We start from the raw sequence: 57,495 nt of genomic DNA, 5'->3' as shown, positions 1-57,495 counted from the left end.
GGATGCCGCATACTCTCGCCCCCATGACGGACTCGCAGGCCCCCGCCGCCGCCCTGGGCACCAATCCGACAGCAGCCGCCCCGGCCGGTGCGCGCACCGCAGCAGACGTGGTCACTCCCGAGGTGGTCGCGCAGCTCACCCGCGGTGTGATCGGCTCCGGCCGTACCGCGAACCACACCCCCTTCACCGGTCGGAAGCTGGCTGATCTGCCCGAGTCCACCCCCGAGGACGTCGCCGAGGCCTTTGAGCGCGCCCGGGCGGCCCAGCCCGCCTGGGCCGCGATTCCGGCCCGCGCCCGCGCAGCCGTCCTGCTCCGCTTCCACGACCTCGTACTCGAGCGCCAGGCCGAGGTCCTCGACCTCATCCAGCTGGAGACCGGCAAGGCCCGCCTCCACGCGCACGAGGAGGTCCAGGCCGTCGCCGTTGCCGCCCGTCACTACGGCCGGAAGGCGCCCGCCTATCTCAAGCCCAAGCGCCACATGGGTGTGGTCCCCGTCCTGACGAAGACCACCGAACTGCGTCAGCCGCGCGGCGTCGTCGGCCAGATCGCGCCCTGGAACTACCCGTTCGAACTCTCCGTCGGCGATGCGCTCCCCGCGTTCGTCTCCGGCAACGCCGTCGTGATGAAGCCCGACACCGAGACCGCGCTCACCGCGCTGTGGGCCCGCGACCTGCTCATCGAGGCCGGAATGCCCGCCGAGGTCTTCCAGATCGTCATCGGCGAAGGCCCGGTTGTCGGCCCGGAAGTCGTCAAGCACGCGGATTACGTCTCCTTCACCGGTTCCACTCGCACCGGCCGCGAGGTCGCCCAGGGCGCGGCCGCCCGCCTGGTCGGCGTCTCCCTCGAACTCGGCGGCAAGAACGCCATGCTGGTGCTGCACGACGCCGACATCGAGAAGGCCGCGGCCGGAGCGATCCGCGCCTGCTTCTCCTCCGCGGGCCAGCTCTGCATCTCCATCGAGCGGCTGTACGTCCACGAGTCGATCGCCGACGTCTTCGTGGATCGGTTCGCCGCCCGTACGAAGGCGATGCGCCTCGGCAACTCCCTCGCGTACGGAGCCGACATGGGCTCTCTGGTGGGCGAGCGTCAGCTGGAGACCGTCACCCGCCATGTCGAGGAGGCCGTCGCCAAGGGCGCCACGCTCGTTGCGGGCGGCGTCGCGCGCCCCGACGTCGGCCCGCTGTTCTACGAGCCGACGATCCTGGACGGCGTCGAGGCGCCGATGGCCGTCTGCACCGAGGAGACCTTCGGCCCTGTCGTCTCGATCTACCGCTTCAAGGACGAGGACGAGGTCGTCAAGCAGGCCAATGCCACTCCGTACGGCCTGAATTCGAGCGTCTGGACCAAGGACGGCAAGCGCGGCCACGCCGTCGCCGCGAAGCTGCGCACCGGCACCGTCAACATCAACGAGGGCTACGCCCCCGCGTACGGCAGCGTGCAGTCCCCGATGGGCGGCATGAAGGACTCCGGCCTCAGCCGGCGACACGGTTCGGAGGGCATCCTCAAGTACACCGAGGCACAGACCGTGGCCCAGCAGCGGCTGATGCCGCTGGCGCCGTCCTTCGGCATGGACGACGAGAAGTACGCCGCTTTCATGAGCCGCAGCCTGAAGGCGATGAAGGCCCTGCGCCTTCGCTAGTCGACACCTTTTGCACCGAGGAGAGTCATGCCCGAGGTACCCCCTGCCCAGAATCAGGAAGAATCCGCGTACGACTACGACGTCATCGTCGTCGGCTCGGGCTTCGGCGGCTCGGTCTCCGCGCTGCGGCTGACCGAGAAGGGCTACCGGGTCGGCGTCCTGGAGGCGGGCCGCCGCTTCACGCGCGAGACGCTGCCCAAGAACTCCTGGGACCTGCGCAACTATCTCTGGGCCCCTGCGCTCGGCCTCTTCGGCATCCAGCGCATCCATCTGCTCGGCAATGTGATGGTGCTGGCGGGCGCGGGGGTGGGCGGCGGGTCGCTCAACTACGCCAACACTCTGTACGTCCCGCCCGCGGCCTTCTTCCAGGACCCGCAGTGGAAGGACATCACCGACTGGCAGGACGAGCTCGCTCCGTACTACGACCAGGCCAAGCGGATGCTGGGCGTGCGGCTCAACCCGACGATGACCCCCTCGGACATCCATCTCAAGGCGACCGCCCAGGCGATGGGCGTGGGCGACACCTTCCACATGGCCCCGGTCGGCGTCTACTTCGGCGACGGCGAGGACGCCGACGGCACGGCGACGGCCAGGCCGGGGGAGGAGGTCGACGACCCGTACTTCGGGGGAGTGGGTCCCTCCCGCAAGGCGTGCACCGAGTGCGGCGAATGCATGACGGGCTGCCGCCACGGCGCGAAGAACACCCTCAACGAGAACTACCTCTACCTGGCGGAAAGGGCGGGCGCGGAAGTCCACCCCATGACCTCGGTCGTCTCCGTCACCGAGGACTCGCGCGGCGGCTTCGCGGTCAGCACCCTGCCCAGCGACAACAAGCGCAAGGGGCAGGGGCGTACGTTCACGGCGCGCCGGGTCGTCATCGCCGCCGGTACCTACGGCACCCAGACCCTCCTGCACCGGATGAAGGACAGCGGACTTCTGCCGCGGATCTCGACGCGGCTGGGCGAGCTGACCCGTACCAACTCCGAGGCCCTGGTGGGAGCGCTGACCGACAACCGCCGCTACCGCAGGAAGCACGGAGCCGAGAAGGTCGACTTCACGCGCGGAGTCGCCATCACGTCCTCGATCCACCCCGACGAGAACACCCACATCGAGCCGGTGCGTTACGGCAGGGGCTCGAACGCGATGGGCAGCCTGACGATCCTCCAGGTCCCCTACAGCGCCCGGTCCCGGGTCGCGGCCTGGCTCGGCAACATGGCCAGGCACCCCTGGCTCGCGGTCCGTTCGCTCTCCAGCCGCCGCTGGTCGGAGCGGGCCATCATTGGTCTGGTCATGCAGTCGCTGGACAACTCCCTGACGACGTACCGCAAGTCGAAAGGCATCGGCAAGGGACTGCTCACCGCCCGCCAGGGCCACGGTGCTCCCAACCCCAACCAGATCCCGGAGGCCACCCGCGCCGCGTCGTTGCTCGCCGAGGAGATCAACGGCTACGCGGGCTCCAACATCGGCGAACTGATGGGGACCCCGCTGACGGCCCACTTCCTGGGCGGCTGCCCGATCGGCGCCTCCGCCGAGGAGGGTGTCATTGACCCGTACCACCGGCTGTGGGGCCACCCGGGCATCTCGGTCGTCGACGGCGCGGCGGTCTCGGCGAACCTGGGTGTGAACCCGTCGCTGACGATCACGGCACAGGCGGAGCGGGCGATCTCGCTCTGGCCCAACAACGGCGAGGAGGACACCCGCCCGCAGCAGGGCGCGGCCTACGAGCGCCTCCCGGCGGTGGCCCCGAAGTCACCGGCGGTGCCGGATTCGGCGTTCGGGGCGCTGAGGCTGCCGTTCCTGGGCATGCCGGCGGTCCCGCCGAAACAGTCCTGACCAGCCCGGACATACGAAGGCCGCTGCACCCCCCTCCGAGTGCAGCGGCCTTCTGGCTTCAGGGCCGGGTGTTACGCGGCGGCGTCACCGCTGCGGCGGCGCTTCATCGCGAAGACGACCCCGGCACCGGCGACGATGGCGATGCCACCGGCGATGCCGACGGTCGGCAGCATGGAGTTGGAACCGGTCGAGGCGAGGTTGCCCTGCGGCTGGATCTCCGTGTTGCCGGCCGGCTTCTTGGACGGCAGCGGCTTCTTGCCACCCTCCTGCGGCTCGGCGTCGTCGACGTCACCGGGCTTCGCGCCCGCGGCGAGGATGTCGAACTCGTAGTAGGACTCGTCGTCGGAGAAGACGCAGTTGCCCTTGTCGTCGGCGTAGATGCCGATGCTGATGGCGTAGCCGAAGCCGGCCGGGGCGGACTTGTCGACGCTCAGACGCAGGTCGATGGAGAAGGACTCCTTCGCCTTGACGTCGGTGTAGCCGAGGTAACCGGCGCCCTCGTCGTTCTCGTCGAGGGAGATGGCGGTCCACTTGCCGGACTCGGGGTCCTTGTACTGCAGGGACAGGTGGCCGGTGACCTCGTTCCACGTGTCCTCGTCGATCTGAGCGGCGAAGACGCCGAGGTCGACACGCTTGTAGCTGCTCTCGCCCTTGTTGCTGACGTTCAGCTTGAACTCGTGGTAGCCGCTGCCCGCGACGATCTTCGACGGCAGACCGGAGAGGCTGGTCTGCAGGCTCTTGTCGAACTTCGGCTCTTCGTTCAGGTCACAGGGGAACTCGTCCGGCGTCGTGGCGGACGGGCTCGGCGTGGTGGCCGGAGCGGAAGACGAGGCCGCCGAGGTGCTCGGGGTGGCCGCCGGGGTGCTGCTCTGGGCCGCGGCCGGCGCGGTCGCCGTCTCCGAGGGAGTGCCCGCCGTCTCCGAGGGGGTGCCGGCCGTCTCCGACGGCGAACTGCTCGCCGTGTCGGTCGGCGTCGGAGACGGGTCGTCCGCGTACGCGGCCGGAGCCGTCAGGAACGCGGCGGGTGCTATGACAGCGGTCGCTGCAGCGACGGCCATAGCGCGGCGAAGCTTCATTAAGACCTCAGTGAAGTCCGGCGTACCGCTCGCGCGGCACGGAGTCTGATGGGCCTACCGAGGTGGGGGTGCACAGGTGAGGCCGTTGTTTCGCATGCTTGACCGGCCAGTGGCCGAAAAGGTTGCCCTCGCACTCACAGAAAATTTATGTGGCCCCCGTCACATGCCACGGGAGTGAATTCGCAAAGGGCCGGAGGGCACGGCCAAGGGCCCCGCGAATGCACCATCCGCAGGGCCCTTGGGGGTCAGCACCGACGTCAGGGCGGCGCCGGTGCCGAGGCGCGGCGCCGGGGGGTAGCACCGCGTGGGGAAGGTCGCCGACCCGGCGCACGGAGGGCGCTCGGGTGGTATCGACCTTTGGCGGTTGTGTCGCGCAGAGGGGGACGCGCTTCTCTTGCATCGTGCTGGACGGGCTGCGGCGAGCGCAACCGTTTGGACCGGATGCGGTCGGCACCGGGCGTCCCCGGAGCCGACCGCCCTTGGGGTGACCGGGCTGCTGTCCCCTGCCGACCGGTCACGCGCGCTGGGGCGAGGTCCCACGACGCACCTGCGGTACGTCACACGCCCCAGCGAAGCCACGCGTGGTGTCCGTTGACGTTCATCGTTGCATCCGCGTGCGGTGCTGATCTGTGGGATGAAGAAACCCGATGCCCGGGGTGAGCCCGGCCTGTGTAACTGGATCTTGCGTTTCCTATGGCGGTAGACGGGCGCCGCCGCACGAGTTCGCCGTGAGCTGCCTTCCTGTTAGTACTGCAACCGCATCTGGGGTCCATATAGGGGAGGGGGCATCCGACTGGAGATGTATGCGGAAACACTTCTTGGGACGTATGGATCGGGCTTCGCCGGACGGGGAGAGTGGAATATGAACCTCCCACCTTTGAGGAGCCTGATATGCCCAGGAACCGGACGGCTGTCATCGCCGGAGTTTCCACCGTGATCGCCATCGGCGCCGTTGCCGCTTTCACTGTGCCGGCCGCGTCTGACTGGTACCACCATCGCCACGACGAGGCGTCCTCCTACAAGACAGCGGCCGAAGCCAAGGCCGACCGGGCCTCCTTCCCACGGTGGATACCCGACGGCGCGACAAGCGTCGCGTACGAGATGAAGACAACCGGCGGCGACCGGCTTCTCAAGGCCACCCTGCCCTCCGCGTCCATGCCCGCCGGCTGCACTCCCTACAAGCCCACTGCCAATCTCCCCGGACCTGCACTCAAGGCCGACTGGTTTCCCAAGGACGCGGCCGCCAAGCCCACGGCTCGCTGCGGCCTGTACTACACGTTCCTCGACGGCAATACTCTGTACGGCTGGCAGTCCAACACCGACTGGATCGCCGAGAACAAAGCCGGCAGCAAGTAGACCGATCCTGGGGCCGCCCCGCCCGAAACCTGACGAGCGCGAGGTGCCACAGGCCATGCGACGTCGATGAACAGCTGATCACCGAACGCCCCAGGCTACTGCTGATCTCCGACAAGGATTTCGCGTCCAAGGAATTCGAGAGCAACCTCGCTCTACGTGGGATCACCTTGCTGCGGCCTTCGTTCAAGCGGGAGAAGAAACGTCCTGGAGAGAGGCTGCTGAAGTCCGTGCGGCAGTTGATCGAGTCCGTAAACAACACCCTGAAGGGGCAGTGGGACCTCGAACAGCACGGCGGACTTACCCACGAGGGCGTCGCCGTCCGCGCCGCCCGGTGCCCCTTGGCGATGACCGCCGCGATCTGGCACAACCACAAGACCCACTCGCCCCTCACCCGCTTCCTCATCGCCTGAAGACCACTGAGCACGATCGGGGTAGCTCGTCTAGGACTATCGGACCACCCCGTCCCTCCTGAGTCGGATGCAGGTGTGTCTTGGAGTGACAAAAAAGCGCCGGAGCGGTGTCAGGCTGAAGACATGCATACAGCTCGGCACCGTCGGCAACCGGGACTCGACCCGGCATCCAAGCACCGTACGCAAAGAAGGTGACAAGCGTGACCACAGCGCTGACCGATCAGCTCATCCGCGCCATCTACGAACGGCGAACGGGGCGGGTGGAAGAACTCCTGCGCACAGGGGCCTCCCCGTCCGCGGCGAGTGCCGTCGGCGAGACCCCCGTGTACCTGGCCGCGGTGTCGGGAGAGGCAGACATCGTGCGCCTGCTCCTGGACGCAGGCGCCTCACCCGACGAGGAGAGCCGGGGACCTGGGAGTGAAGGGCTGCCGCTGTGTGCGGCGGCCTGCTGGGGCTACAGCGCGGCGGTGCGTGAGCTGCTCTCCCACGGCGCGGATCCCCGTCTCAGGGAGGACGACGGCGCCGGCTACACCGCTCTGCTGTGGGCAGCCGCCGGTGGTCACCACGAGACCGCCCGGCTCCTGTTGGAAGCGAACGCCGACCCCGATGCCGGCCACCTCGACCGCACTCCCCTGATGGCCGCGGCCGAGTTCGGAGCGACAGGCATCGTGCGGGACCTGCTGCGCCATGGCGCCGACGCCCGCCGCACCGACGGACAGGGCCACACAGCGCTGGACCTGGCCCGCGCGTGGTGCGGCAAAGACATCGAGACGGAGCTGCGCAAGCTTGCGGAAGCCAGGCCGAACGGCACCTGCGAGGTCTCCCGCAGCCCCCGGCCCGACGGCACCGAGCTGATCGTGCTCACCAGCTCAGACGAGGCGTCCTGGGACAAGGGGACGGGGCACGCCGCCATCGCGGACCTGCTGGCGGAGTACATGCCCCGTTGAGAGCGGCGAAAGGGGCGGTCGATCAACGATCGTCGTCCGTGCTCGGTCGGCAAAGCGCCGGACCACACTCGTATGAGCCGTACTCGCATGATGCGGAAACGCAGCCGGGCGAGATGCGGGGGCCCGCGAGCACGGCGTCAGCCGGGGCGCCGTCCGCACCGCCGCCGCCGGCCTCCTGCCCGAGAACACCGCCGCCAGCCACGCGGACACCTCGGCCACAGAACTGCCCGTCACCCTCGACATGCCTGGCAAGGTCGCCGACTTCCTCCGCACCGCCGAACTGGAGCCCCGCCGAGCGCGACGCGCTCAACCGCGGGGTGACCCTACGACGCGGCCAGGGCTACACCCTGCGCGTCAGCGCCACCCCGCCGGTTCACCAACAGCTCCTGGCCCGCTGCCAACCTCTCGACGGAGCCCATGGCGGCACAGCGCAAGGCCCGCCGCGAGTACGCGAACCGCGTCAACGCCCTCAGCCCGTAACGCCGAACCCTGAGCTGGCCCGCAGCCCCTTAGCGTTGTTTTTTCCGCGAGAACTACCGGGACATCCGGCCGGGGCCCGTCACGCGGCCCGGCCGGACGCCCGCAGTCTGTGTTGTAGGCGTCGCAGTTTTTGGCAACGCCTCACCCAGGCGGGCACCGTCGTGCTGAGCGAAACAGAGGCCGGTCCACGGTGCCGCAGGCGTTGGCCTTGCTGTCCAGCGGGCTAAATGGATTGCCGGTAGCCGAAGAATTCATGGTCCTGGTTGTAGCCGCCGTGTCCGCCTCCCAGGGCTGTTGCAAAGTCTCTTGATTTTGGATCGACGCAGGTCAGCTGATCTTGAGGAGATCGAGGGGCCGGGTGAAGGGTTCGTAGGACATGTCGCGGAGGGCGGCAGCGATGTTGGTGTGTCCCGCGGCGCGGAGAGGGTTGATGGCGAAGCTGCGGAGGGCGGCCATGTTGTCGGGGCCGTGCCCGGTGCGGATCTTGGAGGCGTCCTCGGCGAAAGTGACGTCGCGAACGAAGTGGAGCCGGTTCTCGATCACCCATTGCGCACGGATGAGCTGCGCGATGCGCTGCGGGGACGCCTGGCGGCTGGTCAGATCGGTCAGCACGCAGACCGTCTCGCGGCTGCGCCTGCCGGTCTTCCGGTCCGTGCGGTGGCGGACGATCCTGGCGACCTGGGCGGCGTGCGGGAAGTCGACCCCCAGGTCGGTGACGGTCAACACCTGCACGACGCGGGTTTCCAGCCGGCCGTGACCGGTGCTGCGGTCGTAGAACCTGGCTCTCGCTTCCTTCCAAGGCAGGGCCTTGAGCTGGGCATACAGGTTCGGCTGGTTGCGCTTCACGGTGAAGGCGTAATGCGCGCTCTTCTCGCCGAGGTAGCGGGCGTGATCGCGCTGGGTGTGCAGAGCATCGGCGGTCACGACGACGCCGGCCAGGTCGTAGGGCTCCAACAGGGCGGCGAAGCAGGTGATTTCATTTGTCTTGTCGGGAACGCGCAGTTGGGTGACCGCCTGTCCGGTGTCGGTGATCGCGGCCAGCAGGTGGGCGGCCGGACTGTCGTCAGTACGCGAACCGCGCGCTGATTTGCCGTCCACAGCAAGCGAGTCGGCGTCCGCGGGATCACATCCCAGCAGATCGGCAAGCCCTCCGGGGCAGGTGCGGTTGACCAGACGCCGGATGGTCGCCCCGCTCGGCGCCAGCCGCACGCCGAACACGCTCGTGGTGCGGGCGCCGAGCCGGGCCAGGGTCTCCTGAGGGGCGTTCTTCGCCCACTGACCGATCGCCGCGAAGGAACGCGCCCCGGAGATCACCGCCGAGCAGGCAACCAACAGCACACTCACGAACGGGTGACGCACCCCGCGCCGATGGCGCGGATCGGACAGCGTACGCAGCCGCACCGCCAGATCGGCCGTACACCGCTGCTGACGGGTGGGCGACTTGACCAGACAGACGGCGGCAGACTGGCGGCACATCGAAGCTCCGGTTGAACAGGGCGACTTGGCAAGGTCACCCCTCTCAACGGGAGCTTCGTTGCGTTCGTAGCGCCCCACCGGCACATCGTCGCGCCGCCGTGACCAGCACACCTACATGATCAACCCGACTTTGAAAGGCCCCTGTCGTCCCCGACCTGAAGCGGGTCACGCCCCACGCAGTGGTGTAGTCACTGGCCGAGCGAGGGGCACGGTAGCGCCAAAACAGGTAGTTCTACGGTGTTCTCCAAGGTCGACCCTTGGCCACGATGGCAGGTGGGACAAAGCTCTACTGTCGCTGGCGCTTCCCCACCACCGGCACCCGGGCAGCGCGACGTCCCGCTGTCAGTGGGCGTTTGACGTTGAGTCAGGATCACCATTTCAACCCGTTTTGAGTAAACACTCTCCTCGGGGGGTGATACGTGAGCTGATGTCCGGTTCGCGCTCTAGTTTGCAGCTTGTTAACGGCACCTGTGGTAGCTGGGGTTGTTTTTCGCGCTGCGGGCCGCATTCATAGTTTGAACGATCAAATCAAGGGGGGGGGTGGCTCCATTGGCATATCTGCTGACTGCGTCGACTGTCCCTTCATGGACACACGTCGGTTGTAACGCCGGGCTACCTCCGGTAGTGATTCGCTGTTTGCCCGGTGTTCATGACCGAATTCGACGAGTTTCTACATACGCGGACCCTTGCCCTGTCTCTCCGGCGGTGGTCGCCGCGGTTATGTCCTCACTCATCGGCTGCCGGAAAAGCCCCTGCGACCCGAAACCCGGGTTCCGGTCGGACATCCCCATGGGCTCAGGCGCCTGCGATCCAGGGTTTCGGCCACAGGGCTCCTTGCGCGGCGCACGCGCAGGCGGCCGGCGATTGATGATCTGGAGGTCGGCATGCTCACACGCCACGCCACGCCACCGATGCTGGTCGCCGAACCCGGGGAGCGGCCGCACCGCCGCCCGCCCGGACCTGCTCGGCAGGCGGCGGCCGACTGTGCCCAGCGACCCGACACCGATCCAGCCGCCAGGCCCCGATCTCCCCCTGGGCCCCGAGCACCAACAACCAGCTCTCACAACGCAATCGACACGCCGCGGCGTCTTGAGCATCGCGGCCGACCCGTGACAACACCCAAGAGCAATCCCCTTGCATGGCATCACCGGCTCCCTGGAGGGGCCCTTCAAAGGAGGAGAAGGAAATGACGACCAACCCACGGCATCGAACATCCACAGCACTCCTGACAGTGTGCGGCCTCATGATCGCGCTCTTGATGGGGACCGCAACGGCGGCGCACGCCGACGATTATTCGCAATTCTTGTCCGAAACCCAGTCTGCCTACAACCAGTGCATCGGTACGCAAAAAACGGATGGGAGCATCCGGTGCAACTTCGTCGGGACCCGTTCATATCGGTACACGCGAACCAACGCCCAACAGGCCACCCCCGACGGCTACAACTGCGCCTCCACCACCTCGGAAATGCAAAAGTGGTACACGGACACAACGGCGACGACCAACTCGGTCACGATTACGGGGACGGTCACATCCACGGTCATCCCTGACGTTCTTGAGGCGGGTATCAGTGTTGCATATGGCTACAGTGTGACAGATAGCCACTCCGACACCACGACACTGACGATCAAAATACCGCCGAGCTACGTCGGCTGGATCGAGCACGATGTCCCGATGGTCCATGTGGAGGGGTACTACGTAGTACATGGGAATTCCGAAATCGATGCCCTCATGTTTCAGCAGTACCATCGACATCTGGGGCGGACGGCTGACGGAGGCTTTCTTGTTTTCACCAATACCGTAGTTGACGGGGAAGACGCCAACCACACCAGCCCAGACCAGTTCACATTTAAGGACCGGCCTATGACCTTCGAGGAGTTGCACGATAGATGCGGGAAGCCGATCAACAAGGAAGGGAAGATAACGCTCCAAAGCAAAGGGACCGGTCGCTGCCTGGACAGCAACTTCAATGGTGACGTCTATGCCTCCCCGTGCAGTAGTTGGGTCAACCCCCATCAGCGGTGGGATGTCTTCACTTACGCCGACGGCGGGACTAGACGCTATCTCCGTAATGCGGCGACGGGTCGGTGCCTGGACAGCAACGCCTGGGGAAGCGTCTACACAATGCCGTGCCAGCTGGGCAACGGCTATCAGTACTGGATGCGGGGTGGTGATAGTAGCCTCCTCGACAATACTTATCGGGACGCCCAAACCGGTCTGACTCTGGACGGCGACTCGAACGGCAACATCTACACCCTGGCTTTCAACGGCTGGGCCAACCAGGTCTGGCACGGGTGGTGGGTCAACTGAGGTCGAAGCAGGCGCGGCGGTAGCGGCGCGCCTCCTTCGGCCGGCGCGGTGCCCGGCCCAGCATCTGCTGGATCGGATGTGTGCTGGGCCTTGGAGTTTGACCGGGCATCACGACCTGTGATCAATCTCGTGGTTCGGGCCCCGTGTGCGAGATGTCCGCGGCTCCTGTGTGATTGTTTCTGTTCTTTTCGCAGAACAATCATGCAGGGCCGCGGACTTGCCCACGATAGGACGTTGCTGCTCGACCTCGACGGAGTGTCCGTCGCTCGAGTTGCGCGGCTGGCTGACGGAACCCGCCAGGTCCGTCTGGGGCACGCCAAGGAGATCGCCTCACCCCCGAGCCCGCCTGCACCCACCCCGACCACGAGGCCGTCTCCGCCGCCCGCTACCGATTCCCCGGGGGCACCTTCGATGGCGCCCGCTGGGGAAACTTCACACGGGTCGGATCGGCGGCGAGCCCCTCCGCCCCCGCGCTCGCCGTCTTCGACGGCACGCTCTACAGCGTCGTCCGGGGCCGCGACAACAGCCTGTACTGGACCAGCTTCGACACCACCAGCTGGAACAACTTCGCCAGGTTCCCTTCCGGCTCGACCGCGACCCTGCCGGCCCTGGCCGCCTACGACGGCAAGCTCTACTGCGCGGTCCGCGAGCGCACCAACGACAACATCTACGTCGCCACCTTCGACGGCCGTGCCTGGACCCCGTTCAGCGTGATCGAGGTTGCCGGCGTGGCAACCCGGTCCGCACCGGCGCTGGCCACAGACAGCTCCGGGGCTGGTCTGCGTCTTCCGGGCCCAGGACAGCACCCTGTGCTACACCTCTTACCGCAGCTCATGGGGCGCAGTTGGCTACTTCCGCTCGGGCTCCACCGCCGCTGCCCCGGCCGTCGCCTCCCATGACGGGAAGCTGCACTGCATGGTCGGGGCAACAATGCCAACAGGAACCTGTTCTGGACCACCGGCAGCGTGCTCGGCGGCTTCGGAAGCCCGTTCACGCAGATCAACACCCTCTCCACCGGCGGCTCCGCACCTGCTCTCGCCTCCCACAACGGCACGCTCTACTGCGTCCACCGCGGCTGACAAGAGGCCCCAGACGCCACACCCACCAGGCCCGGCCTGCAGCGAACGGCCAAGGAGATGCCGAGTGTGTGCGTCCAGCCTCTGAGGCCCTCCCGCATCGCCCCGCACGCATCGGTGCGGGGCGAGTGCTTTGGGGTGTAACCAGGTTTCCGCCGCTTCGGCGCCATCGGATTTGCCGCCGCACGTTCAGCAAAGTCCACCCTCACCAAGGCGGTCCGGCCGCAGGGAAACCAAGAGCGACGCTGACGGCGGGTCTGACACGAAAATGACTCACGGTTGAGCCGGTCAGGCAGTGATGGGTTCGAAGCGAATGGTCAGGCCGAGGCTGTTGGCTTCCCTGAGCATGCGGCGCATGGCACGTTCGGGATCGCGGCGGGTGAAGTGGTCGGGGCCGAGGTCACGATAGGGGCTGTTGTCGTGCAGGACGGCCAGATGGCGATGGCGAGTTTGTGCATCACGGCGACGAGTGCGCGTTTGCCGCCGCGTCTGGCCGCGAGACGTCGGAAGAAGACACCGAGGTAGGACAATGACGACCACCATGGATGCTGCAAAGATCCCGAAGCGGGCCCAGCCATGACCGCCTCGCGCGGCATAGACGTAGTTGAGGTTGCGGAACAGTCCGGTGGTGAACACCAGGGTCACGTGGATGACGATGAAGAGCAGCAACCACAGCAGCACGAGGAAGTGCAGCGATCGCGCGTTTTGGATGCTGAGTACCTTGCTGATCCGTTTGAAGCGGGTGGACAGTGCTGGGGACATACCCAGACCGGTGGCGAGCGCGGCCGGGGCCGCGACGAAGACCGTGATGAAGTAGACGATCTGCTGAGGGCCGTTGTAACTGGCCCATGCGGTCTCGGTCGGCCAGTTCAACGACAAATACTGGATCAGCACCGACGCGGCATGAGGGAAGACGGCCCAGCTTGTTGGCACCAACAGCCGCCACTGACCGGTCATGAACAGCAGGACGTAGAAGACCAGGCCGTTGAGCACCCATAGCGTGCTGATGCCCAGGTGCCACCACCGGGCCAGCCCGATGGAGTGCCGGATTCCGGGCAGCCCGACCTGGCCCGGCAGACTGATGGAGTCTTTCTTAGCGGTCCACAGGGGGTCTGCGGGAACCGGTTTTTGCGCGCGGAACCACTCCTTTCCCGGGGTGCTGTGCCGCGTCCAGTACAGCCGAGGGTGATCAGCGAAAATTTGCAGCCCAGCACGGATGACGAACGTCATCAAGAAGACATTGAGAAAGTGCTGCACCCCGACCCAGCCGGGCAGGCCCCTGATTGTTGTCGAACGAAGACGCGGGAGAGGTCGTAGGGGTCGTAGTGCACCTCCCACAGCCCGCGCTTGACCGCGTGCCCGGAGTGCTGGCGCCGCCACGGCCCGAGCCCGGGCGCGTCGTAGGTGCGGTGGCCGATGCGGATGCCGTAGTCGTTGATGGCCCGCCAGGCCGCCGGCAGCAGCTCCAGGTAGTCCTCCCCGCGCAGCACCAGCGGCAGGTAGCCGGCCGCCGCGACCAGGGAGGCGTACTTGTCGTTCGGCGACATCGCCTTCCCCGGACGGAACGGGTCGCCCCTGGCTGGCACGGACACCGGAACAACGAAGCCCCGCCGGGCGCGGTCACGCGCCGTAAGGGTGAGGACGCGACCGAACTCAGATACGTCTCCGTACATCCGCGCGGCCTCAGATCCGCCCCCTGCACAGCTCCAGGAGCGTCATCGCGAGCGCCGTTCCGGGCTTTCCGAGCGCGTCGCTGAAATGGCTGAGAACCTCCATTTCCCGCGACAGATTCACGCGGCGGCCGCCGGAGGAGATCCGGGCCTTCTGGATGACGGCCGAGACCGCCATCCGTTCCTGTACGAGGCCGATGATCCGGTCGTCGAGTGCGTCGATGCGCTCGCGGGCGTCGCCGATGAGCGCTGCCGCCTCCTCGGTGCGGGCGCCGGTCCGCTCGGTGACGGGCTGCTCGGTGACGGTCATGGTGGGGCTCCTTTGCGGGAGGCCCCGGAGCGGCACGGCCCGGAAATGACAGAACGCCCCGGGCCTTGTCGGCCCGGGGCGCCTGGGAAGTTGCTTGTCAGTGGCTCAAGCAGCACGACCATGGCAGCCGGACGGGCCGGTGCCATAGGTAAAGACGAAGGTCAGCTGCTTGTGCATGGGGGAAGTATGGACCTCCCGCCGCCGAGCGCGAAAACCCGGTTCGGATGGTGAGACGAAAAGCGGCTCCGGCGCGCCGGTAGAATCGACAAAACCGACCCCCTCCCACCGCCGGAAGGCCGCCAGTGTCCTCAGCGTCCCCCGCTGCCGCGCCAGATCACTCCAACCCGGACGTAGTCCTCGTTGTCGACTTCGGCGCGCAGTACGCCCAGCTCATCGCCCGCCGCGTCCGCGAGGCCCGGGTCTACAGCGAGATCGTCCCGTCGACGATGCCCGTGGCCGAGATGCTGGCCAAGAACCCCAAGGCGATCATCCTCTCCGGCGGCCCGTCCTCGGTGTACGCGGAAGGTGCTCCCCGGCTGGACCGCGCGATCTTCGAGGCCGGGGTCCCCGTTTTCGGCATGTGCTACGGCTTCCAGCTGATGGCGACGACGCTCGGCGGGACCGTCGACAACACCGGTGCGCGTGAGTACGGCCGTACGCCGCTGCATGTCTCCAAGACCGGCTCGACCCTCTTCGAGGGCACCCCGGCCGAGCAGTCCGTGTGGATGTCACACGGCGACGCCTGCTCCGCCGCGCCCGAGGGCTTCACCGTCACCGCGTCCACGGACGTCGTGCCGGTCGCGGCCTTCGAGAACGACGAGAAGAGGCTGTACGGAGTCCAGCACCACCCCGAGGTGATGCACTCGACGTATGGCCAGCAGGTACTCGAGCACTTCCTCTACCGCGGCGCCGGCATCGAGCCGACGTGGACCACCGGCAACGTCATCGACGAGCAGGTCGCAGCCATCCGCGAGCAGGTCGGCACGAAGCGCGCGATCTGCGGTCTCTCGGGCGGCGTGGACTCCGCGGTCGCCGCGGCCCTCGTACAGAAGGCCATCGGCTCCCAGCTCACCTGCGTGTACGTCGACCACGGTCTGATGCGCAAGGGCGAGACCGAGCAGGTCGAGAAGGACTTCGTCGCGGCCACCGGCGTCCAGCTGAAGGTCGTCGACGCGCAGGAGCGGTTCCTTACCGCGCTGGCAGGGGTCTCCGATCCCGAGGAGAAGCGGAAGATCATCGGCCGCGAGTTCATCCGCGTCTTCGAGCAGGCCCAGGCCGAGATCATCGCCGAGGCCGAGCACGGCGAGGACGTCGCCTTCCTCGTGCAGGGCACGCTCTACCCGGACGTCGTCGAGTCCGGCGGCGGCACCGGCACCGCCAACATCAAGTCGCACCACAATGTCGGAGGCCTTCCCGAGGACCTCGAGTTCGAGCTCGTCGAGCCGCTGCGCAAGCTGTTCAAGGACGAGGTCCGGATGGTCGGCCAGGAGCTCGGCCTGCCGGAGGAGATCGTCCAGCGCCAGCCCTTCCCGGGCCCCGGCCTCGGTATCCGTATCGTCGGCGAGGTCACCAGGGATCGCCTGGACCTGCTGCGCGAGGCGGACGCGATCGCCCGCGAGGAGCTGACCGCGGCCGGCCTGGACCGTGACATCTGGCAGTGCCCGGTCGTGCTGCTCGCGGACGTGCGCAGCGTCGGTGTCCAGGGTGACGGCCGCACCTACGGTCACCCGATCGTGCTGCGGCCAGTCTCGTCCGAGGATGCCATGACGGCGGACTGGACTCGGATGCCGTACGACGTGCTGGCGAAGATCTCGACGCGGATCACCAACGAGGTCGCGGACGTCAACCGCGTAGTGCTGGACGTAACCAGCAAGCCGCCGGGCACCATCGAGTGGGAGTAACCCCTCTGCAAGGTCAACGCCGACGCCGCCGCTCATTCGTTTGGGTGGCGGCGTTGTCGTATCGGCTGGGTACGCTGACCGTACGGCCCGGAATCCCGTCCATGGGAGGACTTATGACCGCTGAGATCGCGCACCCCTGGCCGGTGCCGCCGCAGGACGGTTACACCGTGGACGACCTGCTGACGATGCCCGACCTCCCGCCGCACACAGAGCTGATCGACGGGAGCCTGGTCTTCGTGAGCCCGCAGCGGGATTTCCACAGCATCGTGATCGACCTGCTGGTGAGCAGCCTGCGTCGCACCGCGCCGCCTGAGCTGAGAATCCGGCGCGAGATGACGGTGGTGATCGACAAGCGAAATGGCCCGGAGCCGGACATCGCTGTGGTGCGCGCCGCGGCCGCAAGGAGCCGAAGCCAGACCTATTTCGAGGTCAGAGACGTGTTGCTCGCCGTCGAGGTGGTCTCTCCGGAGTCCGAGGCCCGTGACCAGGACACCAAGCCGCACAAGTACGCCAACGCGGGTATCCCGCACTTTTGGCGGGTCGAGATGGCCGGCACGGACGAACACCCGGTCGTCCACGTCTTCGAACTCGACAAAGAGGCGCGGTCCTACCGTCCGAGCGGCGTGTTCCACGACCACCTCAAGCTCTCCGTCCCCTTCACCATCGACATCGACCTCGCCGAGATCGACAACCTGTAGCTGCTCTACGTCGGCTCCTCCAGCTCGAAGTCGTCGTAGTGGAAGCCCGGCGCCACGACGCAGGTCACCAGGACCGGCTCGTCGCCCGCGGGTTCCGCCGCCTGCCAGGTCCCGGCCGGGATCAGGAGCTGGGGCTGTTCACCCGACTCCACCGACGGACCCAGAGTCAGCGTCTTCGTCTCGGACGGCTTCTCGTCCGTGCCGCCGAAGTGGAGGCGCAGTGGGCCGCCGCGGTGCCAGAGCCAGAGTTCGTCGGAGCGTACGCGGTGCCGGCGCGAACTCTCGCCGGGGTGCAGCAGGAAGTAGATCCCGGTGGCGTACGCCCGCGGGCCGGGGTAACCGGGCGGGGTCGTCGAGCCCGTCGTCTTCCAGGTCTCCCTGAACCAGCCGCCCTCGACGTGCGGTTCGAGGCCGAGGAGCGGGACCAGCGGAGATGTCGTGTCGGTCATGCGCGCATTCTCGTACAAGGCGTGCGAAGTCTCTGGTCACTTCGGGTGCCCGAAGGTAGCTTCCAGCCATGACCGAGACGCCCCCGCCCATCCCCGTCGAGCAACTGCGCTTCGCCATGCCGCCGGTGCACGAGTCCGTGGTGGACGAGCGGGCGTACCGCAAGGAGCGGCTCGCCGGGGCGCTGCGGCTCTTCTGGCGGTTCGGTTACGAGGACGGGGTGTCCGGCCACATCACCGCGCGGGACCCGGAGTTCACCGACTGCTTCTGGGTCAACCCCTTCGGTATGCCGTTCGCGCAGGTCACGGCCGGTGATCTGATCCTGGTGAACGCCGGGGGCCAAGTCGTCGCCGGGCGCCACCACGTCAACCAGGCCGCTTTCGCCGTGCATGCGCAGGTGCACCGCGCCCGGCCGGATGTCGTCGCTGTGGCACACACCCACTCCGTGTACGGCCGGGCGCTGTCCGCCCTCGGTGAGCTGATCGAGCCGATCACCCAGGAAGCCTGCGGTTTCTACGAGGACCACGCCCTGGTCGACTCGTACACCGGTGTGATCGTGGACGAGGACGAGGGCCGCCGGATCGCGGACGCCCTCGGTGCGTACAAGGCCGTCGTCCTGCGCAACCACGGGCTGCTCACGGTCGGCGACTCGGTCGACGCGGCGGCCTGGTGGTTCATCTCCATGGAGCGCTGCGCGCAGGTGCAGCTCGCGGCCCGGTCGGCGGGCAAGCCCGTGCTGATCGAGCACCGTGACGCGGTGGCCACGCGCGATCAGCTCGGCAGTGATCTGGTCGCGTGGATCAACTACCAGCCCCTGTGGCGGCAGATCAGCAAGGAGGAGCCGGGGCTGCTTCAGTAGCCCACAACCGGCCATCCGGTGGCCGAAGTCAATCCGGGCGCGGCACATTCACCCGCCCTGGCCTCCGGCGCCGGAACGTGGGCCCCTTCCGTACGGCACAATTCCCAGGAACTGCACGGAAGTTCAGTCAGCAGGCGGGGAAGGGCGGCGTCGGTCGTGGCGGTGCAGGAAGCGGGACAGTGCGAAGAACGCACGCCCGGCGCGCGCGAACAGCATCGGCGTGCCGTGGCGGCCTTCATCGCCAAGCGCGACGAACTCGCCGCAGGACAAGGGCTGCCGGTCGCCCTCTCGCACTCGCCGAGCGCCTCGCGCCAGTGGGTGTCGGACGAGCTGTACCAGTCGGCCCGCGCGGTCGCCGACCGCAGCCGTGAAGAGGGCGAGGCCTGGCTCCACCTGGTATGGCGCCGCTCGCTGTTGATCGTCTGGGCGGGCGTCGCGGCGCTGGTGCTCGGGCAGGCGGCCACCGCGATCGGCGCGGGTTGGACCGGCGCCCGGACGGCGGGGCTGATCGCCGCGGTCGCCGTCGGCGGGCTGCTGACCGCGGCCGCACGGCTGCACCGTTCGCGCGGCGGTCTCCTCGCGCCGCTGATCGGCGAGGACAACCGCCTCTCCACCTCCCGCGCTGTCGCCATCGCCTGGGTGCTGCTGGCCGTCTTCGCGGTCCTGGTCCTCGCTCTCCAGCTGGGCTGGGCCTCCTCCGCCTCCGACCGGGACGCGCTGATCGAAGGGCTCGGCCTGGCCCGGGGCGCGGGCATGCTGTCGGTCCTCGCCCTGGTGTGCGGCATCGCCGTTGTCGTACGCGGTGTGGTGGCCGTGCGCGTCACGCGCCGGCGGCTGCAGAAGATCCGGGCCGACCGCCCGCGGCTGGCGGATCTGCTCTGCGACGACGGCGGGCGCGGCAGCTTCGCCGATGTGCAGTACGCGCTGGTCAGCGCGGTCGCCGTGGTCTTCGCGCTGGTACGGCTGGCCCGTCGGCCCGAGCAACTGCCCGATCTGCCGTGGGGGCTCGCGCTCCTGGTCGCCGTCTCGGCGGCGACATACGTCGCCGGGAAGTTCGCGGAGGGCGGCCGGCCAGTCGTCCTGTCGGTCGTACGGGCCCGTGAGGCCGGGGATCTGGACGCCCCCATCCGTACGGGAGACGACATCGAGATCCGCGGCGCGGGCTTTGTGCCGCCGGGTGCGGGGACGCCGGACCGGCTGGCCCGGATGGTCGTCCGTATCGGCGCCGTGCATGTCCATGTCCCGCTGATCCCGGTGCCGGGCGGCTTCGCCAACCCGACGGACACGGTGCTCACCGTGCCGGTCCCGGCGGAGGTCGAGCCCGGGCAGGTGGATGTCCGGGTGGTGACGGCGGCGGGCGTGGAGAGCAACCGCTGCCTGATCCACGTGAAGGACTGATCGAGGTTCTGATCCACGTGAAGGGACTGACTCACCGGGCCCGCGTGTCACAGAGTGAGTCGCATGGCTGGTGAGCGGACCGGCTTCGTCGTACGTATGGTCAGTTGACGGGTCGACCCGAAGGCGGGACCAGTTATGACACACACATATCGGACGACGGCCGGCTACGGATCGGTCGACGGCGGGCGCGGCGGCTGGAGGGAGCGGGCGAGCCGTTACGCCCTTGTGCCGCTGCGGATCTTCCTCGGCGTGACCTTTATCTATGCGGGCATCGACAAACTCACCGACAGCCAGTTCATGGCGGCCGGCGGCAGCGGCTCCATCGGAGATCTGATGCGCAGCGTGCGCGACACCGCCGCCGTGCCCGCCCTGGTCGATCTTGCGCTCAAGAGCCCGGTGGGCTTCGGCTATGCGATCGCCTTCGGCGAGCTCGCCGTCGGCATCGGCATCCTGGTCGGGCTGCTGGCCCGGCTCGCCGCGCTCGGCGGTGCGCTCATCTCGCTGAGCCTGTGGCTGACCGTGAGCTGGCAGAGCGAGCCGTACTACTACGGCAATGATCTCCCGTACATGTTTTGCTGGGTGCCTCTCGTGCTGGCCGGGGCGCCCTACTGGTCACTGGATGCCCTGATCAGGCGCCGACGTCAGGGAAGTGCCGCGTCAGAGTCCTGGCGCTGAGTCAGAGCTGCTTCCAGCGGCATGCTCAAGATCCCCGCCGACGCAGTACGCGGGTCCTCACGTGCGCCGTTCACGGACTTCGCCGCACGCGCCCCGAGATCGCCTGGTCGTGGGAGAGCGCCAGCGACGGCAGCCCGTCGATCCGGACATCGCCCGCCACCAACTGCGCCGCCACCTTGGACAGGCGCTCCTTGAAGACCTCGAAGTCGGGTTCGGAGCGCTGTTGCAGCGACGCGATGGCATCGGCGAAGTAGATCTGGCCGAGCCGTTCGATGTTCGCGGCGACAGGCCCGAGGTCGACCGTGAGACGGAGTCGGTCGCGGTCCCCCCCAAGGTAGTGAACCATCTCGGCGATCCTGCTGGTCGCCCATGGCCCGCAAGGTCTCTGGCGGAATCACGAGCTTGAGGTTCGAGGTGACGGTGGATGCGGGGACGGGCAGCCGGCCCAGCAGATCACGGATGACCGGAGCGATGTGCGGGTCGACCAGTACCTCGTCGTAGACCCTCTGGAAGGCCCGGTCCTCCTCGATCACCCGGCTGTAGAAGCCGGGATTGAGCACGGTGCTGCGCACGACAGCGGCGGTGGCCAGCACAGTCAGGCTCAGCACGGCCACGGCCCAGACCAGGATCCGGGTCCACGGCCAGCGACGACCCAGTCCCTCCATGCCTCCCATTCTCGTGGCAGTCGGCAACCGGGCCCCGGCACCGGTCCGGCGGGCTGGGCGCGACGCCGCTCGACCCGTTCGGGATCACGGGCAGGCCCGGGGTACGGCTACCGCTCGCTCACGGCTCAGCGTGAGTTATCGGACGAAAATCCTCAGAACAGGGCGGGCGCAAGAGCCGTTCCGTGCTGGTGGGGGCGATCCACGCCAAGGTGGAGGGGCTTGCTAGGGTCCGCGGGTGAGATCACGAACATCTGTGCTATCGACTGCGGCCCGGCTCGCGTGGCTCGACGTTGTCCGGGGGATTGCGGCCCTCACCGTGACCCTGCACCACCTGAGCGGCGAGCTGTTTGTGGGCTTCGGTGGGGCCGTGCGCGAGTGGTTCGATCCGGGGATATTCGGGGTGATGGCGTTCTTCCTGGTCAGCGGGTACATCGTGCCTGCCTCGCTGGAGCGCCGGGGGGATGTGCGGGCGTTTTGGACCGGCCGGCTGTTGCGGCTCTACCCGCTATGCTTGGTGGTCTTCGTCGCTGCGGCCGTGTTGGTGCCGCAGCGTTTCTCCGCGGTGGATGTCTCGGTCCATCAGCACCCCCTGCTCGCCGCCGTTGCAAATGCCACCATGCTGCAGGATCTGCTGGGCCTGCGCAGCGGTCTGCCGGTGATGTGGACACTGACCTACGAGATGGTCTTCTACTACCTGGTCACGCTTCTGTTCATGGCCGGCGCCCATCGCCGCAGCGGGCCCGTGACGGCGGTGTTCGCCGGGGCGGCGCTGCTGTTGGGTCCGTGGGCGGCGGAGTGGAGCCTGCGGCCCGAGTTCACCGTCCGGCAACTGGCCGCGGGAACCGCGCTGGTTGTGGGAGTGGGGCTGTTGTTCCTGCTCACCGGCCGCCGGTCGGCGCAACTGACGGGGGTGACGCTGCTGGCGGGGCTCGGCCTGGTGCTCATGATCGCCAACTCGCGGTCGACTCTCTGGGAGAGCCTGCTGATCCTGGCGACGATGTTCAGCGGGACCGTGATCTACCGCGCCGAGCGAGGGCAGATCGGCCGGGGAGCGGCGTGGGCGTACTGCGGCTTCGTCGTCGCGGCGGGGACGGCGGCCGGGTTGCTCTACGACGACAAGCAGGCTCAGATCCGCACCTGGACCGCCTCCCCGATCGCCTGGGTCAGCGCGTTCCTTGCGGGTTGGGCGCTGTTCGCGGTGGCCCTCCTACTGCGCCGCCGCCGTATGCCTGGGGCCCTGACCTGGCTGGGCCTCGTCAGCTTCTCCGTCTATCTGCTGCACCGTCCGTTGATCTCCGCGATGTCCTGGCTCATGGAAAAGGTGGGGCGTTCCCACGGTGCGGTACCACAGCTGATCTGGCTCGTCGGCTTCCTCTCCGTACTGCTCATGCTGAGCGCACTCACCTACCAACTGGTGGAGCTGCCGGGGCAGCGGCTTGCCCGTCGGCTGCTGGATCGTCATCGCGGTCCGTCCGCAGGGGGTGAACCGGTCGTCCCCGAGACGTCGAAAGAGAACGAGGTGGCTGCTCGAAAGGGGCGGCATCGTCGTGCCCCGCATGAGTTCCAGTCGTCGGTGGGGGAACCGGCGGGCGGCCAGGGGTCCCAGGAGCCCGCTGTTACCGGATCGGCCTCCTGGTCCGCGTGAAGGAGCACCGCAGGCTCCCGGTCCTGGAACGTTTCCCCGACGGCTGCTGGCTGTCCAGGCTCGGCGCAGTGTCGGTCCGCGTCGTCGACTGCGAGATCACCGTCAGCGGGTCGGCCCGAACCTTCAGGGTTGATCCTTGGCCCACCACAAGGACGCGGCGGCGTGCTGCTGGTCGGCGAAGCCTTCGCCGACCAGGGCGTGCAGGACATCGTTGTCCAGAGGGCGGGCCGCCCGAGGGTCCGGTTCACCGACGGGCGCGCGAGATGGGCGAATGGCCAGATGTGGCCGGCTGGTACATGCTCTTCGTGACGGATGACCAGGGGACACCGTCCAAGGCGCTCTGGGTGAACGTGCCCTGAGGTGGGCGAGAGGGTCCTGCCGCAGCGACACAAGGGCTCTGCCATCTGGTCGGCGGTCGACCCCAGGTCGGTCACCGGTTCCCGGGCAGCCACGCGCCGTTGATGTTGATTGCGTGGGCCGCGCTGCGGTGCGGGTAGGCGGTGGCGTCTTCGGCCGCCCGGGCGATGGCGCCCCGAGTTGGAAGACCAGCGTGTACGACCGGGGCGAGGCGATCCGGGCGGTGTGCTCAAACGAGCATGTCGATCAGATCATCGCGCAACGCCGCCACCTCGCTGGACTTCCAGTAGTAATGCCAGCCGTGCGACACCGTTGGGTTCTGCAGCGACTGATGCTCCGGATAGGGCCGCAGCCTGGTCAGGCCGGCCAGATACGACACCCCGAACGAACGGGACGCCGCGGAAGACCAGAGCCCGCCGTGGCGGCGCGCGTTGAGGCGAGCACCGCGCGGCGCCTGTGGCTCGGTCGGGCCGTCACCGCCGGCGAGGGGTGTGGGTCCGGATGCGGAAGATGGCCAGCCCGATCATGCTGAACGCGACCGCCCAGGCCAGGCCGAGGGCGAGATGTCCCCACAGGGCAGTGTCCCCGAAGGAGCCGCCTGCCGCGAACTGCATGGGGCCGAAGGACGGGAACCACTGCAGGACGGGCTTGTTGGCGAGGGGGTTGCCCAGCGGGTTCTGCAGGAAGGTGTCCATCAGCCCGCCCATGATGATGAGGAAGAAGCCCTCCAGGTCGCGCTTGACCAGGACGCCGAGGAGCAGGCCGAGGGCACCGTAGGTCAGGGCGATGACGGTGAAGGCGGCGAGGACGGCGAACCAGCCGGCCGTCGTCGGGCGCCAGAAGAGAAGGATCGCGAGTGCGGTGTAGAGGGCGATCGCGGTCGCCACCATGGCGATGGCGAGGGATTTGGCGCCGACGAGGGTGGCCTGCCGGTATCCGGCGAAGACGAGGCGCCGGTCGAAGGCGAGTGCCTTGCGGACGGCGTCGAAGACGACGAACCCGGCAATCATTGTCACTGAGTTGAGGCCCGCGGAGATCAGGGTGAGGCTGCCGCCGTCGACATGCAGCACCTCGCCGGTCGCGTAGAGCTTGAAGTCCAGAACCTCGCCCGAGGCCAGGGCATCCATCAGCATGTACCAGACCGGCACGAACAGCACGAGCAGCAGCCCCGCGAGCCGGTTGCGGGCCTGGTCGCGCACCGAGAAGCCCAGGGCCGTGGCGAACTGCCCGTACAGCGGCCGAAGTTCGGATCCGTCAGACGCGGACATTGGCGCCCTCCCCGGCTGTTGCGCGCGGGCTGAGCCGACCGTCGTCCAGGTCGGCCAGCACGTCGAAGCGGTCCTGCTCGAAGACGAGGTGGGTGATGATCACGACGGCCTTGTCGCGGCCGCGCAGCTCTTCCACCAGGTCCCAGAAGCGCAGGTAAGTCTCCCAGTCGAAGCCCTGGTAGGGCTCGTCGAGGAGCAGGACGCCCGGATCGTGCAGCAGGGCCAGGGTGAGATTCAGCTTCTGCCGCGTGCCGCCGGAGAGCTCGCCGACAACGGTCTGTCCGTACTTCTGGTAGCCGAGGATGCGGACGAGTTCGTGGCCACGCCGCAGATCGGGCAGGCGGTGCGCGGCGGCGAAGTAATGCAGATGCTGCTCGACGGTCAGGCTGCCGTTCAGCACGGGATCCTGCGGGCAGTAGCCGAGCGTCCCGGTCAGAGCCACCTCGCCACGGTCCACGGGCAAGATGCCGGCCAGGACCCTGAGCAGCGTGGATTTTCCGGCGCCGTTTTCGCCGACAACGGCGATGAGCTGCCCGGGGGCGACGGCGAGGTCGGCGCCGCGCAGGACATGGTGTGCGCCGTAGGACTTGTGCAGGCCACGCGCTTGGAGCACGGGCCGTGGTGCGGGTGTGGATCCGGTCGGCATGTGAGATCTCCCTACTGGTTTTCCGGGTGCGTCTCTCCTTGCGGTGCTGCGTTCAGTCCGCCCGCATAGATGCTCAGCATCTCCGGGGCCCAGCGCGCCATGCCGTCGGCCGACAGCGGGTCGGTGCCGAGGACCTCGGCGAGGCGGTCTCGGAGCAGGAACACGGCCAGGTCGTTGGCGAGCAGGAAGGCCGCGCGAACAGCCGGTTCCCGGCCTGGTGCGGCCCGTCCGGTCGCCGCCAGGCCGTCCAGCGCGGCGCGGCTCAGCTCGAACAGGCGCCGGAACAGTGTCTTGCCAGCGTCCGAGTCGGACAGCAGGAGTCGGCGCAGGTAGCTCGGCAGGGGCGAACCTGTCGGCAGATGTCGGGCGAACACCTCGCTCAGGGACGCCGCTCCGGTGCCCGGATCGAGCAACTCCGTGCCGTCTTCACCGGTCAGTTCGCCCAACATCGCCTCGAACACGGCCAGGACGTACTGGTCGACCCTGTGGCGCAGGCCCTCCTTCGAACCGAAGTGATGCACCACGAGCCCGGGTGAGACGCCCGCGGCCTCGGCGATCTGCCGCACGGTCACCGACTCCGGCCCACGCGCGGCGAACAGCCGCAGGGCCTCGTCGCGGATGACGGCCCGCGCGGTCCGGTCGTCGGGGATTGAATGCATGTACAGCATGTTAAACATATGTTCAATGTCTCGTCCAGGGGGCCGGCTGGTCGCTGCTCGCGCCGCCCGCCTGGGGCATGCTCGTCCAAGTTCTGCGGATCACGGGTCACCCCTCCGCGGCCCGTCGTGCCAGAGGGTGATCAGCGCAACGGGCCGACTCTGTTCCGGGGGGCGTGCCCCTCTTCGGGTGCACATACTCAGACCTCCTCTGAGGTGGCCGCGCGTCGGCCCCGTGCAACTACCCCTCCCCCAGAGGCCGCCCAACCCGGAATGAGTCATGCCCGGCCGACGGGATGCAATGGCTGTGAGGTGAGGCGACCGTCGAATGATGGGAGGGGAGCCCACCAACCATTGCACAGTGCAAAATGAGATGCCCAGTGGTGCGGATGATTCCCGGCGAACTCCTCTCGGCGCTTCGCAGCGCATCGCCCTTGTTCGCGCAGGTTCTGGTACCAGTCGGACTTTGGTCCGAAGCCGGAGGCGACGGTCCAGCTCTCATCGGCCCGCTCGTACGCCGCCACTTCCAGGACCACCCGGCGGTCGAGTCCGGTGGGGCGCCCGGTGTGGTGCAGCAGGAGGAGCCGTTTCCCGAAGAGCGGCCCAAGTCCCGCGCGGAAGAAGAGGATCGGCAGTCCTAGGGCCGCACACCGCCACCCCGGTGGGCGGCTGAGGGCAGGTGGTGGTGTCTCTGTGCGCCATGGGCTCGATTGGGTAAAAGGCCGGGGCAAGAACCGTCCCGAGAGAGCCACCTTTGCATAGTCTAAAGGTGGGGGAGGGGCGCCTGCGGCGGCTCTCCAGTGCTGCGACCCCGCTGGAGTGCGTGATGACCGAGAAGAAGCCGCCATCAAGCTCGACAGTGTTGTCCAGCACGCCGATCGTGGCGATGGCGGTGGTCGCGGGCGTGGATGTCGTGGCCGGGCCCGGGGTCGGCCTCTTGCCCCTTGTGTCGCTCGGGCCCGCCTTCGCCGGCCTGGTCGGAGGGTGGCGCCGCACCGCCGTGATCGGTGCGGTGGCCCTACTGCTTTCCATGGGGCTCGGCCTGTACAACGGACTGTTCGAGGAGAGCCGGGGATTCGCCTCGATGGCGGCGGTGGCGGGTGTGACGGGCATCGGCATCGCAGCCGCAGTGATGCGCTCCCGCCGAGAGGCGGAGCTGGCCAGCGTGCGGTCGATCGCGGAGGTCGCCCAACGGGTGCTGCTGCGGCCGGTGCCGCTGACTGCTGGATCGCTGCAGGCGGCGGTGTCGTACACCTCTGCGGTCGCCGAGGCACGTATCGGCGGCGACCTGTACGAGGTGGTGGCCTCGCCGCACGGCGTGCGGGTGATTGTCGGAGATGTGCAGGGCAAGGGGCTGGCCGCGGTCGAGACCGCCGCCGTGGTGTTGGGCGCCTTCCGGGAGGCCGCCCACGACGAGCCGGATCTGGTGGGGCTGGGGGAGCGGCTGGAGCGGAGCGTGGCCCGGGAGTTGGAGGGCGAGAAGTTCGTCACCGCGATTCTCGCCGAGATCGGCACGGGCCACGCGGTCGTCTTCCTCAACTACGGGCATCCGGCTCCGATGGTCGTCCGCCGGGACGGCACGGCCGACTTCCCGCAGCCGCCCGCCCACGCCCTTCCGCTGGGCCTGGGCGCGCACGGCGCTGAGGGCCCGAAGCCCTATCGGGTGGACTTCGCGCCGGGCGAGCAGCTCCTGCTGTACACCGACGGAGTCACCGAGGCCCGAGACGAGGACGGCCGCTTCTATCCGCTCGGCGAGCGGGCGCACCTGCTGAAGGACCCAGACGCGCACCGCGCCCTGGGCGCCCTGCGCGCGGATCTTGCCCAGCACGCCAGCGGGCCGCCCCATGACGACGCTGCGATGCTCCTGCTCCGCTACCACGGTCATGGGCAAGGAAAATCTGTTCCCATCGTGTGAGTGAGCAGGGACTTCGGCACGGTAGAAAGGACCTATGCCGGAGCGCGAGGCCCCTGCGGGGGCGATGGACGATGTGGACGCGGTGACCCGTGCGGCGCTGACCGCGTCCCGACTGCTGGTGGCGGTCTCCGCCCGTTCCCTCGCGGCGGTCGAGGAGCGGGTGACGCTGCCGCAGTTCCGGATGCTGGTGGTGCTGTCCACGCGCGGGGCCACCAAGCTGGTCGCGCTCGCCGACCTGCTCCGGGTGGCGCCGTCCACCGCGATGCGGATGGTCGACCGGCTGATCGCGGCCGGGCTCGCCGACCGGCAGGCCAATCCCGCCAACCGCCGCGAGACCCTGCTGCAGCTCACGGACGAGGGGCGGCGCACGGTCGAGGACGTCACCGCCCGGCGCCGCGCCGAGATCGCCGCGATCATCGAACGGCTCACCCCGACCCAGCGGCTGGCACTCATCGAGGCCCTGGCCGCCTTCAACGCGGCCGGGGGAGAGCCCCTCGCACCGGCGCTCGACGATGCGGAGCCGCATCCGCTGGGTTGGGCTGTGGATATCCCGGTCGCCCGCGACGCCTGAGCCGCTCGAGGTGCCGTCGGACCCTGGCCGAACTTCTCCGCCCGCCGCTCGTTTTGCATAATGCAAGGGAATCGCGCAGGTGCGGACCGCGCTGCCTGATCCCGGTGTGTCATATGAAGGCGCGCTGCGGGTCGCCATGTGCCGGGCGTGCGCGGGTGGTTGTCACAGGAACACCTGGACCCAGACGGCGGAGGATGGAACGCTCTGTTCGTCGAGGGTGACAGCCATGTACCGGCCGGGTGGCGACGAGAGGTGCGTCGTCGCTGACGGCCAATTGGGTGACACGCGTGTTTGCGTTGTGCGAAATGTCCCGATCCGAGCAACGGGGCCGAGCCCTCGATGGTGCTGGGGTTTGGTGGTGGTGCCCCTGCAGCGGCGCTCAGGTCTCATACAGGTGTGCGGAGGCGACGCGACCCGGCCGCATGATGCGGATCTTGTGGCCTTCGCAGGCGGGGCACTGCGGAGACTGCAGGGGTGAGGGCACGCGCTGGTCGTCGTGCAGATAGGCCGCGGTGATCCGGGCGTGCTCGTCCACGGTCACGTCGATGTCGTATATGCCTTCCCAGCCGTGCCCGCAGTCGAGGCACGCGAACGAGTAGGCGCGCTGAATGTGCTTTGTGCGCATGGTCCACCTCCTGGAACGAGCTGCCTGCTGGGCCTGTCCTTCGCACCACTCCTGCGAGTGAAGATCCGCTGACCTGATCGTCTGCATCTGGCTAGAATCGAGAAGTCCGCATGCTGAGATTCAATCTCATTGGCTGCCGGACTTCGATCTCTACGCCCATGTGCGAAGCATCCGGCTAGTCACTCGTACCCATTTTTTTGCACAGTGCAATATAGGTGAATCGTGGTCTGGGCGCCCTCGGGGTGCCGCCTATGCGGCCGCGTGCACCGCACGCAGTGCGCTCTGATGGCTGAGCCAGCCGACCGGCCTGCCGTGTGCGGGGTCGAGGACGGGTACCCCGGTGCCTGCTGCCGAGAGGAGAGTGTGCAGCGCCTGTGCGAGGGGCTGGTCGGTCGTGACGGGTGCGGGTGGCTCGGCGAGCTGCCCCACCACCGCCGGGACCGCGTCCGGCTGCTCCGCCAGCGCCTCGGCGATGGCCTGGGCGGTGACGACACCCACGTAGTGTCCGGAGGTATCGACAACCGGTAGTGCCCCGTTCCCGGAGAGGCTCAACAGTTCGGCGGCGTCCGCGAGTTCGGTCGACGCCGGTAGCGGTGAGGGCAGGGGATCCATGACGGAGCCGACCTGCTGCGCGCCGATCTTGGCCCCAGGGGCAGGGCCGTCGAGGTCGATGCCGCGGCGGCGCAGTTTGAGGGTGTAGATCGTGTCGTTCGAGAGCAGGCGGCTGACGGTGGTGGCCAGCACGATGGCCAGCATCAGCGGCAGGATGATCGAGTACTCGCCGGTCAGCTCGAAAAGGATCACCACGGCGGTGACAGGAGCATGGGAGGCGCCGGCGAAGACGGCACCCATGCCCACCAGCGCGTATGCCCCAACGGAGTCGGCCGACCCGGGCAGCAGGTGGTGGACGCCCGCGCCGTACGCGGCACCAAGCATCGCCCCGATGAACAGGCTCGGTGCGAACACCCCGCCCGAGCCGCCGATCCCGACGGTCACGCTGGTCGCCAGCATCTTGCCCACCAGCAACAGCAGCAGGAAGCCGACCGCGTACCCGCCCTCGGTGGCCTTCTCCAGTACCGGGTAGCCGACCCCGTACATCTCCGGCAGGGCGAGCAGCACTAGGCCGAGCGCCAGCCCGCCGGCCGCGGGGCGCAGCCACTCCGGGCCGCGCCATGCCCAGTCACAGGCGTCCTCGATCAGATACAGCACCCGGGCGAAGCCCGCGCCGACCATGGCTGCGGTGACGCCGAGCAGGGCGAACAGGCCGTACTGTGCGAGATGGTCGACGTGGAATGCGGGCAGGGTCAGGAAGGCGACGTCACCGAAGGCGGCGCGGCCGATCACGCTCGCGGTGACGCTGGACAGGACGGTCGCGCCGAACGCCTCTGCGGAGAAGGTGCCCAGGATCAGCTCCATGGCGAAGAACACCCCGGCCAGTGGGGCGTTGAAGGTCGCGGCGATGCCGCCCGCCGCGCCGCACGCGACCAGCAGCTTCATCCGCTCCTCGGCCACCTTCGTCACCCGCCCCAGGGTGGAGCCAAGGGCGGAACCGATCTGCACGATCGGACCCTCGCGGCCCACTGAACCGCCGGAGCCGATGGTCAGGGCGGAAGCCAGTGTCTTGACCACCGCGACCTTCGGGCTGATCCGGCCGCCGCGCTGAGCGACCGCGAGCATCACCTCCGGCACCCCGTGCCCGAGTGCCTCCTTGGCGAAGCGGTGCACCAGCGGCCCGTACAGCAGCCCGCCGACCACCGGGGCGAGCAGCACGAAGTACGGCCCGAGCCAGGGCAAGTGCGGGTTGCCCGTGCCGTGCGAGGCCGCGTAGTCGGCGTGGCCGGAGAACAGGCGGGTGAAGGTCGTGATGCACCAGCGGAAGACGACCGAGCCCGCACCGGCTCCGGCGCCGATCACCACGGCGAGCGCCATCAGGCCCCAGGGTGCGCTGAGCAGCCCCGCCGCTCTTCCCACGGGGGTGACGACGCTCTCCGCAGCCCTGGACTGCTCGCCGTGTCCGATCGTCTGAGTGGCGCCCATCCCTTCCCCTTCCGTACTTTTGCATTATGCAAAACGTGTCAAGGGGTTCTGGGCGGAGCATCCGGATCTGATCTGGCCGATCCGGGGCGGTGGCGGCAACTTCGGCGTCGTCACCCGCTCACTTTCCGGCTGCACGAGGTCGGCCCCGTCATCATCGGCGGCCGGCTGCCTGGGGCGCCGACCGGGCGGACGACGTGCTCGTGACGTACCGCGAGTTCACCGCGGTCGCTCCCCGCTGCTGACGGCGGTGGCGATCGTCCGGCTCGCCCGCCCGCGGCCGTCGCCGCGCGACCGTGCCGCGGGACCGCACCGCTGCCGCCGCGCGCCATCCGGGCCGGGCAGGAAGTTGACCCCTGTAGGCATATTGGTAGAGGGCCGCGGCCGTCTCGTTGCTGATCCTGAGGGCGATCAGTACACGTACAGGCTCCATGACCGGAGACCCTGCAACAGCAGTACGCCAGTGATCTGGCCTACCTCATGGCCTGGCTGCCGCTGGTGCTCGCCGGTGCCGCGGTGTTCTCGCTCGACGCCCTTCTGGCCGAGCGGCGGCGACGGATCCCGTAGTGCGCCCAGGTCACCGCCCCGGCCAGGAACAGACCGCCGAAGACGACCGGGAAGACCACGAACCAGGGTGTCTGCCACCAGCCGGCCGCGTCGCCCGCGTACAGCAGCGCTGCGGCCAGCACGGCGAGACCCGCGACCAGCTTGCCCGGCCGGAAGCCATGCCGGAGTTCACGACGCGGCACGGGTCACCTCCACCTGTCCGATGCCCACTTCGAGTTGCAGCTCCACGGTGCCCGACGGCTTCGTCCCCGCGGGGGCGGGCAGAGTCCGCTGCCGTTCCTTGCCGGCCGAGACGTCGATGTCGTTCGGCGCGTCGTCGGGGAGACGGATGTCGCCGATGCCCGTCTCGGCCCGTACTGTGACCGGCGCGTTCTTCGGCACGACCACCTTGAGCCGGCCCGCCCCGACCTCGGCCGTCGTCGACAGCGTCTGCCCCGCGGGCACGGCGAGGGACGACAGATCGAGGGTGGCGTCGCCCGAGCCCAGTTCGTAGTGCTCCTGCACGGCTGCGACGGTGGCGGGTTTCCAGCCCTTGCGCACCCAGTCGGTGCTGATGTCCTTGGGCAGCGCGGCCGCGCCGGCCAGCAGCGCCGCCGTGATCATCGTCATCATGACCGTGCCGAAGCCGGTACGGCCCAGCAGCGAGCTGACCAGCAGGCCGAGCCCGAACACCGCCAGCGCGCAGGCCAGTCCGATCTGCAGGCTCGTGCCCAGCGGATTGATGTCCCAGCTGAGCCCGGTGCCCAGACCCCCGGCGATCAGCGCGAGCAGGAAGACTGTGCCCCCGATTCCGCGCGGGCCGCGCGACTGTGGGGGAGCCGAGGCCGTGGGCCGCCGCAGCGGCACTCCGGCCTCCGCGCGCGGTACCGCCTCCGCGACCGCGTCGGCCGGGCCCCACAGATAGCCCGAAGCCACCGGGCCCGTCGTGCCGTCCTTGACGATCGGGTCCCGCCACCACGAGGGGCTGTCGCGCACGGGCGGCGCCTTGGTCTCCGGCGGGGCCTCGGCCACCGCGTGGGCCGTCCCCGCATCCAGCGGCACACCGCCGGGCGCCGTGACACGGCGGCGCTGCGACCACACGGCCGCGCCCGCGACCGCGAGCGAGAGCATCGCGGCGAAGGCGAGCGTCCCGCCGTTGCTCAGCATCGACAGGAACACTCCGCAGCCGATCAGCGCCAGCAGCACGGCCGCCAGCGAAGCGCCCTCGACCCGGCCCGACAGCAGCCTGCGGATCTCGTTCTCCTCCTCGCCCTCCAACGGGATCAGCAGCCAGGCGAAGCCGTAGAAGATCAGGCCGAGACCGCCGGTCACGGAGAGCACGCCGATCACGATCCGGAAGATCACCGGGTCCACGTCGCAGTACCGCCCGAGCCCGCCGCAGACACCGGCCACGACCTTCTGGCGGGAGGCACGGCGCAACTGCTGCGCCTCGGGCGGCACATCCGGCTGCGCCTGAGGCGAAGTGGTCGGCTGAGTCATACGTCCATGGTGACGGGCCGTGCGCCCCCGCGGCACCCACGCCGACCCTGGCCCTTCCCTGATATCGCCCGCCCGCACCCGGGCACGGATCAGGGTCGGTTTAAGGGACGCCCCTGATACCGCGGCCTCTGCCCGCGTGTGACGATCGGAACATGCCAGTCGCCGCGCCCCGACCCGCCGGACCCTCCCGTGCCCCCGTGCCGGAGGAGCAGCCGCTGCGCAAGCTGTACCGCAGCGCGGACGGCCGGATGCTCGGCGGTGTGGCACGGGGCCTCGCGGGCCATCTGGGACTGCCGGTCATCTGGGTACGGCTCGTCTTCCTCGGCCTGTTCATGGCCGACGGCCTCGGCGTGCTCCTGTACGCCGTCTTCTGGATCGTCGTGCCGCTCGGCGTGGGGGGCAGGACCGCCGAGCCGCGCTCCGTCTTCGAGACCATGGCCGACGGCAGACGCAGGCTGCGCAAACCCGACAAGGGCCAGCTCTTCGCCATGGTCGCCCTGCTCATCGGTGCCGCGATCTTCGCGGGCAGTGTGCAGATGGGCAGCAGTGCCGGCCGCAATGTCTGGCCCATCCTGCTGATCGGCGCCGGTGTGGTGCTGGTGTGGCGGCAGGCGGACAACGCGCGCCGGGCCCGTTGGACCGAGGTCGGACGCCGCCGCAGGCTGCTGCAGCTGGGCCGGGCGCTGGCAGGCGTCGCCCTCGTCGGCATGGGCCTGACCGTCTTCATCGTGGTCCGCGGCTCGGCCGCCCAGCTCGGCAACGTACTGACCGCGGCCATTGCCGTGATCGCCGGTGTCGCACTGCTCGCGGGGCCCTGGCTGGTGCGGATGACCCAGGACCTCTCGGAGGAGCGGACGATGCGCATCCGGGCCCAGGAACGTGCCGAAGTCGCCGCGCACGTCCATGACTCCGTCCTGCACACCCTCACCCTGATCCAGCGCAACGCCGACGACGGAGGCGAAGTACGCAGGCTCGCCCGCGCCCAGGAGCGCGAGCTGCGGAACTGGCTCTACAAACCCGAGGGCACCGGCAAGGACGAGGACGAGGAACCCGACACCCTCGCCGACGCGGTGAAGAAGGCGGCGGCCGAAGTCGAGGACAAGCATGGCGTCCCGCTGGAGGTCGTGGTTGTCGGCGACTGCCCGCTGGACGAGAAACTCGTCGCACAGATGCAGGCCGCGCGCGAGGCGATGGTCAATGCGGCCAAGTACGGTGGCGAGGGCGGGGCGGTGCAGGTCTATGCGGAGGTCGAGGGCCGGACCGTCTTCGTCTCCGTACGGGACCGGGGGCCCGGCTTCGATCCGGATTCGGTACCCCAGGACCGGATGGGCGTAAGAGAATCGATCATCGGCCGGATGCAGCGCAACGGCGGCACGGCACGGCTTCGCTCGGTGCCCGGTGGGGGCACCGAGGTCGAGCTGGAGATGGAGAGGGCGAGCGAATGACCGAGACCGAGGCTGCGGGAGAGACCGCACAGCGGCGCGTACGGGTCGTGCTCGTCGACGACCACCGGATGTTCCGCACTGGCGTGCAGGCGGAAATCGGCCAGACCGCCACCACCGGTGTCGAGGTGGTCGGCGAGGCCGCCGACGTGGACCAGGCGGTCACCGTGATCACGGCGACCCGGCCCGAGGTGGTCCTGCTCGACGTGCATCTGCCGGGCGGCGGCGGGGTGGAGGTGCTGCGCCGCTGCGCCCCCCTCATGGCGTCCGCCGAGAACCCCGTACGGTTCCTGGCGCTGTCCGTCTCGGACGCCGCCGAGGACGTCATCGGGGTCATCCGGGGCGGTGCGCGCGGCTATGTCACCAAGACCATCACCGGCACGGACCTGGTCGACTCGATCTTCCGGGTCCAGGACGGGGACGCGGTGTTCTCGCCGCGGCTCGCGGGCTTCGTGCTCGACGCGTTCGCCTCGACGGACGCGCCGCCGGTGGACGAGGACCTCGATCGGCTCACTCAGCGCGAACGGGAAGTTCTGCGGCTGATCGCGCGGGGCTACGCGTACAAGGAAATCGCGAAGCAGCTGTTCATCTCGGTGAAGACCGTGGAGTCCCATGTGTCCGCGGTGCTGCGCAAGTTGCAGCTCTCGAATCGGCACGAATTGACCCGATGGGCGACGGCTCGTCGTCTGGTCTAGGCTCCGTTGTGAGGTAACTGGTACATAGCCGGGCAACCGACTGAGCCATGTTCACCTCTTGTTTCGCGTGATGAATTTGACGGGGAACACCTTCTTCGTGATCACGATCGTCCTGGTCGTGATCGCCGTACTCCTGCCGCTCCTGTTCTGGAGCCGGCTGCGCGGACCCGCCATGGTGCGGGGCGCCGGCCGGCTGTTCATGGTGCTCTTCGCGCAGGCGACGGCGGTCCTGATGGTGTTCGTGGCGGTCAACAACGCCAATGGGCTGTACGACAGCTGGGACGACCTGCTCGGTACGTCGAACCATGTGAACACCGCGGTCGACCTCGGTCCCAGCGGCACCGGCGGCAGGCAGATATCCTCGCTGCCCAAGCTGCAGCAGAAGTTCGAGAAGGTCGATGACTCCTCGCTCGGCAACGGGCTGCTCCGCACCTATCTCAAGGGCGGGATATCGGGCGTGGAGGGCGAGGTCCTCGTCTGGCTGCCGCCGCAGTACGACGACCCGGCCTACCGCAACAAGAAGTTCCCGGTCGTCGAGCTGCTCGCCGGTTTCCCCGGCTCCTCCAAGAGCTGGTTCAAGGCGATGAAGGCCCAGTCCAAGCTTCAGCCGCTGATCGAGTCGGGCAGGGTCGCTCCCTTCATACTCGTCTCGCCCCGCACGATGCTGCTGGGCGCTTCCGACGCCGGGTACGCGAACATCCCGGGCACGGTCAACGCCGACAGCTGGCTGACGGTCGACGTGCGCAAGATGATCTCCGACAATTTCCGGGTCTCCCTCGGCCCCGACAGCTGGGCCATCGCGGGCTACTCGGCGGGCGGGCACGGAGCGGCCAAACTGGCCTTCGCCCACCCCGACCGCTACCGCGCGGCCGTCAGCCTCTCCGGCTACAACGACCCGGCAGCGGAGAAGGACTCGATCACGGGCTCGGACCCGGACCTGCGCCGCGAGAACGATGTACTGCACATCCTGAAGTCGGCCAAGAAGCCGCCGCGGGTCTCACTGCTGGCGACGGGCGAGGGAGGGGACGGGTACCAGCCCGGTCTCGCGCTCCAGCGGGCGGCGAAGGCGCCGACGAAGGTCGAGGCGCGCAAGACGACCGGCGGCCACCTCACCAAGGTGTGGAGCAGGGAACTGCCCTACGCGTTCGAGTGGCTGACGCGTCAGATGCATCTGCAGGGCATGACCCGGCACCACGGACAGGGTGACGGGGAGTCGGTGGGACAGGCCCGGGGCCGGGGCGAGGACCAGAAACTGGACGGGGAAGTGACCGACAGCGCCGCCGGACTGCTGGAGTAGCGCCGCTCCCCCTGATCGGTCCGACAGGACCTAACAGGGTGACACGGCCAGTGCCATGTCGGTCTTGTCGCCGACCCTCCGGTAGCCGATCCCCGCGTAGATCCGCTCGACGTCCGCGTCGCCCGGCTCCAGCCAGACCACCTTGCAGCCGCGGTCGAAGGCGGTGGCCGTCAGATACGCGGAGAGGGCGGCGCCGATGCCACGGCGGCGGTGCGACGCGGCGACCGCGAGACCGCACAGTTCGCTCCTCCCATCGACCGGAATGGAGCAGCCGCCTGCGGCGACCGTGGTCCCGTCCGCCTCGTCCGTGGCGACGGCAGCGACCCCGCCGCCCTCGTGGGCCCCGCGGAGCCAGGCGATCTCGCCCTCGGTCGGCTCGCCCGTGCTCCCGTACGCGAGATGCTGCACGGCGGCCGCGGCGGCAAATCCGGCCGGGTCGAAGGGCTCGCTGATCGATGTCCCGGGCACCGGCGCGGGCGCGACGAGGGAGCCGGGCTCGCAGGCCAGCAGCGGGGCGCGGCCCACGACCGCGAAGCCCGCGGCGAGCAGCGCGGGCTCGACCTCGGGTGCGCACGAGGGCAGGAATTCAAGACGCGGCATCCGGTCGCGCTCGCGGAAGACGGCGATCAGAGCACCGATCTCCTCGGTGGTCGGCTCCGCGCCATGGTCCGGGATGGCGTAATTCGCGGGCGGGATGGCCCAGTCGGGGTTGTAGCGCACCGTGAAGGGGCCGACCCGCACATGATCGGGCGAGCGGAGCGCGAGGGTGCGTACGTAGTTCTGGACGTCGATGTCCACGTGGGGCTCCTGCCGCGCTCGGGGTCTTCGGACGTCGGGGATCCTACGCGGGCCGGGTGGCTCCGGCGAAAGGCATTTCGTCGATCGGCGCGACCCGGACCGGGGCGCCGGGACGAGGCGCGTGGATCATCTGTCCGCCGCCGACGTACAGGCCGACATGGCTGATGCCGGAGTAGAAGAACACCAGGTCACCGGGGGCGAGTTCGGAGCGTGAGACACGCTGTCCCGCGTTGATCTGGGTGTAGGTGGTGCGGGGCAGCGACACGCCGGCGGAGCGCCATGCGGCCTGGGTGAGCCCGGAACAGTCGAAGGATCCTGGCCCGGTCGCGCCCCAGACATAGGGCTTGCCGAGCGCGCCGTAGGCGTAGGCGACGGCTTGCGCGGCACGGGGGTTGGGGGCCTGGAGGGAGCCGCGGGGGGCGGCGGAACGGTCGGCGTGTGCGACGGACGCGACATCCCCGTAGCCCCCGTGGGACGCCCCCTGTGAGCTGTCGTACGAGGCGCGCTGCGCGGCGGTGAGCCGGTCCAGCAGCTGTTCGGCAGCCGAGAGTTTCTGCTGGACGGTGGCCTTGTGCCTGGCCAGTTCGGTTTGCCGGGCCTTGAGCGCGCCCATCCGCTCGCCGGCCTCGGCCCTCAACCGGGCGATGTCCACCAGCTGTTGGTGTACGCCGGCGATGGCGTCGGCCTGACGGGTGCCGACCCGCTCGGCGAGCGCGGCCCGCTCCAGATACTCGTCCGGGTCGGACGTCAGGGCGAGCTGCAGCGCCGGGTCGATCCCGCCAGCGCGGTACTGGGCGGTGGCGATCGAACCGAGCGCGTTGCGTGAGGTGTTGAGCCGTTCGGTCCTGCGGGTGGCCTCGTCGCGCAGCTCGTCCAGCGACGTGCGGGCGCTCGCGGTCTGCTCCTTGGCCCCGTTGTACTTCTCGGTGGCGGCCTCGGCCTCCTCGTAGAGCTTGTCGACCTTGGCCTTGACCTGTGCGGGGGTGGGAGCGGGGTCGGCAAGTGCGGTGCCGTCGAATGCGGTGGCCGTCGCGGCGCCGGCGAGCGCGAGGGTGGCGGCGGTCCGCCCCGCGGGCCCGGTGAGCGGATGCTGCTTCGGTTTCCGGTGCGCTGCCACGAGGGCGTCCACGTCCTTCCGTCTTCCCTGCGGTCCGAGCCCGAGTCCGGCGGCGGTCCGCACGGGGGAGCGGTCCGCCGCCGGATCTCTCGGCGGTGGTGGCCGACGGCCGTCCGGAAGCCGGGCGGCGGTGAGGAGTCGGTCACCTGAGGAGGACGCTAAACCTGGGGGTCACGCGAGAGCTGCGTATGGACCGGTTTTGCCCAAAGGTGGACATCCTGGATCGATTTCTGATAGCGGACCCGATGGCACCGGGCCGACCCCGGTAGCGCTGTGACCGATGCGTCGAAAGAGGCACACCTGCCCCAAGGGGGGTGGTACGGGGCCGGCATGCCAGGGGCATAAGAACGCCCGGGCGCGCTTCGGAAGCCCGGGCGTTCGGCTGCTGCGGTGTTACGCGGGGCGCACACTGCCGTAGATCGGCATGTAGTAGATCGACTCCTCGCGGACGTTCGTACCGGGCTTCGGCGCGTGGATCATCATGCCGTCGCCGATGTAGATGCCCACGTGGCTGATGTCGTCGTAGAAGAACACCAGGTCACCCGGGAGCAGATCCTTCGTCGCGACCCGCGTGCCCACGTTCACCTGGTCCCAGGTGGTGCGCGGCAGGTCCACGCCCGCCGCCTTCCAGGCGGCCTGGGTGAGCCCCGAGCAGTCGTACGAACTGGGCCCGGACGCTCCCCAGACGTACGGCTTGCCGATCTGGGCGCGGGCGAAGGCGAGGACCTTGTCGGCCTTGGCCGCGTAGCTGTCGGCGGTGCCGGTGCCGGTGCCGGTTCCTGTGCTCGTGCCGGTGCTGGTGTCCTGGCGCTGGGCGGCCTCCTGCTGCTGTCGCGCCGCCTCCTCCGCCTTGGCGCGGGCCTCCGCCTCCGCCTCGGCCTTGGCCTTGGCTTCGGCCTTGAGGCGGGCCTCCTCCTGCTTCTGGCGCTCGATCGCGGCGAGCCGGGCCTTCTCCTCCGCGGTCAGCTTCGACAGCAGCGCCCGTGCCTCGGCGAGCTTCGACTGGACCTCCTGCTTGCTGGTGCGCAGGGCCTTCTGCGAGAGCGTGAGCGACTCGAGCTTCTCGGTCGCCGTGGCGCGCTGCTTGGCGGCTGCGGCGCGCTGGTTCTCGTAGTCGTCGATCACGGTGCGCTGACGGTCGGTCATCCGGTCCATCAGCTGTGTCTGGTCGAAGTACGCCTGCGGGCTGTCCGCGAAAAGCAGCGCGGCGGTCGGGGCGACGGCTCCCGTGCGGTATTGCGCGGCCGCGTAGTTGCCCAGCGCTCTGCGCGACTCGTTCAGCTTGTCGGTGCGCGTGGCGGCCTCGTCGAGCAGCTCGTCGACCTCGCGCCGCTTCTCGTCGGTCGATTCCTTGGCCTTGTTGTACTTCTCGGTCGCGGTGCCGGCCTGCCGGTACAGGTCGTCGACCTTCTTCTGCACCTCTTCGATGGAGGGCTTCGGCTCGGTCGGCACGGCGTTGGCGCTCTGCGTCGACAGCAGCGTGACGCCGGCGATGGCCGCCGTCGTCAGCCCGACGGCGGGTGAGGTCGTGGTACGGCTGCGTTCTTTGCGATGCGACGCCAAGGCCGGCATCTCCTTCTTCCGTGGACCGCCTACCGGGTTAGCTGTCGGGTTCGGGCGGAACGGAAGGTCGCCCTACGGACCGGATGGGGCTCGGTCCGATTCACCCCGGTTGTGCATGATGGGTCCCCGGCTTCGAACTTCCTTACGGAAAGCCCGAATTCGGCGCAGGCTGCCCGATGTGGCGCGGATCGCCAGGGGGATACGGGCCGCCTGGTCGAGCACCGTAGCCAACTCGTGTGGTCGCTGTGAAGGTTGATGTTCGATATGCCCGATACATTTTCGTGACCTTGCCGATCGGCGGACCCGGACGCTCCGGAAGTTGACCCGGCGACATGGCTCGATCACGCAGAGTCGCGGGAGTTACGGAGGGTGGTGACCCGATGCGGCGGCAAGCTGTCAGTGCGGCGGCCTAGACTCGTAGAGCGATGAGCAGCCTCTTTGACGACAGCTTCCTGGCGGACCTCCAGCCCAGCTCGGAGCACCCTCCGCCGCCGCCCGAGGACCCGGCCCCGGAGGAGATGCCCGACGATCTCTTCCAGGGTGCCTACGACGTGCCCCCGGCCCGGGATCCGTACCACCGCGACGGCGCCCCGCGCACCGTTGTGGATCCCGCCGCGCTCCTCGAAGGGCTCAACGAACAGCAGCGCGCCGCCGTCGTGCACACCGGCTCGCCGCTGCTCATCGTCGCCGGAGCCGGATCCGGCAAGACCCGCGTGCTGACCCACCGGATCGCGTATCTGCTGGGGAGCCGCAGCGTCCACCCCGGCCAGATACTGGCGATCACCTTCACCAACAAGGCCGCCGGTGAGATGAAGGAGCGCGTCGGGCAGCTCGTCGGGCCGCGCGCCAACGCCATGTGGGTGTCCACCTTCCACAGCGCGTGCGTCCGCATCCTGCGCCGGGAGTCCAAGAGGCTCGGCTTCACCTCGTCGTTCTCGATCTACGACGCGGCGGACTCGAAGCGGCTGATGGCGCTGGTCTGCCGGGACCTCGATCTCGATCCCAAGAAGTTCCCGCCGAAGTCCTTCAGCGCCAAGATCTCGAACCTGAAGAACGAGCTGATCGACGAGGAGACCTTCGCCGACCAGGCCGCCGACGGTTTCGAGAAGACGCTCGCCGAGGCGTACCGCATGTACCAGGGCAGGCTGCGCGAGGCCAATGCGCTGGACTTCGACGACATCATCATGACGACGGTGCATCTGCTCCAGGCGTTTCCGGACGTCGCCGAGCACTACCGGCGCCGCTTCCGCCATGTCCTGGTGGACGAGTATCAGGACACCAACCACGCTCAGTACACACTCGTACGCGAGCTGGTGGGGACGGGGTACGAGGACTTGGCGCCGGCCGAGCTCTGCGTTGTCGGTGACGCCGACCAGTCGATCTACGCCTTCCGCGGCGCGACCATCCGCAACATCCTCCAGTTCGAGGAGGACTACCCGGACGCGACGACGATCCTGCTGGAGCAGAACTACCGCTCGACGCAGACGATCCTGTCCGCAGCCAACGCGGTCATCGAGCGGAACGAAAGCCGCCGCCCCAAGAACCTGTGGACGAACGCGGGCGCGGGCGCGCAGATCACCGGCTATGTCGCCGACACCGAGCACGACGAGGCGCAGTTCGTAGCCGACGAGATCGACCGGCTGACCGACACGGGCGACGCGAAGGCGGGCGACGTCGCCGTCTTCTACCGTACGAACGCCCAGTCCCGTGTCTTCGAAGAGATCTTCATCCGCGTCGGACTGCCCTACAAGGTCGTCGGCGGAGTGCGCTTCTACGAGCGCAAGGAGGTGCGGGATGTGCTGGCGTATCTGCGGGTGCTCGCCAACCCGGAGGACAACGTCCCGCTGCGCCGGATCCTGAACGTCCCCAAGCGCGGCATCGGCGATCGCGCCGAGGCGATGATCGACGCACTCGCGCTGCGCGAGAAAATCACCTTCCCGCAGGCGCTGCGCCGCGTCGACGAGGCGTACGGCATGGCGGCCCGCTCCGCCAACGCCGTGAAGCGCTTCAACGTGCTGATGGAGGAACTTCGCACGGTCGTCGACTCGGGCGCGGGCCCGGCGGTGGTGCTGGAGGCCGTTCTGGAGCGCACCGGCTACCTTGCCGAACTGCAGGCATCGACCGACCCGCAGGACGAGACCCGGATCGAGAACCTCCAGGAACTGGCCGCCGTGGCGCTGGAGTTCGAGCAGGACCGCGCCGAGGAGGAGGGCGCGGGCACGCTCGCCGAGTTCCTGGAGCAGGTCGCACTCGTCGCCGACTCCGACCAGATCCCCGATGAGGACGAGGACGGCTCCGGCGTCATCACACTGATGACGCTGCACACCGCCAAGGGCCTTGAGTTCCCGGTGGTGTTCCTGACGGGCATGGAGGACGGCGTCTTCCCGCACATGCGTGCCCTCGGCCAGGCGAAGGAGCTGGAGGAGGAGCGGCGGCTCGCGTACGTCGGCATCACGCGCGCCCGCGAGCGTCTCTATCTGACCCGGTCCTCGATGCGCAGCGCCTGGGGCCAGCCCTCGTACAACCCGCCCTCGCGCTTCCTGGAGGAGATTCCGGGGCAGCACCTGGAGTGGAAGCGGACGGGGCCGATGGCCGGGCCCGCGGGGCCGACCTCCGGCATCACGTCGTCGCTGTCGTCGTCGCGCTCCCGCGCGGGCGGCGGTGCGTCGGGCTTCGCCACGCGGCGTGCGAGCGACAAGCCGGTGATCTCGCTGTCGGTGGGTGACCGGGTCACGCACGACCAGTTCGGTCTGGGGACCGTGGTGCAGGTGACGGGGTCGGGCTCGGACGCACAGGCGACGATCGACTTCGGGGACACCAAGCCGAAGCGGCTGCTGCTGCGGTACGCGCCGGTCGAGAAGCTGTGAGTTCCCTGGGCCATGTCGTGTGGCCCGGGGGGATCGCGCGCGGATCCAGGTGGGATCTGGGCCCGGACAGGGCCTACTAGGTGGGATCCAGGCCGTGGCTGCGAAGCCACGGCAGCGGGTCTATGGCCGAGCCGCCGCCGGGCCGGACCTCGAAGTGGAGGTGCGGGCCCGTGGAGTTGCCGGAATTGCCGGAGTACGCGATGACGTCACCGGCCTTGACCGACCCGGAGCGGATCTTGGTGCTGCTGAGGTGGCAGTACCAGGTTTCCGTGCCGTCGGGCGCGGTCACGATCGCCATGTTGCCGTAGGCGCTGTTCCACTGCGTCCGGACGGTGCCGTCGGTCGCGGCCATGACCTTGGTGCCGTACGAAACCGGGAAGTCGATGCCGGTGTGTACGGACATCCAGTTGACGCCGGCCTGTCCGTAGTACGCGCTCAGACCCTGCTGCTTCACCGGAAGCACGAACTTGGGGCGCAGGGCCTCGCGGCGCCTGGCCTCGTCGTCACGTTTCTTCTTCTCCGCCTCCTGGCGCGCCTTGAGATCAAGGCGTTCCTGGGTGCGGGAGGCGCGGTCGCCGAAGTCGCGGGCGTCGGCGCTGAGAGCGGCGAGCTGCGTGTCCATCTTGTTGTTCGCCGCGACGGGCTGGACGGAGGACGGATCGGCGGCCGAGAGGTTGGAGTCGTCCTTGGTGTCGCTGCCCAGATTTCCGACGGAGGCGGCGGCGATGCCCGCGACGCCCATCACGCAGGCCGAGGGGACGGCGACGGTGAGGAGGGCGGAGCGTTTGGCCGGGGTACGGCGGCGGCCGCGGGATCCGCCGGAGCGGCGGACAGGGCGGGGTGTGACGGCGGCGGAGACGGGTTCGAGTTCCGGCGCGTCGTCGGATGCGAACTCGTACTCGGAGTCGTATTCGGACTCGTACTCCGCCTCGGACTCGTACTCCGCCTCGAGGTCGTGCTCGGCGTCCTGGCCGTCGTAGGCCTCGGAGTCGGCGTCGGAGTTGATCTCGGCAAGCGCCTCGGCGTCGAAGTGGGCCTCGGCCTCGGCCTCGGGGTCGTGCTCAGCCCCGAAATGGGCCGCTTCGAACTCGGACGCTGCGAACTCGGTCGTGTACTGCGACTCGAAGCCCTGCTGGAAGTCCGGCTGGTAGCCCTGCTGGAAGTCCGTGCTGAGGCCGTCGTACGTCGTCTCGCCGTGGGACTCGGGCTGGAGGTACTCGTGCTCCGGCGTGTACTGCTGCGGTACGACGGCCTGCGCGCCCGCGTTCCACGCGGTGGCGTCGTACGTCCCGGTGTCGAAGGCGGGCGCTGCCCACTGCCCGGTGGTGTCGTACGCGAACGTCGCCGCGGCCGTTTCGTACTGCCCCGGCTGCGCGGTCTGGTTCCACGCGCCGGCGTCCCACTGCCCTGTCGTGTCGTACTGGACCGCGGAGGTGTCGTACTGCGGGAATTGCTGTGTGTACTGCGGCTGTTGTGCCTGCTGCGCGCCGTAGACGTCGTACGTGGCCGTCTGGTGCGACCCGGTGTCCCACTGGGTGCTGTCGTACTGGCCACTGTGGCCCGCTTCGTAACTCCCGGGGAGCGCGCCGAAGAGCGGGTCGGCGTCAAAGCTGCCAGTGGTCGAATACCCGTCGTGTCCGACGTACCCGGCGTGGGCGTGCTGGTCGTTCACCAACTTCTCTCTCGCCTCGGCAGCAGAACCTGGTTCTGGGGGCCGCGGGGGGAGCGGGGGACCCAGAGGGAAAGCAGTGGCGCGACTGTACCCGGCGGTATGCAACGGCGACAATCTTCGGCAGGTTTTAGGCAATCAGGAAACGGGCATTCGGCCGTCTTTCGGCGGACTGCGGGCACAGCTTTGATCCTACGTTCGAAACGTGTTCGATCAATCGTTGCTCGGCAGCGCGCCGATTCACGCGACGGAGACGGCTCCCGAAGCGCCTGTCGCCGAGTCGCTGGACTCGAGGGCTTCCCGGATCCCGGCCGCGACGGCGGGGTGGACCGGCAGCGCGAGATGTCCGATTCCGGTGACCTGTACGTTCTGCGCGGTGAGGTCGGGATGGTCGATGCATGCCGTCTCGACCGGGACCATCAGCTGATCCAGATCGCTCCAGAAGCTCACGAACCGAGTACGGCACCCGGGAGCGGGCTTGGCAAGCTCCGCGATCACTGCGGAGCCCGCGCGCATCTGGCGCACGATGGGGTGCGCGCTGGCGAGCGGGGCAATGGCGGTCCCCGAATGCGGCGTCCCGAGCGTGACCAGGGTGCGGACACGCAGGTCGCCACCGAGGCACTGCACGTAATAGCGAGCGATCAGGCCGCCCAGGCTGTGCCCGACGACATCGACCTCGCGTCGGCCTGTACGTGCGCAGATCTGCTCGATATGGCGGCCCAGCAGCTCTGCGGCCGTGCGGATGTCGCAGGTCAGCGGTGAGTAGTTCAGGCACTCGACCTGCTGGCGGCCGTGCCGGGCAAGCGCGCGGCGCAACAGGACGAAGACGGAGCGGTTGTCCACGAAACCGTGCAGGAGCACGACGGGCGGGTGGACCGGGCCGCCGGTGGGGAGCAGCGCGGCGTCGCAGGGGCGGGGCTCCGGACCCGGTGCCGGGGCGGGCGCGAGGCGCTCCGCGGTGAGGCCGGTGGGGTAGAGCAGCAGATGCCCGGCGAGGATTGCCAGCTCGAGGGCAGCGGCACGCAGCAGTGCGGCGGAGATTCGCAGGTGTCCGACAGGGCGAAGACACAGCGGAAAGAAGGGGAGAACCTTCATTGCCGACCTCCCGTACGGCACGCCGGAGGACGGCTCCGTCCCCCGTGTGCCCTCATGGGAGCTGCCGTAGGTACTGTGCGGCCCCTGGCCCGTTGCCGGGCCAGGGGCCGACGGTGTCGTACCGCCGTGCCGCGCGGCTGACGGCGCGGGGGTACGACCCTGTTGCGGCTCCCGTAGCGAACGTGCCAGCGGCGGTGATGCGGCTTGTGTTCCGCCCGATGCGGGTACGACGCTTAGCGAACTTGTCCCATGTGTGATTTCCCCCTCGCTGCCCACCGTGAAACGGCCGGTTGCGGGATGCTGGAGATAACGTTCGTTCACTTGCCCGGGCCTGAGGTCGGCGCGGGACCCGTGCCCATGCGGCGCAGTCGGTATGTGGAGGCAGTGATGGGTGTGACCGGTCCGATCCGTGTGGTGGTGGCCAAGCCGGGTCTCGACGGCCACGACCGGGGTGCCAAGGTGATTGCGCGGGCGCTGCGCGACGCCGGTATGGAGGTCATCTACACCGGCCTCCACCAGACCCCCGAGCAGATCGTGGACACGGCGATCCAGGAGGACGCGGACGCGATCGGCCTGTCCATCCTGTCGGGCGCGCACAACACGCTCTTCGCGAAGGTGATCGCGCTCCTGAAGGAGCGCGAGGCGGAGGACATCAAGGTCTTCGGCGGCGGCATCATCCCGGAGGCAGACATCGCTCCGCTGAAGGAACTGGGCGTCGCGGAGATCTTCACGCCGGGTGCGACGACGGCTTCGATCGTCGACTGGGTGAACGCGCATGTGCGGGAGCCCGCAGGCGCATAGCGGTTACGGGCGGGCCGGCAGCATCCAGCCCGTCCGGCGTCTGCGGACCTTGCGTCCGAAGGCCGCATGCCGGGGCCGGGACGGAGCCTCGGCTCAAAGGGAACCGTCCGCCAGTTCCGCCCGCATCGCCGCGCGCAGCCTCAGCGTCGACACCAGCCGCTGAAACGCCTCCGACCAGTACCCGCCCGCCCCAGGCGAGGCCCCTTCCGTCTCGTCCGGGGTCGCCGTCAGCAGCTCCAGGCGGCTCGCCTCCGCCGGGTCCAGGCAGCGTTCGGCGAGGCCCATCACGCCGCTGAAGCTCCATGGGTAGCTCCCCGCGTCCCGCGCGATGTCCAGCGCGTCGACCACCGAGCGGCCCAGGGGCTCCGCCCACGGCACCGCGCACACACCGAGGAGCTGGAAGGCCTCCGACAGACCGTGCGCGGCTATGAACTGCGCCACCCAGCTCGCCCGCTCGTCAGCCGGAAGCGTCGCGAGAAGCTTGGCCCGCTCGGCGAGTGACGAGGTGCCCGGACCGGTGTCCGGTGGTGCGGCCGGGGCGCCGAGGAGGGCACGGGACCAATGTGCGTCGCGCTGTCGCACCGCGGCCCGGCACCATGCCGCGTGCAGTTCCTGGCCCCAGTCCTCGGCCACGGGCAGGGCGACGATCTCCTCGGCCGTACGTCCGCCGAGCCGCGCCGGCCAGGTCGACAGCGGGGCCGCCTCCACCAACTGGCCCAGCCACCACGACCTTTCGCCCCGGCCGGTCGGCGGGTTGGGAACCACCCCGTCTCGCTGCATGTCCGCATCGCATTCGTGCGGTGCCTCGACCGCGATCGCCGCCGCGTCCCCGCCGGTCGTCCTGCCCCCGCTGCGGTCCAGGCCGACGCAGGACGCGGCCCGGGCCGCCATCCGTGCGGCCAGCGCGGAGTGCGGCAGGGCGGACAGGAGCTCGGCCGCCGTGGCGCGGACATTGCGGCTGCGGTCGGACAGGGCCCGCTCCAGGAACGGCTCGTCCTCGCCGGAAAGCCCCGTACGCAGGGAGTCGAGGAACATCAGCCGGTCCTCGGCACGTTCTGTGCCCCATGTCGTGGTCAGCAGCGCCAGCGCGGCCTCCGCGTCGTGCACCCGCACCGCGGCCAGCAGAGCGACGCGCTCGGCGAACAGCCCTTCGCCCCAGAGCCGTTGGACCGCCTCGGTGTCGGTCATGTCGGGCAGCACGGCGCTCCCCGACGCACCGCGCAGCGCGAACTTCCAGTCCGGGTTGAGCCGGGCCAGCCACAGCCCGCGCGACCCGGCGAAGTCGAGGACCTGCGGCCGGAGGTCGGTCCGTGCCCTGGCCGCGTCGAGCAGCGCGGGAAGCAGGGACGGCGGCGCCTGGTAGCGGTGCTCGTTGGCAGCTGTCAGCCACTGCGGGAGCAGCTCGGTCAGATCGGGTGCCGTACCGCGCCGCCCGCCCGCGTGGGAGGGTGCGGACCGGTCGGCGAGCAGTTGGGCGAGCCGTCGCCGCGCGGCCACGGGCAGCCGGGGCCGGGCGTCGTGCGGCGCGGGCTCGGGACGGTCGGCCGCGGGTGCGGGCAGCAGTCCCGCCCTGCGCCGCACGGTATGGAGCGCCGCGGCGTCCAGCAGTGCGGACGGGGCGTCCTTGCCCGGAGTCAGGACCGCGTCCGGTGGCGTGCGGCGGTCGGTGCCGAGCAGGGCCGCGGTGACGATTTCTTCCCAGGCCGATGTGCTGGTGGTGGTGCCGGTCATGGGTCCTCCGTACGTTCAGATCAGCGGGACCGTCTCGGACCCGTCCTCGGGCCAGGCCGCCAGCGGTGAGAAGCCCTGGTGACCGCACTCGCCGAAGACGGTGACCGGGCCGCCGCCGGAGACGGCCACGAGCTTCAGCAGCCCGGAGCGGGCGAGCGCCGCGGGAGCGACCGGCAGCGCGGTCTTGCCGTCGGCGTCGGCCAGTTGCCACCCTCCGTCCCAGGGAACGGGTATGACGCGGCTCAGCGTCACCGGCCAGGAGTCCAGCCAGGGGTCGTCCCGCAGTGCCTGCCCGTACGCCTTCAGAGCTGCCCCGGTCGGGCCGCCCGGCGGTGGCGAGGCGATCGGGACGGGCGCGCCGAACTGCTCGCCCAGCTCCGCCCGCAGCTGCCCCGCACCCGCGTAGCCAGTGAGCTCGGCGTCGATCATCAGCCCCACCGGCAGGGCCTGCTGCGGGGACCGTCCCGCCGCGCCGAAGGAGAGCAGCAGTGCAGTACGCCCCGACTCGCGCCCGTGCAGCCATATGCGGCGGGTGGTGATCTTGCCGTCCGATGAGTCGTACTGAGCGAGGACCAGCCAGTCGTCCCGCACGGGCGAGCCCTCGGCGGGCGAGGCGAGCCCGACCCGGGTGCGGACCGTCGCGGCCAGCGGCTGCGGCAGCCGCTCGATCCCCAGCCAGGCCGCGTCCAGCAGATGGATCAGCGCGCACTCCTCCAGCAGCCGCACCGGCCAGCCGGGCCCCGAGCCCGGTATCGCCCCCAACTCACGTACCCGGCCCGCCAGTCCGGGTGCCTGTGCGTCGACCATGCGGGCGGCTGTCTCATCCCACAGCCCGTACCCCGCCTGTTCGGCCGAGGCCAGGCCGCCGCGCAGCAGATCGGACAGCCGCTGCTCCAGCTCTCTCGCCCCCGAGGTGATCCGCTCCGCCCGTCGTTCGGCCCTGCGCCTGGCCGCCTCGGGATCGGCGGTCTTCGCCGCCTGACCGGCGCCCGCTCCGCTCTGTTCCTTGTCCGTGGCGCGCTTTCTGCGCCCTTCCAGCCACTCCTCGGCCCAGTCCGGCGTGCGCGCGGCCGAGACGGAGTCTTCGTCCGCAGCCCAGAGCAGCAGCAGCCCCAGCGCGTGTTTGCAGGGGAACTTCCGGCTGGGGCAACTGCACTTGTACGCGGGCCCCGTGGTGTCGACGACGGTCTGGTACGGCTTGCTGCCGCTGCCCTTGCACAGGCCCCACACGGCCCCCGAGCCGCTGCTGCCCGCACTGGACCACGGCCCGGCCGCCCCGAGTCTGTTTCCGGCTTTGCGTGACAGGTCGTCAGGAGCCAGTGCCAGCACCTGTTCCGACGTCCAGCGCACTTCCTGATCCGCGGCGTTCGCGGGTTCTCCCCCGTTGGTTCGCAGCATGCGGACGACGCTACGGGTCACCACTGACAATGGGCACTGACCTGCGGCTTCGTATGCGGCGAGGTCGATTGTCAGTGGCATGGTGCACCGTGGAATCCACATCGGGTCGAACGATCTGGAACCGATCTGGAGGGGGATCCATGACCGTGTCCAAAACAGGGGCAACCACCGGCGCCGAGGCCCTTCGGCCGCATGCCGAGGACGCGTTTGCCGCGGAGCTCAAGGTGCTTGAAGCGGCCGACGACCGGCCGCGCCCGGTCAATTGGCGGCTGTCGCCCTGGGCGGTGGCCACCTACCTGCTCGGCGGCGATCTCCCCGACGGGACGGTGATCACGCCCAAGTACGTGGGTCCGCGCCGGATCGTCGAGGTCGCAGTCACCACACTCGCCACCGACCGGGCGCTCCTGCTCCTCGGCGTGCCCGGCACCGCGAAGACCTGGGTCTCCGAGCATCTGGCCGCGGCCGTCAGCGGCGACTCGACGCTGCTCGTGCAGGGCACGGCGGGCACACCCGAGGAGGCGATCCGCTACGGCTGGAACTACGCCCAGTTGCTCGCGCACGGCCCCAGCCGCGACGCGCTCGTGCCCAGCCCCGTCATGCGCGCCATGGCGGAGGGCATGACCGCGCGCGTCGAGGAGCTCACCCGTATCCCCGCCGACGTACAGGACACACTGATCACGATCCTGTCCGAGAAGACCCTGCCGATCCCGGAGTTGGGGCAGGAGGTGCAGGCCGTCCGCGGGTTCAACCTCATCGCCACCGCCAATGACCGCGACCGCGGGGTCAATGACCTGTCCAGCGCGCTGCGCCGCCGCTTCAACACCGTTGTGCTGCCGCTGCCCGCGACGTCCGAGGCCGAGGTCGACATCGTCTCGCGGCGCGTCGACCAGATCGGGCGCTCCCTCGATCTGCCGGCCGTGCCCGAGGGTCTTGAGGAAATCCGTCGGGTGGTCACCGTCTTCCGGGAGTTGCGGGACGGCGTCTCGGCAGACGGCCGCACCAAGCTCAAGTCGCCCTCGGGCACGCTCTCCACGGCCGAAGCGATCTCCGTCGTCACGGGCGGCCTCGCGCTCGCCGCGCACTTCGGCGACGGTGTGCTGCGGCCCGCTGATGTGGCGGCGGGAATCCTCGGCGCCGTCGTCCGCGACCCGGCGGCGGACCGCGTCATCTGGCAGGAGTATCTGGAGACGGTCGTCCGTGAGCGGGACGGCTGGAAGGACTTCTACCGCGCCTGCCGTGAGGTGAGCGCATGAGTGGCCCCCTGCTCCTCGGCGTCCGTCACCACGGTCCCGGCTCGGCACGGGCGGTGCGGGCCGCACTGGACGCGGCCTCGCCCCCGGCAGTGCTGATCGAGGGACCGCCCGAGGCCGACGCGTTGCTTGCGCTGGCGGCGGACGAGCAGATGCGCCCGCCGGTCGCCCTGCTCGCCCATGCTGTGGACGACCCGGGACGGGCGGCGTTCTGGCCGCTGGCCGCGTTCTCACCGGAGTGGGTGGCGATCCGCTGGGCGCTGGAGCGGGAGGTGCCGGTGCGGTTCATCGACCTCCCCGCCGCGCATTCGCTGGCGCTGGCAGCGGCGGAGGAGAAGGACTCCTCGGAGGCGGATCCGGGCCGGGAGGCGGAGCCGCGGCTCCGTCCGGACGCGGCGGCCGTCGACCCTGAATGGGATGCGGTTCCTGGCGGGGAGTCGGCCGGAGTCGTGCCCGACGCGGCGGCCGTCGACCCTGAATGGGATGCGGTTCCCGGCGGGGAGCCGGCTGGCGTCGCGCCCGATGCGGCGGCCGTCGATCCCGAATGGGATGCCGTGCCCGACCCGGGCGTGCGGATCGATCCCATCGCCGTCCTCGCCGAGACCGCCGGGTACGACGATCCCGAGCGGTGGTGGGAGGACGTCGTCGAGCACCGCGGGTCCGCGTCCAGAGCCGGGCCGGACGGCCGGGCGGACGACGACCCCCGCGCGCCCTTCACCGCGCTCGGCGAGGCCATGACCGCGCTGCGCGAGATGTACGGCCACGGCGGGCACGACCGCGACCTGGTGCGCGAGGCCCATATGCGGATCCAACTCCGCGCCGCACGCAAGAAGTTCGGGGACGACGTCGCCGTCGTGTGCGGAGCCTGGCATGTGCCCGCGCTCGCCGGGAAGACCACCCTCGCCGCCGACAAGGCCCTCCTCAAAGGGCTGCCCAAGGTCAGGACCGAGATGACCTGGGTGCCCTGGACCCACCGCAGGCTCGCCCGGCACAGCGGCTACGGCGCGGGGATCGACTCACCCGGCTGGTACGGACACCTCTTCGGCGCCCCCGACCGGCCCGTGGAGCGCTGGATGACCAAGGTCGCCCGGCTGCTGAGGGACGAGGACCGGATGGTCTCCTCGGCCCATGTCATCGAGGCCGTCCGCCTCGCCGACACCCTTGCCGCGATGCGCGGCCGGCCGCTGGCCGGGCTGACCGAGACGACCGATGCCGTACGGGCCGTGATGTGCGACGGCTCCGACGTGCCGCTCGACCTGATCAGGGACCGGCTGATCGTCGGGAACGTCCTCGGCGAGGTGCCTGATGCCGCGCCCGCCGTGCCGCTGCAGCGTGACCTGAGCCGCCTCCAGCGCAGCCTCCGGCTCAAACCAGAGGCACTGGAGCGCGAGCTGGAGCTCGATCTGCGCAAGGAGACCGACGCGGCGAAGAGCCGCCTGCTGCACCGGCTGACGCTGCTCGGCGTCGGCTGGGGCGAGCCCGTCACGGGCCGGGGGAGCACCGGCACCTTCCGGGAGAGCTGGCGGCTGCGCTGGGAGCCCGAGCTCTTCGTCAAGGTCGCGGAGGCCGGGGTCTGGGGGACCACCGTGCTCTCCGCGGCCACCGCGAAGGCGGAGAACCAGGCGGTGGCTGCAAGTGCGCTCGCCGAGGTCACCGCACTCGCCGAGCAGTGCCTGCTGGCCGAACTGCCGGGCGCACTCCCCGTCGTGATGAGGGCGCTGGCCGACCGAGCCGCGCTCGACGCCGACGTCGGCCATCTTGCCGAGGCCCTTCCCGCACTGGCCCGTTCCCTGCGGTACGGAGACGTGCGGTCCACCGACACGGCCGCACTCGGGGAGGTCGCTGCCGGGCTCGCCGAGCGCATCTGCGTCGGCCTGCCGCCCGCGTGCACCGGGCTCGACGCGGACGGCGCGGCCGAGATGCGGGCACACCTGGACGGGGTGCACACCGCGATCGGACTGCTGCCCGCAGCACAGGAGTTGGGCGGGCAGTGGAGTTCGGTCCTGCACCGGCTCGCCGTGCGGGACACCGTGCCGGGAGTGATACGGGGCCGGGCCGCCCGGCTGCTGCTGGACGACGGCCGGCTCGAGGAAGCCGAGGCCGCACGGCTCATGGGGCTCGCGCTCTCGCCCGGCACAGCGCCCACCGAAGCGGCCGCCTGGATTGAGGGCTTCGTCGGAGGCGCCTCGGGAGGAGGGATGCTCCTGGTTCACGACGAGCGCCTGCTCGGGCTTGTCGACGCCTGGCTGACGGGAGTTCCCCCGGACGCGTTCACCGACGTCCTGCCGTTGCTGCGCCGCACGTTCTCCGTGTACGAAGCAGGCGTGCGCCGCACCCTGGGCGAGCTGGTCAGGCGCGGTCCCTCCGCGGTTTCCGGTCCGATGCGCACCGAGTCCACGGTGCCCGGCTTCGGCCCGGGACTCGACGAAGAGCGGGCCGACGCGGTGCTGCCGCTCCTGCGACTGCTGCTCGGCCCCCTGTACACCGACGACGACGGCGACGACGGCGACGGCGACGACGACGACGGCGGCGACATCGACGACAGCGACCGTATGGACAACGACCTCGTGGGGGTGGGCCGATGAGCCACGACGAGCGGCTGCGGCGCTGGCGGCTGGTGCTCGGGGCTGAATCCGCGGACGGCACCGGCTGCGCCCTCGCCGGTACGGACGCGGCGATGGACGGTGCGCTGAGCGCCCTCTACGGCAACGACGGCGGGAGGAACGACCGCCGCGGCGGCAACCGTTCGGCGGGGCTTGGGGCGTCAGCGCCCTCGGTCGCCCGCTGGCTCGGTGACATCCGTACGTACTTCCCGAGCTCTGTCGTCCAGGTCATGCAGCGCGACGCGATCGACCGGCTCGGTCTGTCCACGCTGCTGCTCGAACCGGAGATGCTGGAGGCCGTGGAGGCGGACGTCCATCTCGTCGGCACCCTGCTCTCGCTGAACAAGGCGATGCCCGAGACGACCAAGGAGACGGCCAGGACCGTCGTGCGGAAAGTCGTCGACGACCTGGAGAAGCGGCTGGCCACCCGCACCCGCTCCACGCTCACCGGGGCGCTCGACCGCTCGGCGAGGATCAACCGCCCGCGCCACCGGGACATCGACTGGGAGCGCACCATCCGGGCCAACCTCAAGAACTACCTTCCTGAGTTCAACACCGTCGTGCCCGAGCGCCTCATCGGGTACGGGCGCGCGTCGCAGTCCGTGAAGAAGGACGTGGTCCTCTGCATCGACCAGTCGGGTTCGATGGCGGCCTCCGTCGTCTACGCCTCGGTGTTCGGCGCGGTCCTGGCGTCCATGCGCTCCATCGCCACCCGCCTTGTCGTCTTCGACACCGCCGTCGTCGATCTCACCGACCAGCTCGACGATCCGGTGGACGTCCTGTTCGGCACCCAGCTGGGCGGCGGCACCGACATCAACCGGGCGCTCGCGTACTGCCAGTCGCAGATAACGCGCCCCGCGGACACCGTCGTCGTACTGATCAGCGACCTCTACGAGGGCGGCATACGGGACGAGATGCTGAAGCGGGTCGCTGCCATGAAGGCCTCGGGTGTGCAGTTCGTCGCGCTGCTGGCGCTGTCCGACGAGGGGACGCCCGCGTACGACCGCGAGCACGCGGCGGCCCTCGCGGCTCTGGGCGCACCGGCGTTCGCGTGTACGCCGGATCTGTTCCCGGAGGTGATGGCGGCGGCGATCGAGAAGCGGCCGCTTCCCATACCGGACAAGTGACCCATCAGTAACAGGGGACTTGCGTGCCCCCGGGAGTCTCGTGCGAGCATCGTCCCGATCCCCACGGAAGGTTCGCTTCCGCCGACAGGGAAGGCTCCCTCACCGTGACTGCCGCAGCTGCTTGTTCTGCTGCTGTCCTGCGCGTACTGCGCCGGGCGGCGGCCGGGCGGCGTGCGCTGCGGGTGATGCTGTTTCTCGGGGGCCTTTTGACGCTCGGTCTTCTTTGCGGCGGTCAGGCGCACGCGGCCGAGCTGCCGGAGCCGACGGCGGCCACCGAGATGGCAGCGATGCCGGCCAACGCCAGGGTGAGCGTCGCACCATCACCGCAGCAGGCCCCGGTGCGGGAACTGCGCAGCGCGGGGCGGTCCGCCCAGCCGGTGCGCGTTGTCGCGCAGCCGGTCGTGGGCACCGTGCGTCCCTTCGTACGGCCCGTGATCCACAGGCTCACCGAGCGGCTCGGTGCGCTGACCGCCCAGGCGTTGCCCGCCCACGCGTTGCCGGGCCCCCTTCCCGTACCGCTGACTCCTGCGGGCAGCGACGCGGACCGGATGGGTGGTCCACAGCCTGTCCTCGGCCGACCTGCTTCCGTCGAGCCGGGCGGGTCGTCCCGGGCGGCGACCGTCAGCACCCGGGGACAGCTCGGCAGTTACGACACCGGACCCGACCGTCTGCGGGCCGAAGCCCGCCCCGAGCGGCCCGTTACCGCGCCCGCTCAGGTCCCCGGCGAGCCCTGCCACTCCGTTCCCGGCGCGCTGCAGCAGTCCGCCGAGACCCACACGCCGCGCACGGGTGACCAGCAGGCGGCGACGGGTGCGTACGACAGGTCCCTCGCGCTCGCACCGGACACATGCGGATCGTCGGCGGATGCGCCGACCCGCGAACGACCACGCGACATCCTCGAATTCCCCGGCTAGGGCAGTCCTTTCCCCCGCTCAAGACCTGCCGCGCGGGGGCGGGACAGGTCTGCCCGCCAACCGGATAGTTCCGGACAGCCGAACCAATTCGAAGGACTTGACACAAGCATGCACAAGAACATTCGCCGCTCCGTTGCCGTTGCCGCCACGGCCACCGGTATGTGGGCCATCGGGACCGCCGCGGCCGGCGCCGCCGAGGTCTCCGTTTCCGTGCCGCTCTCCACGCCCGACCAGGCCGCCGACGTCGTCGACGACGTCATGGACGCCCCGTCGGAGGTCCGCTCCGAGGTCCCGTCCGACGCCCGGGGCATCGACGCCGCCCGCGCCGCCAAGGGCGCGGCCTCCGACGCACGGGCCACCGCCACCGGCACCGCGACGGCCGTCCGGAGCAAGGCCACCGCCACTGCCGCACACGCCAAGGGCTCGGCCCCGGCCGTCGCCGAGCAGGCCCGTCAGTACGCCGGGGCCGAGCTCCCTGCGTACGACGTCCCGGCCTACGAGGTCCCGGCCACCCCCGACGTCGCGGACGTCCAGGCCGAGATCGACTACCTCTTCGGTCCGCTCGCCGCCTTCGCTCCGCAGCTCGCCGAGCAGGCCCCGGCCCAGGCCGAGTACACGGCGCAGAGCACCGTCACCGCCGCCACCCCGATCGCCGCCGCGGCAGCTCAGGACACCCTGCCGCCCATCGCCTCCCGGGCCGTCGACGGCGCTCTCCCGGTCGCCGGTCGGGCGGTCGGCGACATCGGCGGGCTCGCGCAGGGCGTGGTTGCTGACGTGACGCCCTTCGCGGGTGGTGTCGTCTCCGACGTCCAGCCCTTCGCCGGTGGTGTGGTCTCCGATGTGCAGCCCTTCGCGGGGGGTGTCGCGGGCTCGGTCACGCCGCTCGTCGACACCGTCGTCAGCCAGGTCCAGCCGGTGGCGTACGGCGTCGGCGGCAGCGCGGGCACCCTCGCGCAGGGCGTCGTCGGTGACGTCGCCCCCTTCGCGGGCGGCGTGGTCTCCGACGTCCGGCCTTTCGCGCAGGACGTGTACGGCACCGCCGGCTCGACGCCGCTCGCGGGGAACACCGTCTCCGGCGCCCAGGGCCTGACCGGCACGGTCACCCCGGGTTACGCCGCGCACCTGACCCAGGGCATCTGAGGCAGCAGAAGCGTCCGGCCGGCGGGCCGGATTTTCCACGGGCGGTCCTCATTGGGGTGGGGACCGCCCGTTTCCTTCGGTGTGGCCCGTGTTCGGCGCGCACACCCGCGCGGTCTGTGACCGTAATCACCGCTCAGGTGTGATCTGCGATTTAGGGACCCACGTCCGGCGGGGATAACCTGCGAGACGGACATGCCGCGTACTCGGCCACCGTGTACGCCTCCCTTGTGACAGCGCAGTCACGTTGCCCTTCGCGGCACGCCCACGCAGACAACGAACCGCGATCAGTAGAAAAGGGACGGACGCGCGTGGACCTGTTCGAGTACCAGGCGAGGGACCTCTTCGCCAAGCACGGTGTACCGGTGCTGGCCGGTGAAGTCATCGACACGCCTGAGGCGGCGCGCGAGGTGACCGAGCGTCTCGGCGGCCGGTCGGTCGTCAAGGCGCAGGTGAAGGTCGGCGGCCGCGGCAAGGCCGGCGGCGTGAAGCTGGCCTCCGACCCGGACGACGCCGTCGAGAAGGCCGGTCAGATCCTCGGCATGGACATCAAGGGCCACACGGTCCACAAGGTCATGCTCGCGGAGACGGCGCCGGAGATCGCCGAGGAGTACTACGTTTCGTACCTCCTCGACCGCACCAACCGCACGTTCCTCGCCATGGCCTCCGTCCAGGGCGGCGTGGAGATCGAGGTCGTCGCGGAGGAGAACCCCGAGGCCCTCGCGAAGATCCCCGTCAACGCCAATGAGGGCGTCGACCTGGAGAAGGCCCGCGAGATCGTCGCGGCCGCGAAGTTCCCGGCCGATGTCGCCGACCAGGTCGCCGACATCCTCGTGACCCTGTGGAAGACCTTCATCGAGGAGGACGCCCTCCTCGTCGAGGTCAACCCGCTGGCCAAGGTCGCCGACGGCCGGGTCATCGCGCTCGACGGCAAGGTCTCGCTCGACGAGAACGCCGACTTCCGCCAGGCGGAGCACGCGGCGTTCGAGGACAAGGACGCAGC

Annotated in this window: 47 protein-coding genes, 2 pseudogenes and 1 riboswitch (1 of these 50 only partly in view); of the genes and pseudogenes, 27 read left to right on the top strand and 22 right to left on the bottom strand. The window is 69.5% G+C overall.

From position 1 onward, the window contains the following. The first annotated feature begins 23 nt into the window (after positions 1-23). Together FBY35_RS14145 and FBY35_RS14140 are read left to right on the top strand one after the other, a co-directional pair. Positions 24-1,640: a succinic semialdehyde dehydrogenase gene (locus FBY35_RS14145; RefSeq protein WP_142214149.1), complete on the top strand. Its 1,617-nt coding sequence runs from the start codon at positions 24-26 to the stop codon at positions 1,638-1,640. Between the two features lie 27 nt (positions 1,641-1,667). Beyond that, positions 1,668-3,473, top strand: a complete 1,806-nt coding sequence (locus FBY35_RS14140; protein WP_142214148.1) for a GMC oxidoreductase — start codon at positions 1,668-1,670, stop codon at positions 3,471-3,473. A 71-nt stretch (positions 3,474-3,544) separates the two neighbouring features. Here FBY35_RS14140 and FBY35_RS14135 read toward each other — a convergent pair whose 3' ends face one another. Next, complete coding sequence (locus FBY35_RS14135; RefSeq protein WP_260848614.1) at positions 3,545-4,531, bottom strand: LPXTG cell wall anchor domain-containing protein; 987 nt, start codon at positions 4,529-4,531, stop codon at positions 3,545-3,547. A gap of 909 nt (positions 4,532-5,440) precedes the next feature. Between FBY35_RS14135 and FBY35_RS14130 the strand changes: the two genes are divergently transcribed. The 3 genes from FBY35_RS14130 to FBY35_RS14120 all read left to right on the top strand — a co-directional run bounded on the left by FBY35_RS14130 (position 5,441) and on the right by FBY35_RS14120 (position 7,262). Then, on the top strand, positions 5,441-5,905 hold the full coding sequence (locus tag FBY35_RS14130; protein ID WP_142214146.1) for a hypothetical protein: 465 nt from the start codon (positions 5,441-5,443) through the stop codon (positions 5,903-5,905). Between the two features lie 167 nt (positions 5,906-6,072). Further along, a complete protein-coding gene (locus tag FBY35_RS36425; RefSeq protein ID WP_186356933.1) occupies positions 6,073-6,315 on the top strand; it encodes a hypothetical protein in 243 nt (80 codons plus the stop codon). A 200-nt stretch (positions 6,316-6,515) separates the two neighbouring features. Then, entirely contained in the window at positions 6,516-7,262 is a 747-nt protein-coding gene (locus FBY35_RS14120; protein WP_160159267.1) for an ankyrin repeat domain-containing protein, read from the top strand. 807 nt (positions 7,263-8,069) lie between these two features. Here FBY35_RS14120 and FBY35_RS14110 read toward each other — a convergent pair. Then, entirely contained in the window at positions 8,070-9,218 is a 1,149-nt protein-coding gene (locus tag FBY35_RS14110) for an ISAs1 family transposase (RefSeq protein ID WP_260848613.1), read from the bottom strand. Between the two features lie 1,186 nt (positions 9,219-10,404). Here FBY35_RS14110 and FBY35_RS37100 point away from each other — a divergent pair. Then, positions 10,405-11,526 carry a ricin-type beta-trefoil lectin domain protein gene (locus FBY35_RS37100; RefSeq protein WP_260848612.1) on the top strand — a complete coding sequence of 374 codons (1,122 nt, stop codon included), beginning with the start codon at positions 10,405-10,407 and terminating at the stop codon, positions 11,524-11,526. A 1,364-nt stretch (positions 11,527-12,890) separates the two neighbouring features. On the opposite strand, the gene FBY35_RS14100 is transcribed toward FBY35_RS37100, so the two are convergent. The 3 genes and pseudogenes from FBY35_RS14100 to FBY35_RS14090 form a co-directional block, all read right to left on the bottom strand. Next, entirely contained in the window at positions 12,891-13,832 is a 942-nt protein-coding gene (locus tag FBY35_RS14100) for a cytochrome b/b6 domain-containing protein (RefSeq protein WP_222123129.1), read from the bottom strand. Between the two features lie 47 nt (positions 13,833-13,879). Further along, positions 13,880-14,173 (bottom strand): annotated as a pseudogene (locus tag FBY35_RS14095) (Mu transposase C-terminal domain-containing protein); the annotation flags it as partial. Between the two features lie 112 nt (positions 14,174-14,285). Next, entirely contained in the window at positions 14,286-14,582 is a 297-nt protein-coding gene (locus FBY35_RS14090; protein WP_142214144.1) for a chorismate mutase, read from the bottom strand. 302 nt (positions 14,583-14,884) lie between these two features. On the opposite strand from FBY35_RS14090, the gene guaA reads away from it, so the two are divergent. Continuing rightward, positions 14,885-16,483, top strand: coding sequence for a glutamine-hydrolyzing GMP synthase (guaA, locus tag FBY35_RS14085; protein ID WP_142214143.1), 1,599 nt, complete (start codon positions 14,885-14,887; stop codon positions 16,481-16,483). A 113-nt stretch (positions 16,484-16,596) separates the two neighbouring features. Continuing rightward, positions 16,597-17,181, top strand: coding sequence for a Uma2 family endonuclease (locus FBY35_RS14080; RefSeq protein WP_142214142.1), 585 nt, complete (start codon positions 16,597-16,599; stop codon positions 17,179-17,181). Between the two features lie 5 nt (positions 17,182-17,186). On the opposite strand, the gene FBY35_RS14075 is transcribed toward FBY35_RS14080, so the two are convergent. Further along, a complete protein-coding gene (locus FBY35_RS14075; RefSeq protein ID WP_142214141.1) occupies positions 17,187-17,630 on the bottom strand; it encodes a cupin domain-containing protein in 444 nt (147 codons plus the stop codon). A gap of 68 nt (positions 17,631-17,698) precedes the next feature. On the opposite strand from FBY35_RS14075, the gene FBY35_RS14070 reads away from it, so the two are divergent. The 3 genes from FBY35_RS14070 (at position 17,699) to FBY35_RS14060 (ending at position 20,560) form a co-directional block, all read left to right on the top strand. Beyond that, positions 17,699-18,487, top strand: coding sequence for a class II aldolase/adducin family protein (locus tag FBY35_RS14070; protein ID WP_142214140.1), 789 nt, complete (start codon positions 17,699-17,701; stop codon positions 18,485-18,487). Positions 18,488-18,643: 156 nt separating this feature from the next. Next, positions 18,644-19,885 (top strand): hypothetical protein, encoded by a 1,242-nt coding sequence (locus tag FBY35_RS14065; RefSeq protein ID WP_260848611.1) that lies wholly within the window; start codon positions 18,644-18,646, stop codon positions 19,883-19,885. 135 nt (positions 19,886-20,020) lie between these two features. Beyond that, the gene (locus tag FBY35_RS14060; RefSeq protein ID WP_142214139.1) at positions 20,021-20,560 is read left to right on the top strand and encodes a DoxX family protein; all 540 of its coding nucleotides are present in this window, start codon (positions 20,021-20,023) and stop codon (positions 20,558-20,560) included. Between the two features lie 70 nt (positions 20,561-20,630). Here the strand turns inward: FBY35_RS14060 and FBY35_RS14055 are convergent, their stop codons facing one another. Continuing rightward, complete coding sequence (locus FBY35_RS14055) at positions 20,631-20,906, bottom strand: hypothetical protein (RefSeq protein WP_142214138.1); 276 nt, start codon at positions 20,904-20,906, stop codon at positions 20,631-20,633. A gap of 554 nt (positions 20,907-21,460) precedes the next feature. Here FBY35_RS14055 and FBY35_RS14050 point away from each other — a divergent pair. Together FBY35_RS14050 and FBY35_RS38025 are read left to right on the top strand one after the other, a co-directional pair. Then, positions 21,461-22,870: an acyltransferase gene (locus tag FBY35_RS14050; protein WP_142214137.1), complete on the top strand. Its 1,410-nt coding sequence runs from the start codon at positions 21,461-21,463 to the stop codon at positions 22,868-22,870. Positions 22,871-23,154: 284 nt separating this feature from the next. Further along, positions 23,155-23,229: pseudogene (locus tag FBY35_RS38025) on the top strand (galactose oxidase-like domain-containing protein); the annotation flags it as partial. Between the two features lie 227 nt (positions 23,230-23,456). Here FBY35_RS38025 and FBY35_RS36095 read toward each other — a convergent pair. The 4 genes from FBY35_RS36095 to FBY35_RS14035 all read right to left on the bottom strand — a co-directional run bounded on the left by FBY35_RS36095 (position 23,457) and on the right by FBY35_RS14035 (position 25,800). After that, complete coding sequence (locus FBY35_RS36095; RefSeq protein ID WP_160159265.1) at positions 23,457-23,606, bottom strand: hypothetical protein; 150 nt, start codon at positions 23,604-23,606, stop codon at positions 23,457-23,459. A 94-nt stretch (positions 23,607-23,700) separates the two neighbouring features. Beyond that, on the bottom strand, positions 23,701-24,495 hold the full coding sequence (locus tag FBY35_RS14045; protein ID WP_142214136.1) for a hypothetical protein: 795 nt from the start codon (positions 24,493-24,495) through the stop codon (positions 23,701-23,703). Further along, positions 24,482-25,141, bottom strand: coding sequence for an ABC transporter ATP-binding protein (locus FBY35_RS14040; protein WP_142214135.1), 660 nt, complete (start codon positions 25,139-25,141; stop codon positions 24,482-24,484). Before FBY35_RS14040 ends, FBY35_RS14045 begins: the two co-directional genes overlap by 14 nt. 11 nt (positions 25,142-25,152) lie before the next feature. Beyond that, on the bottom strand, positions 25,153-25,800 hold the full coding sequence (locus FBY35_RS14035) for a TetR/AcrR family transcriptional regulator (RefSeq protein ID WP_142214134.1): 648 nt from the start codon (positions 25,798-25,800) through the stop codon (positions 25,153-25,155). A gap of 377 nt (positions 25,801-26,177) precedes the next feature. On the opposite strand from FBY35_RS14035, the gene FBY35_RS38020 reads away from it, so the two are divergent. The 3 genes from FBY35_RS38020 (at position 26,178) to FBY35_RS14020 (ending at position 28,283) form a co-directional block, all read left to right on the top strand. After that, positions 26,178-26,438, top strand: coding sequence for a hypothetical protein (locus tag FBY35_RS38020; RefSeq protein WP_399208257.1), 261 nt, complete (start codon positions 26,178-26,180; stop codon positions 26,436-26,438). Positions 26,439-26,623: 185 nt separating this feature from the next. Next, positions 26,624-27,712 carry a PP2C family protein-serine/threonine phosphatase gene (locus FBY35_RS14025; protein WP_142214132.1) on the top strand — a complete coding sequence of 363 codons (1,089 nt, stop codon included), beginning with the start codon at positions 26,624-26,626 and terminating at the stop codon, positions 27,710-27,712. Positions 27,713-27,746: 34 nt separating this feature from the next. Continuing rightward, positions 27,747-28,283: a MarR family winged helix-turn-helix transcriptional regulator gene (locus FBY35_RS14020; RefSeq protein ID WP_142214131.1), complete on the top strand. Its 537-nt coding sequence runs from the start codon at positions 27,747-27,749 to the stop codon at positions 28,281-28,283. Between the two features lie 379 nt (positions 28,284-28,662). Here the strand turns inward: FBY35_RS14020 and FBY35_RS14015 are convergent, their stop codons facing one another. The 4 genes from FBY35_RS14015 to FBY35_RS14000 form a co-directional block, all read right to left on the bottom strand. Then, a complete protein-coding gene (locus tag FBY35_RS14015; protein ID WP_142214130.1) occupies positions 28,663-28,908 on the bottom strand; it encodes a hypothetical protein in 246 nt (81 codons plus the stop codon). 249 nt (positions 28,909-29,157) lie between these two features. Beyond that, the gene (locus FBY35_RS14010) at positions 29,158-30,837 is read right to left on the bottom strand and encodes a chloride channel protein (RefSeq protein ID WP_142215064.1); all 1,680 of its coding nucleotides are present in this window, start codon (positions 30,835-30,837) and stop codon (positions 29,158-29,160) included. A gap of 578 nt (positions 30,838-31,415) precedes the next feature. Further along, positions 31,416-31,691, bottom strand: a complete 276-nt coding sequence (locus FBY35_RS14005; RefSeq protein ID WP_142214129.1) for a hypothetical protein — start codon at positions 31,689-31,691, stop codon at positions 31,416-31,418. Further along, on the bottom strand, positions 31,678-32,988 hold the full coding sequence (locus tag FBY35_RS14000; RefSeq protein ID WP_142214128.1) for a PspC domain-containing protein: 1,311 nt from the start codon (positions 32,986-32,988) through the stop codon (positions 31,678-31,680). Before FBY35_RS14000 ends, FBY35_RS14005 begins: the two co-directional genes overlap by 14 nt. Before the next feature lie 152 nt (positions 32,989-33,140). Between FBY35_RS14000 and FBY35_RS13995 the strand changes: the two genes are divergently transcribed. From FBY35_RS13995 to FBY35_RS13985, 3 genes are all read left to right on the top strand, one after another. Continuing rightward, a complete protein-coding gene (locus FBY35_RS13995; protein WP_142214127.1) occupies positions 33,141-34,433 on the top strand; it encodes an ATP-binding protein in 1,293 nt (430 codons plus the stop codon). Then, on the top strand, positions 34,430-35,125 hold the full coding sequence (locus FBY35_RS13990) for a response regulator transcription factor (RefSeq protein WP_142214126.1): 696 nt from the start codon (positions 34,430-34,432) through the stop codon (positions 35,123-35,125). The genes FBY35_RS13995 and FBY35_RS13990 overlap by 4 nt, the downstream gene beginning before the upstream one ends. A gap of 70 nt (positions 35,126-35,195) precedes the next feature. Then, positions 35,196-36,422 (top strand): esterase family protein, encoded by a 1,227-nt coding sequence (locus FBY35_RS13985; protein ID WP_142214125.1) that lies wholly within the window; start codon positions 35,196-35,198, stop codon positions 36,420-36,422. A gap of 30 nt (positions 36,423-36,452) precedes the next feature. Here FBY35_RS13985 and FBY35_RS13980 read toward each other — a convergent pair whose 3' ends face one another. The 3 genes from FBY35_RS13980 to FBY35_RS13970 form a co-directional block, all read right to left on the bottom strand. Then, positions 36,453-37,220: a GNAT family N-acetyltransferase gene (locus tag FBY35_RS13980; RefSeq protein ID WP_142214124.1), complete on the bottom strand. Its 768-nt coding sequence runs from the start codon at positions 37,218-37,220 to the stop codon at positions 36,453-36,455. Positions 37,221-37,263: 43 nt separating this feature from the next. Beyond that, entirely contained in the window at positions 37,264-38,337 is a 1,074-nt protein-coding gene (locus FBY35_RS13975; protein ID WP_142215063.1) for a C40 family peptidase, read from the bottom strand. A 393-nt stretch (positions 38,338-38,730) separates the two neighbouring features. Further along, positions 38,731-39,909: a C40 family peptidase gene (locus FBY35_RS13970; RefSeq protein WP_142214123.1), complete on the bottom strand. Its 1,179-nt coding sequence runs from the start codon at positions 39,907-39,909 to the stop codon at positions 38,731-38,733. Between the two features lie 2 nt (positions 39,910-39,911). Beyond that, positions 39,912-40,075, bottom strand: a riboswitch (cyclic di-AMP (ydaO/yuaA leader). A gap of 250 nt (positions 40,076-40,325) precedes the next feature. Here FBY35_RS13970 and pcrA point away from each other — a divergent pair. Continuing rightward, positions 40,326-42,767 carry a DNA helicase PcrA gene (gene pcrA, locus FBY35_RS13965; protein WP_142214122.1) on the top strand — a complete coding sequence of 814 codons (2,442 nt, stop codon included), beginning with the start codon at positions 40,326-40,328 and terminating at the stop codon, positions 42,765-42,767. 76 nt (positions 42,768-42,843) lie between these two features. On the opposite strand, the gene FBY35_RS13960 is transcribed toward pcrA, so the two are convergent. Together FBY35_RS13960 and FBY35_RS13955 are read right to left on the bottom strand one after the other, a co-directional pair. After that, positions 42,844-44,439 (bottom strand): M23 family metallopeptidase, encoded by a 1,596-nt coding sequence (locus tag FBY35_RS13960; protein WP_186356932.1) that lies wholly within the window; start codon positions 44,437-44,439, stop codon positions 42,844-42,846. Between the two features lie 237 nt (positions 44,440-44,676). Beyond that, complete coding sequence (locus FBY35_RS13955; protein ID WP_142214120.1) at positions 44,677-45,531, bottom strand: alpha/beta fold hydrolase; 855 nt, start codon at positions 45,529-45,531, stop codon at positions 44,677-44,679. Positions 45,532-45,918: 387 nt separating this feature from the next. Here FBY35_RS13955 and FBY35_RS13950 point away from each other — a divergent pair, with 387 nt between their 5' ends. Then, complete coding sequence (locus FBY35_RS13950; RefSeq protein ID WP_142214119.1) at positions 45,919-46,332, top strand: cobalamin B12-binding domain-containing protein; 414 nt, start codon at positions 45,919-45,921, stop codon at positions 46,330-46,332. Positions 46,333-46,425: 93 nt separating this feature from the next. Here FBY35_RS13950 and FBY35_RS13945 read toward each other — a convergent pair whose 3' ends face one another. Further along, on the bottom strand, positions 46,426-48,063 hold the full coding sequence (locus FBY35_RS13945; RefSeq protein WP_142214118.1) for a DUF5691 domain-containing protein: 1,638 nt from the start codon (positions 48,061-48,063) through the stop codon (positions 46,426-46,428). 15 nt (positions 48,064-48,078) lie between these two features. Next, entirely contained in the window at positions 48,079-49,461 is a 1,383-nt protein-coding gene (locus FBY35_RS13940) for an SWIM zinc finger family protein (RefSeq protein WP_186356931.1), read from the bottom strand. 140 nt (positions 49,462-49,601) lie between these two features. Here FBY35_RS13940 and FBY35_RS13935 point away from each other — a divergent pair, with 140 nt between their 5' ends. The 6 genes from FBY35_RS13935 to sucC form a co-directional block, all read left to right on the top strand. After that, the gene (locus FBY35_RS13935; protein ID WP_142214117.1) at positions 49,602-50,714 is read left to right on the top strand and encodes an AAA family ATPase; all 1,113 of its coding nucleotides are present in this window, start codon (positions 49,602-49,604) and stop codon (positions 50,712-50,714) included. Beyond that, the gene (locus FBY35_RS13930) at positions 50,711-53,296 is read left to right on the top strand and encodes a DUF5682 family protein (RefSeq protein WP_142214116.1); all 2,586 of its coding nucleotides are present in this window, start codon (positions 50,711-50,713) and stop codon (positions 53,294-53,296) included. The genes FBY35_RS13935 and FBY35_RS13930 overlap by 4 nt, the downstream gene beginning before the upstream one ends. Beyond that, positions 53,293-54,441 (top strand): VWA domain-containing protein, encoded by a 1,149-nt coding sequence (locus tag FBY35_RS13925; RefSeq protein ID WP_142214115.1) that lies wholly within the window; start codon positions 53,293-53,295, stop codon positions 54,439-54,441. Before FBY35_RS13930 ends, FBY35_RS13925 begins: the two co-directional genes overlap by 4 nt. A 104-nt stretch (positions 54,442-54,545) precedes the next feature. After that, positions 54,546-55,355 (top strand): hypothetical protein, encoded by an 810-nt coding sequence (locus FBY35_RS13920; protein ID WP_142214114.1) that lies wholly within the window; start codon positions 54,546-54,548, stop codon positions 55,353-55,355. Between the two features lie 108 nt (positions 55,356-55,463). Continuing rightward, positions 55,464-56,495 (top strand): hypothetical protein, encoded by a 1,032-nt coding sequence (locus tag FBY35_RS13915; RefSeq protein ID WP_142214113.1) that lies wholly within the window; start codon positions 55,464-55,466, stop codon positions 56,493-56,495. Between the two features lie 308 nt (positions 56,496-56,803). Next, positions 56,804-57,495 carry the 5' portion of an ADP-forming succinate--CoA ligase subunit beta gene (sucC, locus tag FBY35_RS13910; RefSeq protein ID WP_142214112.1) on the top strand. 487 nt of this gene lie beyond the right edge of the window, so 692 of the gene's 1,179 nt are visible here — the first part of the coding sequence; it begins with the start codon at positions 56,804-56,806; its stop codon lies beyond the right edge, outside the window.

The organism is Streptomyces sp. SLBN-118 (genome assembly GCF_006715635.1).
Lineage (GTDB): Bacteria > Actinomycetota > Actinomycetes > Streptomycetales > Streptomycetaceae > Streptomyces.
Note: the sequence above shows the minus strand (reverse complement) of the source record. Positions and strands in the feature narration are given on the sequence as shown.

Coding starts and splice junctions, on each gene's coding strand:
- FBY35_RS14145 (WP_142214149.1), top strand. CDS start 24: ATGACGGACTCGCAGGCCCCCGCCGCCGCCCTGGGCACCAATCCGACA.
- FBY35_RS14140 (WP_142214148.1), top strand. CDS start 1,668: ATGCCCGAGGTACCCCCTGCCCAGAATCAGGAAGAATCCGCGTACGAC.
- FBY35_RS14135 (WP_260848614.1), bottom strand. CDS start 4,531: ATGGCCGTCGCTGCAGCGACCGCTGTCATAGCACCCGCCGCGTTCCTG.
- FBY35_RS14130 (WP_142214146.1), top strand. CDS start 5,441: ATGCCCAGGAACCGGACGGCTGTCATCGCCGGAGTTTCCACCGTGATC.
- FBY35_RS14110 (WP_260848613.1), bottom strand. CDS start 9,218: ATGTGCCGCCAGTCTGCCGCCGTCTGTCTGGTCAAGTCGCCCACCCGT.
- FBY35_RS37100 (WP_260848612.1), top strand. CDS start 10,405: ATGACGACCAACCCACGGCATCGAACATCCACAGCACTCCTGACAGTG.
- FBY35_RS14100 (WP_222123129.1), bottom strand. CDS start 13,832: ATGACGTTCGTCATCCGTGCTGGGCTGCAAATTTTCGCTGATCACCCT.
- FBY35_RS14090 (WP_142214144.1), bottom strand. CDS start 14,582: ATGACCGTCACCGAGCAGCCCGTCACCGAGCGGACCGGCGCCCGCACC.
- FBY35_RS14080 (WP_142214142.1), top strand. CDS start 16,597: ATGACCGCTGAGATCGCGCACCCCTGGCCGGTGCCGCCGCAGGACGGT.
- FBY35_RS14075 (WP_142214141.1), bottom strand. CDS start 17,630: ATGACCGACACGACATCTCCGCTGGTCCCGCTCCTCGGCCTCGAACCG.
- FBY35_RS14070 (WP_142214140.1), top strand. CDS start 17,699: ATGACCGAGACGCCCCCGCCCATCCCCGTCGAGCAACTGCGCTTCGCC.
- FBY35_RS14060 (WP_142214139.1), top strand. CDS start 20,021: ATGACACACACATATCGGACGACGGCCGGCTACGGATCGGTCGACGGC.
- FBY35_RS14055 (WP_142214138.1), bottom strand. CDS start 20,906: ATGGTTCACTACCTTGGGGGGGACCGCGACCGACTCCGTCTCACGGTC.
- FBY35_RS14045 (WP_142214136.1), bottom strand. CDS start 24,495: ATGTCCGCGTCTGACGGATCCGAACTTCGGCCGCTGTACGGGCAGTTC.
- FBY35_RS14040 (WP_142214135.1), bottom strand. CDS start 25,141: ATGCCGACCGGATCCACACCCGCACCACGGCCCGTGCTCCAAGCGCGT.
- FBY35_RS14035 (WP_142214134.1), bottom strand. CDS start 25,800: ATGCATTCAATCCCCGACGACCGGACCGCGCGGGCCGTCATCCGCGAC.
- FBY35_RS14025 (WP_142214132.1), top strand. CDS start 26,624: ATGACCGAGAAGAAGCCGCCATCAAGCTCGACAGTGTTGTCCAGCACG.
- FBY35_RS14020 (WP_142214131.1), top strand. CDS start 27,747: ATGCCGGAGCGCGAGGCCCCTGCGGGGGCGATGGACGATGTGGACGCG.
- FBY35_RS14015 (WP_142214130.1), bottom strand. CDS start 28,908: ATGCGCACAAAGCACATTCAGCGCGCCTACTCGTTCGCGTGCCTCGAC.
- FBY35_RS14010 (WP_142215064.1), bottom strand. CDS start 30,837: ATGGCGCTCGCCGTGGTGATCGGCGCCGGAGCCGGTGCGGGCTCGGTC.
- FBY35_RS14000 (WP_142214128.1), bottom strand. CDS start 32,988: ATGACTCAGCCGACCACTTCGCCTCAGGCGCAGCCGGATGTGCCGCCC.
- FBY35_RS13995 (WP_142214127.1), top strand. CDS start 33,141: ATGCCAGTCGCCGCGCCCCGACCCGCCGGACCCTCCCGTGCCCCCGTG.
- FBY35_RS13990 (WP_142214126.1), top strand. CDS start 34,430: ATGACCGAGACCGAGGCTGCGGGAGAGACCGCACAGCGGCGCGTACGG.
- FBY35_RS13985 (WP_142214125.1), top strand. CDS start 35,196: ATGAATTTGACGGGGAACACCTTCTTCGTGATCACGATCGTCCTGGTC.
- FBY35_RS13970 (WP_142214123.1), bottom strand. CDS start 39,909: ATGCCGGCCTTGGCGTCGCATCGCAAAGAACGCAGCCGTACCACGACC.
- pcrA (WP_142214122.1), top strand. CDS start 40,326: ATGAGCAGCCTCTTTGACGACAGCTTCCTGGCGGACCTCCAGCCCAGC.
- FBY35_RS13955 (WP_142214120.1), bottom strand. CDS start 45,531: ATGAAGGTTCTCCCCTTCTTTCCGCTGTGTCTTCGCCCTGTCGGACAC.
- FBY35_RS13950 (WP_142214119.1), top strand. CDS start 45,919: ATGGGTGTGACCGGTCCGATCCGTGTGGTGGTGGCCAAGCCGGGTCTC.
- FBY35_RS13945 (WP_142214118.1), bottom strand. CDS start 48,063: ATGACCGGCACCACCACCAGCACATCGGCCTGGGAAGAAATCGTCACC.
- FBY35_RS13940 (WP_186356931.1), bottom strand. CDS start 49,461: ATGCTGCGAACCAACGGGGGAGAACCCGCGAACGCCGCGGATCAGGAA.
- FBY35_RS13935 (WP_142214117.1), top strand. CDS start 49,602: ATGACCGTGTCCAAAACAGGGGCAACCACCGGCGCCGAGGCCCTTCGG.
- FBY35_RS13930 (WP_142214116.1), top strand. CDS start 50,711: ATGAGTGGCCCCCTGCTCCTCGGCGTCCGTCACCACGGTCCCGGCTCG.
- FBY35_RS13925 (WP_142214115.1), top strand. CDS start 53,293: ATGAGCCACGACGAGCGGCTGCGGCGCTGGCGGCTGGTGCTCGGGGCT.
- FBY35_RS13915 (WP_142214113.1), top strand. CDS start 55,464: ATGCACAAGAACATTCGCCGCTCCGTTGCCGTTGCCGCCACGGCCACC.